Here is a 57,671-nt window from a genome sequence, read left to right on the forward strand (position 1 = left end):
TGGCCGTTACACAAAAAACAATGGCCAATAAAATTGTGTATGATGAAAGCAGGCAGGAACAAATCATTCACATAGAAAATACTCAACTTAAAGTTGGTGATACAGTATTAATAAAAACGGGAGAGCCCGTACCAATGGATGCTGTTATTACCTGGGGCGAAGCCAGTGTAAACGAAGCTTTGCTTACTGGTGAAAGCATACCGGTTGAGAAGAACCTTAATGATAAATTAATTGGCGGAAGCACTGTTGAAAACGGAGCATTGAAAGCAAAGATCACAGCCGTTGGTGAAGACACTGTATTGAGCAACATTTTAAAAATGGTGCGGGATGCGCAAACTGAAAAACCACCCGTGCAGCAGCTTGCCGATAAGATAAGCGCTGTGTTTGTGCCTGTGGTTTTAAGCATTGCTGTTATTACTTTTTTAGCCAATTATTTTTTAGGGCATCACATTGTAAGTGCAAGTGTATTAAGAAGTATAGCCGTATTGGTTATAGCCTGCCCCTGCGCCATGGGTTTGGCAACGCCTGCAGCCATTGCTGTGGGGCTTGGAAGAGCTGCCCGCAACGGCGTGTTGTTTAAAAACGCAAGAAGCCTGGAGGTTTTCAACAATATTCAACAGGTAATATTTGATAAAACCGGCACGCTTACAACCGGCAAATTCACCATTACCAGTTATAAGTTTTTTATTGATGAAGAACAGGGTAAACGTATTGCTTATTCACTTGAAAAATTTTCCAATCATCCTATTGCAAAAAGCATAAGCACTTCCTGGAAAACTGCCAATGAAATTAAGTGGAGCAATATTGATGAAGTAAAAGGCTTGGGCATGCAGGCTTCCGGGCTTAATGGCAGCACCTATATTGCCGGATCATACAATGCGGCCAGGCATTTAACAAACGACGACACACATAATGTTTATATCATTCGTAATAATGAGCTGATAGGATGGATTGATGTAGCGGATGAAATTCGCAGCGAGGCAAAAAATATTATTGCAATGCTGCATGCAAAAAATATAAAAACGATTTTATTAAGCGGCGACAGAAAAGATAAAACGCAGGCCGTTGCCGCCAAATTAGGCATTGATGAAGTTATTGCAGAGCAAACGCCGGAACAGAAATCAGCATGGGTTGCCAAATTAAATGACGCTGCTCCAACTGCAATGGTGGGTGATGGCATTAACGATGCGCCGGCACTGGCAAAAGCATCTGTAGGCATTTCGTTAAGCGATGCTTCGCACATTGCGGTGCAAAGCGCACAGGTAGTTCTAATGAATAACGGGTTGAAAAATTTACCCCTTTCATTAGGCCTTGGGAAACATACCTATATCACCATTAAACAAAATTTATTCTGGGCATTTTTATATAATGTTGTTGCCATTCCTGTTGCTGCATTTGGTTTTTTAACGCCAACTTTCGGGGCATTGGTAATGGGTTTAAGCGATGTGGTGCTGGCCATAAACTCCGTAAGGCTGAACTGGAAGAAAGTTGTGTGAATTGTGTAATTTTAAAAAAAATAGATATGCTGACATTTGCAGAATTAACAGAGAAAGTTGATGAACTTTCTAAAGAGGAGCTTGAAGAACTAAAACGTATTATAGAACTACGCTGGATTGAATTAAGAAGGCAGGAAATTGTGGAAGCTGCAGAACAAGCCAGAAAAGAACATAATGAGGGAAAAACAGTAGTACTCTCTTCACCGGAAGAAATCAAAGGTTATTTTATGAAAATGATTAACGATGAAGATTGAACTTAGTGCAAAGTTCAGAAAGGCGTATAGAAAGCTTTCAGTAAGAAAGCCGGACATTGCCACAATAGCCTTAGAAAAAATACTTCTATTTTCACAACAACCTAATAATCCTATTTTAAAATTTCATAAACTTCAGGGAGATTATAATGGCCAATATTCTTTTAGTGTTGCCTATGACGTAAGAATTATTGTTGATTTAATTGATTCCGATACGGCCGTTCTTACAATGATTGGTTCTCACGATGAAGTTTATTAATGCGCATGCCTTCTCCCCTTTCCATACTTCAGCAATACTGGCGCTATGAATCTTTCCGCCCGCAGCAGGAAGCCATTATTGAATCTGTCTTAAATAAAAAAGATACGATTGCTTTACTGCCGACAGGCGGCGGCAAATCAATATGCTATCAAATCCCGGCATTAATGAACGAAGGGTTATGCCTGGTGATAAGCCCGCTGATAGCTTTAATGAAAGACCAGGCATCCACACTCGAAAAAAAAGAGATTGCAGCTCTTACGCTGCATAGCGGGCTAACCTTTTATGAAGTAAAACAAGCCTTGCAAAATGCCTTACATGGCGATTATAAATTCCTGTTTGTTTCGCCCGAGCGCCTGCAAAGCAGGATATTCAAAGAGTTTTTACCATCATTAAACATCAATTTAATTGCTGTTGATGAAGCACATTGCATATCGCAATGGGGCTATGATTTCCGGCCATCTTATTTACAGGTTGCAGCGTTAAGAGAAATTATAAATGCGCCTTTACTTGCCTTAACAGCATCGGCTACGCCTGTTGTTTTGGAAGACATAAAAGATAAGCTGAAATTAAAAGACGCTTCCATTGTCAGGCAGTCATTTCAACGCAGCAATCTTTCTTATTCGGTATTTAAAGTTGACAGTAAAATAAATAAAGCCATTGAGGTTTTGAATAACGTAAAAGGCAGCAGTATTGTGTATTGCAAGAGCCGCAAACTCACAAAAAAAATTGCGGAACTGCTTCGCCTTCAAAACATAAATGCAGATTTTTATCACGCAGGTTTGCCGTATGAAATGCGCAGCGAAAAACAACAGGCATGGATAGATAATAAAATCCGCGTAATGGTTTGTACCAATGCATTTGGAATGGGTATTGACAAGCCCGATGTGCGAACAGTTATTCATTATAATGTACCCGATTGTGTGGAAAGCTATTACCAGGAAGCCGGGCGTGCAGGCCGCGATGGCAAAAAATCGTATGCTGTTTTATTGTATAACACTGAAGATGAAAAAGAGCTGGAACTCTTGCCGGAGCTGCATTTCCCGCCCATAAAAGAAATTAAAAGAATCTATCAATGCCTTGTTGATTACCTGCAAATACCCGTTGGCATTGGCGAAGGCAATTATTATAATTTTAACCTGAATGAATTCATTAAAAATTTCCGGTTGGATGTATTTGCTGCCATGAGCACATTGAAAATGCTGGAACAGGAAGGATACATTAGCTTTAACGAAACGGTTTTTATTGCGCCAACAGTTGAATTTACTGCACCGAAAGAAGTATTGTTTGATTTTGAAAATGCGCATCCGCAACTTGAGCCTGTTATCAAATGCCTGCTGAGAACGTATGAAGGCATTTATGATAATAAAGTTTCCATCAGCGAAAAATTAATTGCAAGGCTCATTAAAACTTCTGTTGAAAATATAAAGCAACAATTACAGCAGCTTCAGTCTCTTCATATAATTGATTATACACCGCAAAAAGATACGCCGCAGATTTATTTTGTTACCAACAGGGCGCCGGCGCAATACCTTGTTATAAACTATGAAAGATATAAACAGCGTAAAGCTGATTTTACAAAACGTGTTGAAACAATGCTGCGCTTTATGCAGGAAACATTGGTTTGCAGAGGTAAATTCATTGGTAATTATTTCGGCGATAATGAAATAAACGATTGTGGTATTTGCGACAATTGTTTGAAAAGAAAATCTGTTGCAATAAATGAAAAGGAATTTATTGTAATAAAAGAAAAAATTCTGAGTACAGTTAATAGCGGCAACGCTTCCATTCAAAATATTCTGTACGATGAAAGGCATATAAAAAAAGAAAAGCTGTGGTTTGTGCTTAATTTCCTGCAAAGTGAGCGGGTTATTATAATCAGTGCCGATGGAATTGTATCAATGCCACACCATGATTAATTTTTGCAAACCACAAAGGCGCTAAGGCACTAAACAGGCCACATTAATGAAACATAAGCAGTCAACATTTGGAAGTTGTGAAACGAGCTCCTTAATCTTCTTCATTCATTACTTCTTTCTGGTAAGCCATAATAAATACAGCGCCGAGATTTCTGTATGGCGGCACATAATCATTAAATAAATCGCCGTGATTGAACAACACTCCAAAACGTTTCCACATTACCGGCCAGTTAAGGTCTTTACCTTGCCTTAATTCATCAATAATAGTATTGATCATTGGCTGGTTTATATTGCCTGCGCCTGTTTGTTTAGATGAAATAATTTGAGCTGTCGGGCAAATCTGCAATACCTTACTCAGGTTCTGATAAGCACCGCAACTGCCAAGCATAACCAGCCTGGCAGAATCGCTTAACTGGTCTAACGTGGAAGGCAACCAATAGCTATGGCCGCGATGAATAACCATCGTGGGGTTTAAATCATTATCATACAAATACTGGTTTAATGCACCCTGCGCCTGCGCATCAAGCCCTTGCTTTTCATCTAAAGGTTTATTTGTATAAATAGTTACAGGAACGCCTTTGGTGGAAGATATGGTTACCCACTGGTTATTGGATTGCATCTTCCAGTTACCGTTTCTAAAGCTGTTTACAAACATTGGAAAGAAAGTTCTTCCATCTTCATCCCCATAAAAAAACTGCTGTATTATAATCCGGCCCTTCGCATCCCGCATGTCTTTATTCGGCATAAAATATATGGGCGGAATACCTAATTTTTCAGAAAGATCAATATGATTGGATGAATCGATGGACAGGAACAGCGTATTTAAAATATCATAAATATCTTCTGCTTTCTTATTGGCCGTTTGTTTTGATTGCTGTAGGTTATTTTGCACCTGGTTCAAAACAAGGCTTTGTATGGCTTTATCATTAATGCTTGCATAAGAATCTGCCACATCCACAGCATCTTCAAGCGTTGCAGATTTTTCAAGCCCGTTCACAAAAGCCTTCATTAAAATTTGTGCATTGCCTTTATCCATCCGTTTTAAAAAATCATCAAGCGTGTTATAATTGGCAGCCATCTTAACCCACTTCCTGAAATAGTCAAACTTTACACTTAACAACAGGCTGTCACCGCCTTTGCCCGTCTTCATTTTTTTCCAGATAAAAGGATAAACGCCATGCGTATAACTGCTTGTATAAATCACATCTTCCGTCATCACGGCGAGGTAATACAATTCCTGCGGTGAAAGGTTTACAATTTTGCGAAAACGAATATTATCAGGCGATTCATGCAAACCATTAATAACGTTTACATAGACTTCCGAAGCTTTATCAGCAAGCTTGCGCCTTAATGCAATTATGGAAAGCGGCGTATCACGGCGGCGCACCCTGTCTGCATAATCAATTTCAGTTTTTACAAGCAGCGAATAATATTTTTCATCATCCTTTAACGCAGTTTCAACTTCATCAAAGCTTATTTTATTATTAGAAAGATTATCAAGAAAAGGAAAAAACATGCGGCCTGTGGGCATTTTAGAAATACGCACAATAAGCTGAACCAGGCTATCGGAACTGTTGCGAATGCGTTCTGCAAACTTATTATAAGCGGCAGCATACGTGTATAAATCATCGGGCCGGGTATGGGCGGCCACTACTATTAAACTGTCGGTATAAGGAAAATCCGGGTTCTTGCTGAGTATCGTCATCATGCGATCCGGATGTTCATGACAAACCTTCAGCGTTAAAAAATCTTTCGATGCCTGCAATCCCTCGTTGTCATTAAAAGCATAAGCATTCACTAATATATCGCCGGCATCATAACTGTGTTTTTTTATTTCCGGGAATATGGATTGCTTCTTCTGATCCAGCACCATGCAGTTTTTATAACCCGAAACTACTTCCAGCAAAACAGGCGATTTAACCGTTTGATATTTGAAGCCAATATAAAAACGCTGCAATGCTTCATTCAGCCCGCGCAGGTAACGTATTTTATCATTGTTATCTGTAATCTTACTGGATTCTATTGCATCTTGTATGGAATCAACCCGTTCAGTTAATGCTTTATCAAGCCGGTTATTCAGGTCGTCATTATCTGCGGGTTTAAAAAATTCATCATTCTTGCCATCAAGTTTTCTTATCAGCTTTTGCGTGCTGTCAATCTTCTCATGAAAATAAACACGCACCAGCGGAATATCTGGTTTGGCAGCAGATTGTGCAACTGCAAAACCCGACAATCCTAAAACAAAAGCTAAAAGCAGGTAAGTTTTTTTCAGTTTAATCATACTCATTTTCATTCCCTTAAACAGCGGTAATATTTATTAAAGTGAATTATGCAAATTTATGGCTAATATTATGCCATACCCTTAACAATAAGATAATAATACAAATGCGGCAGATTGTGAAAGCACAGGTTATTTTTGTGTAAACTTTGTGTTAATGGACCCGAAAGACAAAATTATTTTAATAGCCGATGATGAGCCGGATATTCTTGAAATAATCTCCTATAATCTCACAAAAGAAGGCTATACGGTTTATACGGCAAAGGATGGAAATGATGCACTGGAAAAAGCAAGGCTGGTAAATCCGGATTTATTTATACTGGATATTATGATGCCTTATAAAAACGGAATTGAAGTTTGCCGTGCATTGCGTTCACAGCCGAGATTCAAAGAATCTCCTATTATTTTGCTAACAGCATTAAGCGATGAAGGATCACATATTAAAGGGCTTGATTCAGGCGCTGATGATTTTATAACCAAACCTGTAAGCCCTAAAATTTTATTGAGCAGGGTAAGCGCTTTGTTCAGGAGAACACAAACAGAAGAAAACAATATTATAACCGCAGGCAACATTACCATTGATGCCACAAAATATACAGTTGCTGTAAACGGTGTTACTATAATTCTTGCTAAAAAAGAATTTGAATTGCTGCACCTGCTGGCAACCAAACCGGGAAGGGTTTTTCTACGCAATGAAATACTGGAACAAATTTGGGGCAACGATGTAATTGTGGGCGACAGAACTATTGATGTGCACATAAGAAAAATACGCCAGAAGCTTGGCGTTAATTGCATAAGCACGATTAAAGGTGTAGGCTATAAATTTGAATACGAGCCGGAACCCAGCCTTAGTAAAGCATAATACTTAGCCTGAATAATAAGCCTGTTGCCAATGCTTACCTTTGAAAGGAAAAGGTGATGATGCATGTTTAATACCAAAAATATTTCTCCGGATAATCTGTCTTTTTTTACGGCTGTATGCTTATCAGTTCCTGTAGGCATTGCATTCTATATCATCAGCTTTAAATGGATAGACGCCCTTATTGCATTGGTGATCGTATTTATACTTTCATTTTTTCTTATCCGCTTTGTTTTAAATAAATTTATTTACAGGAAAATAAAAGTTATTTACAAGTACATCTATCAAACCAAAGCCAATAAACGCGAAGAGATTTACCAGAAATATATTCTGCCTAAAAAAAGTATTGAAGAAGTAAACAGCGATGTTGAAAAATGGGCGGAACAGCAGGCTGCTGTAATTGATGATCTTAAAAACAATGAACGTTACCGCCGTGAATTTTTACAAAACCTTGCGCATGAAATAAAAACACCAATATTTGCCATACAGGGCTATATTGACAGTTTGTTAGATGGCGCTCTCGAAAACCCATCTTTAACTAAAAAATTTCTTGAAAACGCTTCCCGCAATGTAGGCCGTATGGTTGAACTGGTACGCGACCTTGATGAAATAACAAAGCTCGAAAGCGGCGAACAGCTACTGCATAAAAAGAAATTTATAATACAGGAAATTATACGTGAAGTGTTTGAAACGCTTTCAAGAAAAGCCGGTGAAAAAAACATTCATTGCAGCATTAAAAAAGGATGTGAACAGCCGGTTGAAGTATTTGCCGATAAAGAAAAAATCGTTCGCGTTTTAATTAACCTTGTTAGCAATGCCATTAAATATGGAAAAAACGATGGCCATGTAACTGCTGGTGTTTATAATACAGACGAGCAGCATGTATTGATAGAAATTTCAGACGATGGTATTGGTATAGCAGAGCAACATTTATCAAGAATTTTTGAACGATTTTACAGAACCGATACAGGCCGCAGCCGCAATACAGGCGGAACAGGATTAGGCCTTGCTATATGTAAACATATTATTGAAGCGCATGGCAAAAGTATTCATGTGCGCAGCAAAGAAGATGTGGGAACAACTATTGGTTTTACGCTTGATAAAGGATAGGATTAGCAGAAAGCATTTTACAATTGAACATTGATTATTGATTATTTCCCAGCTCTTATTTTCCCATCCACCTCTTAAAATCTGATACCTTTTCGCGGCTTACAATAGCTTCTTTATCAACAGCAGGTTTTAACTGCAGCAATAAACGGTTGCCAAAGTAATCGTGTATCTGGCTGATGCTTTTCACAGCAACATAAAAGGCGCGGCTTATACGAAAGAATTGTTGCGGGTCGAGCATATCTTCCAGTTCATCCATTGTATAATCCACAACAAATTTCCGGTTGTCATCTGTTTTAAAAAAGTTGAGCCTGCCATCACTGAAAAAGTAAGCGATCTCATCCACATCAATGGAAACAAGCTTTTGACCATGCTTTACCAGGAACCTTTTCCTGTATTCTTTCGGCTGCAGTTTCTGCTGTAGTTCTTTCACCAATGCATCCACACTTAAAGCGGGTTTTGTATCATCATCCTTATACAGTTGCTTCATTTGCCTGTACTTCTTTAATGCAGATGCAAGATCTTCCTTCTGTATAGGTTTCAGCAGGTAATCTATACTGTTTACTTTAAAAGCTTTTAATGCATATTCATCATACGAAGTTGTAAATACAACCGCACTTCTCACTTCTGCCCGGCTGAATATTTCAAAGCTCTGGCCATCGCTTAATTCAATATCCATTAAAATAAGGTCCGGTGCGGGATTATTTTGCAGCCATTCAACCGTACCATTTATACTGTCGGCAATGCCAACAACTTCTGCGCCTTCATCTATATCATTTAATGTTTTCTTTAATTTTTTAACGGCAAGTTCTTCATCTTCCACTATCAATATTTTCATGTTATTTATTTTATGGTTAATCAATATTTGTTTTATTGCTCCTGTTTATAAAACTAAATTTCATATCGCCTGTATTATTCCATATCAATGGCAATACCACCGTAAAATTTTTTCCATCGTGCAATACTTCATAGCCGCTAACATTTAGCAGTTCATATTTCGACCTGATATTTGCCAACCCTATTTTATTGGAAGGCATTTTTATTTTCTTGGGCTGAAGATTATTATGAACAGCAAGCCGGTTGCCTTCAGTGCTAAAAATATCTATCAGCAATGGCTGGCTCCTTGATACAATATTGTGCTTTACCGCATTTTCCACCAGCAGTTGCAGGCTTAAAGAGGGCAGCAAATAATTATAGTATTTCCGGTCAACTTCCACCTGCAATTCAATGGCATCACCATGCCTCGTTTTTAAAAGATTATAGAATGACTGAATAAAATTCAGCTCATCTTTTAATGTTGATAAACTGTCTTCGTTATTACGTAATAAATAACGGTAAACTTTGCTCAGCTCATTCAAAAAAACTTCGGCCTGCGGCCTGTCTTCATTAATTAAAGATGATAACGTGTTGAAACAATTAAAAAGGAAATGCGGGTTTACCTGGCCTTTCAATGCATCAAATTCCTGCTGAATATTCAACTGCTGCATTTCTTCTTTTTCAATAATGCTTTCTTTATACTTTTTATAAATAAAATCTGATTCCCATAACGTATCAGAAAGCATTACCAGCGCAATTACAATCCATATAGACAGGTTTAGCTGCTGCAAATCTTTCTTAAATCCAAACAGTGAAAAAGCATCATACACATTAAACACAAGTGTATAAACAGCTATGGCTATAATAGTATGCGCCCCCACAATAAATGCAACCCGCTTAACAGTCTGTTTCAAATCGGGCAGTGCCAACTGAATTTCATGCATCACAATTACATTCAGCCAAAAAGTGGCTATTCCTATTAAAAAATTAATACAGAAAACAACTGTAAATGCATCGTATCGCGCCCATATACTTTCGCCATACATTATGTAAAGCGTAATTATATCAATTACGGGCATGAGTATAAAGAAACTCCTCCATTCCCTTCGTGTTGGTGCATAAATGCTCATGCCATTACCTCCGCTTCACTGTTAATTAAAGGCAATTGTATAATGCGTTCATGCGCAGTATCTGCAATAATCAAATCGCCCTGGTTAAGCAGCCTGTATTTACTTACCAGGTTATCCAGCCCCAGCTCATAATCAAATGCATTGGTTACCGTTTTAAGCTGGATATTATTTTTAATGATAAGCTGCCTGTTATCATTTGCCTGTATGGTTATTTTTAAAGGCGATGCTTTCTGAATTATATTCCGGCTCAATGCATTTTCAAATATGGCCTGGAGGCTCAGTGGCGGCAATAAACAATTTTCAGCATCTTCAGTTACATGTATGGATACGGTTATGCCATCTCCGTATCTTGCTTTCAGCAACACGTAATACGATTCAATAAAAACCAATTCTTTTTTCAGCGATACAAGCAGGTCTTCATCGTTGCGCAGCATGTAACGATATACCTTCGTCATCTCGTTTAAAAAAACTTCAGCGTCATTACCCTGTTCATTAATAAGGCTTGATAAAGAGTTAAGGCAGTTAAACAAAAAATGCGGGTTTACCTGGCTTTTCAGGCCTAATAACTGTCCCTGCTTTACTGTTTTTTTCAACGCTTCTGTTTCATGGATACTGGCGCGCCATTTTTCAAAACGGGCCACACCTTCATGCAAAAAAGTGAGGAAAATATTTAAAATGCCCATGCATATATAAGCCAGCGTAAAGCCGCTCTGGTTAAACCGGTATTCGTAGAAATGAATAAGTTCATAACCGGAAAAAAGGCCATAAAGAAACAGGCCTGAAATAATAACAAAAACAACTATCATGATGGCAAGCCGTTTCTTAACCTGCGCATCAAGCGGAAACCTTCGCCTGAGGATTACAGCAATGCCATCGCACGCAATAAAATTTATAGCGATAACGCAGCTTGTAATAAGCGTTGCAAGAAAAAAAATACCAATACCGCTAAAATACTGTTTACCAAAAATGAGAATGTTTAACACCATCACAAACGGCAGCATCGTCCACGCCATAATCACGTAGTCTTTACTGGTATAATGCGGCAGTGTGATTTTCATTCGTACAAGTTTGATTTTCCAGTGGTCTTATGGAACCCCGATATGTACATTTTCATTGCGTGAGAAAATTTATCATGCCCGGTTTCATTTATACAAATTACCACCTTTTATATTACTCCGTTGCCGGCGGTAACACAAGCTGCCCTGTAGTTGTTATGAATTGATGATTTTGGTGTATGAATTGCAGCAGGAACACAACCTATTATTTTTATACAACAGATTAATATGATCAGGTTAATGTATTTAAACTGGCAAATATGTTTTCAGGCAGCCGGTCATTTGTTGCTGGTATTCTTTGGAAACAGTAGCTGCAGTTTCAGCAAAATCTTCCTGCGTTGAAGCATAGAGAATTGAACGGCCAACATTCACGAGCAATCCGCAATCTTTATTCATTCCGTATTTGCTTACATCTTCCAGGCTGCCGCCCTGTGCGCCAACGCCGGGTATAAGCAAAAAATTACTAGGAATGATTTTACGTATATTCTCCAGCTCTTTTGCCTGCGTGGCGCCCACTACAAACATTAAGTTATCCTGCGTGCCCCAGGTTGAAATTTTGCTGATTACTTCCTCATAAAAATAATTACCGGTATTGGTTTTAAGATACTCAAAATCGCCGGCGCCTTTATTGGAAGTAAGGCCAAGCACAATGGTGAATTTATCTGTATATTCAAGAAAAGGCCTGATGCTGTCCTCACCCATATAAGGCGCTACGGTTACGGCATCAAAGCTGTAAGTTTCAAAAAACGTTCTGGCATATTGGGCAGATGTATTGCCAATGTCTCCGCGCTTTGCATCGGCAATGGTAAAATGTGTTGACGGAATATATGCCAGCGTTTCTTCCAGTATTTCCCAGCCTTTCAGGCCATACACTTCATAGAAGGCGGTGTTTATTTTATAGGCAACACAATAGTTTTTTGTAGCGTCAATAATGGCTTTATTGAATTGCAATACAGCCTGCGGCTGCGATTGAAGATGCGCGGGGATTTTTGTAACATCAGTATCAAGGCCAACACAGAGATAAGATTGTTTTGCTTTGATTTGTCCGGTGAGCTGAGAGCGGTTCATTCAATTTATTTATCTGGCTAAATTCAATTAAATAATTTATATATACCTGCTATTATAAATATTAGGCCTACAATTTTAGCAAATAGCCTTGCATTACCTTCTGATTGTTCTGTAATAATTATAAATCTTTTTGGATCATGAGGATCATACATTACTTCCACGCTTTCTCCTATTTTATACTGGCCTGAATAAAACAATCCAAATTCATTTTGCGCCTCTGCGGTTACCCATTCCAGCTTGTCAGTTACAAATCTTACGATTATTTTATTATAAGCAATGCTGTCAAAAGAGCTTAATGAACCTGAAGACCGGCCCTTCATCTCAAATATTATTCCTTCAGCCTTTTTACCGTTTTCAATAAGCATTAGAGTTGTGGTCTTTTTGAGGAGCCCATATAACATAACACCCAAACCAACAACTATAAATATGTAGGGTAAAAATAGATTGATATTATTTTCTGAAAACATTGGTTTTATTTTCTTTCATTGTTTGAGCAACAGCCTTTGCATCAGCATCACCGCCACTTAAATGTTCAATTATGTTTTCATAACTTTTTTCATCACGGTTCTGGCTTAATTTAAATATATGCTCAACTGATGTTATCTCTATTTCAAAAGCCACAATTGCTTTCATCATATTATGCATATATGCTTCATCCATCTTTTCAACCAATGCAGGTGAATGCGGGCTGGCTTCAAAATTTGCGGTAAGCTTTTCAAGCAGGGCATAAAGAAAATTATCATCTTTCCAATGCAATATTCCACCGGCATGTACGGCCTGGTAATTCCAGGTGCTGGCAACATCTTTCTTTTCATACCAGCTTGCGCTTACATAACTATGGGCGCCAGAAAATATAGCAAGCACATTGGGGTTTTCTTCAAAAGCCAATGTATGTTTTTGTTTGCGCATTACATGCGCCTGCAAAAATATTTTATCTTCCCTTTCCTCTATTAATACAGGAATATGTGTGGCAACAGGCTGGTTATTTTTATTGCATCCGCACAAAAGAATAAAAGGATGTGCGTGCATAAAATCAGTTATATCTTTATGGTTTGCCGCCTTGAAATATGGAACATTGTACATAAGCGTTTAAAGATAAAACAACCTATGTGAAGTTTATAATTACTTCAGGAGAAACAATCTCTTTACAGCTTAATCATCTATTCCGTTCTTAAATTCTTCACCGGGTTGCTCAACGCTGCCTTTATAGCCTGGAAACTTACCGTTATCAATGCTATTAATAATGTTGCCAGCGCCGTAACAACAAATACCCACCATTCAATGCTTATGCGGTATTCATAATTCTGCAGCCAGTTATGCATAGCCCACCATGCAATTGGGAAAGCGATCAATGCAGCAATGAATGCAAGCTTTATAAAATCTCTCGATAACACAAAAACAATATTGCTTACCGTTGCGCCAAGCACTTTACGCACGCCAATTTCCTTAACCCGCTGCTGTGCAGAATAAGCAGACAATCCAAACAGGCCAATGCAGGCAAGTATAATGGCTATGGATGCAAATATGTTCATGATCTTTCCAAGCCTTAATTCATTTTGATAAAGCTTGTTGTAATCATCATCTAAAAACCGGTAATCAAAAGGCCTTTCGGGAACAAGTGTTTTCCATTTTTCCTGCAAAAACGAAATGGTTTGCGGAATGCGGTTACCGGTTATCTTCACCATTAAAGTATTGCCATAAGGGCTTGGAAAAAGCACCACCGGTTTGATAGGATTACGCAGCGATTGAAAATTAAAATCCTTTACCACACCCCTCACATAACCCGGCCTCGACCGGTCCAGGAACATTTTTTTGCCAACAGCTTCCTGCGGCGTCCAGCCTAATTGTTTGGTCGCTGATTCATTCAATATAAAATGAAAGACAGGCTGCGTATTTTCATCTTCATTCGCCACATCTTTTAAATCCTGCTCTGTAAGGTTTTCCCCGGCAATTAACTGTAAACCTGCTGCAGGTATAAACTCGTTATCAACCGGGTTGGCCGTTACGGCTACCTGTGCATTTTCAGGCATTTCAGGCTTGCTCATGTTATAACCGCCCAAAATACTTACCGGCGTATTGTAGCAAAGTGAAACGTTTTTTACATCTGTGTTCTGCTTAAATTCAGTTTTAATTAAATCAACATTTTTAGGGCCATAACTAACCGGAAGTACCAAAACATGCTCCCGGTCGTAACCCAGTTTTTTATGCTGGATATAATATAATTGCTGCTGAATAATGAATGTGGACACGATGAGGAAAACAGAAATTACAAACTGGAAAATAATCAGCGATTTTCTTAGCCATTGCCCTGATGCGGCGTTTTTAAAAGCGCCTTTTAAAACCCTTGCAGGCTGAAAAGATGATAAGACCAGTGCAGGGTAACTACCCGCTGCAAAACTTACAATAACTATAATAAGAATAGCCACTCCAAGTATAGGTAAAGAAAACAATGAAGACAATTGTAACTGCTGATTGGTAAGCTGGCTGAAGGAAGGCAGCAATAAAGCGGCACATGCCAAGCCAAGCAAAACAGCGATGCAGCATACAACCGCCGACTCTCCAATAAACTGCCAGAATATTTGATTTTTTTGTGCGCCGGCTACTTTACGAATGCTTACTTCTTTAGCACGTTCAACAGATCTTGCTGTGCTTAAGTTAATATAAGTGAAACAGCCTATAATTAATATAAGCAGCGCAACGCCCGCCAATATGTATATGTAAGTAATGCTTACATTGGGCGCAAAAGCATCGTACGGGGAATAAAGATGGATTTTATTAAAAGGCTCGAGATAAAAGTTTACGGTGGCATGCTGGCCTTCCATTTCTTTTTTCATAAATGCAGGCAGCCTGGCCTGCAGCGTGCCGATGGAATTTTTATCATGCAAAAGAAGATAGGTTGTGTAATTGGCGTTCCAGTAAGTGCCATAATATTCTTTCGACATACCGAATGTTGAAAAAGAAGCAATAAAATCAAACTGTATTTGCGAATTGGCCGGGCAATCGGCAACCAGGCCTGTTATTTTATAGAAATTACTGTCGCCAGAAAGTTGTAATGTTTTACCAACCGGGTCTTCATTGCCAAAATATTTTTTTGCGCTTGATTGTGTGAGCACAACGCTGTAAGGCTCCGTCAATGCTGTGCGTTTATTCCCCTCTAATAAATCAAAGCTGAACAGGTTGAAAAAAGAAGAATCAGCATACATGAAATTGTCTTCTGTAACAAGGTTGTTATTATAACGAATGATCTTTTTACTATTCATCATTATCACCGCATCCTTTACTTCGGGGAAGTTTTGTTTCATTACCATCGGCACGCGAACACTTGTGTAATTGCCTTTATTGCTGGCATCGCTGCCTTCAAAACTATACTCCATAATTACACGGGCAATGCGGTCGCCATTCTTCTGAAATTTATCAAAACTCAATTGCTGCTGTATATACAGCGCAATGAGCAGGCAACTCGTAAGGCCAATGGTAAGGCCGGCAATATTGATAAACGAAAACGTTTTATTCCTGGTGAAGTTTCTGAAGATAATTTTTAAATAATTCCTGAACATAAGGCGTAAAGTTTCTGATGGTTTCTTTATTTGCTTTGCAAATTTGTTTTATATGTTACCGGCCCTGGTATTTCAATTAAGCACGGTTGTGTCACTCCCTTCAACTGCAATAATTCTACTGAGCATACTGCCAGCTTCAACATAATCCTGTCAATCCATAAATCCAACAAATCCCCGTTTGTACGTTTATTTTTCAACCACTGTGCCAAAGCCAAAATACTTGTACAGCAAGCATTTCAGTAAGTGGCAAATAAACGGAGTGTTCGAAAATGAACACCCTGTGTACAATTACGAACTTGCCGTAAAAAAAGTTACAGGCAGCACATATTGCACTTCCAGGCCCCCGAAAATGCATTGCGTTTGTTAAACTGAGCCTTTAAATTCACCCGAAATAATTGCTAAAAATCTTCAAACCGTATCTTTGCACGCTTATGCAAAAACGGCGTTCGGTAGCATTTCACACATTGGGCTGCAAGCTGAATTTCTCAGAAACATCCACGCTTTCAAGGTTATTGGAAGCAGATGGTTTTGAGAAAAAAGACTTTGATGATAATGCCGATGTGTATGTTATCAATACCTGCTCCGTTACTGATAATGCCGATAAAGAATGCCGGCAAATAGTAAGAAGAATTCAGCGCAAAGCGCCGGAAAGTTTGGTAGTGATAACCGGTTGTTATGCACAGTTAAAACCAACAGAAATTGCAGCAATACCTGGTGTTGACCTGGTGCTTGGCGCTGCTGAAAAATTCAATATCACACAGCATTTAAAAGACCTGCATAAAAATGATTCGGCTAAAATATGCAGTTGCGATATTGAGGCGGTTACAGGTTTCAACACTTCGTTTTCTGTGAACGACAGAACAAGAACTTTTTTAAAAGTGCAGGATGGCTGCGATTACAGTTGTTCTTTCTGCACCATTCCTATGGCGCGGGGCAAAAGCCGCAGCGACAGTATTGATAACGTTATCCGCAACGCAGCCACGCTGGCCGCAAAAGGCGTAAAGGAAATTGTATTAACCGGCGTAAACCTCGGCGATTTTGGCAAAGGCCCTGATGGTGAAAAACACACGCAGGATTTTTATGAGCTTATACAGGAATTAGATAATGTGGAAGGTATAGAACGGTACCGCATATCTTCCATTGAACCTAATTTATTAACGAACGAGATCATTCAGTTTGTGGCTGAAAGCAAACGCTTCATGCCGCATTTTCATATACCGCTGCAAAGCGGCAGCAATAAAATTTTAGGGCTGATGCGCCGCCGCTACCGCAGGGAATTGTATGCAGAAAAAGTAGCTGTTATAAAACAGTTTATGCCGCACTGCGCTATCGGTGTTGATGTGATTGTTGGCTTTCCTTCGGAAGATGAGGCTGCCTTTAATGAAACATTTGAATTCCTGCACAATCTTGATGTTTCTTACCTGCATGTGTTCACTTATTCGGAAAGGGATAATACCAAAGCGCTGAATATAGAGCCGGTTGTACCGGTGCATACAAGGCATGAACGCAATAAAATTCTGCGCAACCTGTCTTATCAGAAACTACAATATTTTACAGCACAACATGCCGGGCAAACCAGGAAAGTTTTGTTTGAAGACCATAATAAAAACGGTATGATGGAAGGTTATACCGATAACTACATACGCATTACAACGCCTTACCGAAATGAATGGGCGAATGAGATTGTGGAGTGGAAGATTTAACTGCTTATAATACCTGCTCTGAACTTAACCTAACGGAAGTTTGAAATAAGAAATACTTTAAGGTTACTGCAAATTCAAAACTTTTCGAACGTCATTTCGACGACAGGAGAAATCCCTTGAAGTTTAGAGATCTTGAATAACCATTTAATTGCAGCCAAGAAAACAATCTAACTGTTAGCATAATCACTTAAATATTCAAAGCCGGGTGTAAGCTTTCCCTCTTTTAAAATAGTGGCTTTATCTATAATGCTGCTGCCTTTTATATAATCACTCAATACATGCTTTATTAATTGCTCGCCAAAAAAACGGCTGGCATCGCGGGGCAGCTCGTTGGGCAAATTGCCAACAGCCATTACATCTATACTTGTTTTTAAATAAGGAGCGGTGCGTTGCAATGTAACCTTATCAACACCATAAACAGGATCGTTTATAGTGCAATCGCCAAGGTTAACGGGAATGCTGCCATGTGCATCATCGGTAATATCCGCAATGGTTTGTATTTTAAATCCATCCGCCTTTATATCATCTGCCTCAAATAAGCGTGGAATAGTAGCATCCCAGTAAACGCCGTTCATTAAAATATCTGTATGCAAAGTATATGGTTGAAAAAGGCATTCATACTGCGGCGCATTCGCATGAAAATCGTCCCTTGTATAAGTGCGCTTTTCTTTGTGCGTATATAAATCTGCACCTTTTAAATGCACATAAACAGGGTAAGAAAATGTTTTGTTTATATATTCATCAGGCTCCACTTCCTGCACATCTACTATATTCATTATTTCGAGAATGCCATGCGCTACACGGCCGCTGCCTGTTACTGCAATTTTTACAGGCGGCAGCTTCAAACCAAAATACGTATGAATTAATTCGAGATAATCTTTCTGTTTATAAACCCTTCCTAATTTATATGCACCGGTTCTTTCTCCATAAGCCATCAACCCGTTGTGCGCACCAACTATGCCTGCAAAAAAACCAAAACCGATAATACGTTGCCCGTCTTCATGTTCCAAACATTCATAGTCAATCAATGTAATTTTTTTCTTCACCATTTCCTGCATGAGCTTTTGATTATACGGCTGCAATTTTTTGGTGTGTGAAAAAAACATGTAGGCTTTATTGGCCAGCAGCATATTTACCGGCACTTCTTTAATGCCCAGCAACAGATCGCAGTTCGAAAGGTCTTCCTGCAATACAGCGCCGGAGCGCTCATATTCATTATCGCTGAAACAGCGCGTTGAAGATGGCTGAACAAGAATTTTAAAGTCAGTGCTTTTCAAAAGCCACCTGCATTGGGCAGGCGTAAGTGCAACACGATTATCAGCAGGGATTTTTCCTTCACGAATTAAACCTATAACGGGCATGCAATATGTTTTGGTGAATAGTAATGATGAATAATGAATACCTCACTACCCGCCATTCACCACTCACAATTAAATAACAATATTTACCATCCTGTTTTTTATAAAGATGATCTTCTTTGGTTCTTTGCCATCCAGCCATTTCTGAATCACATCGTTTTGCAGCACTATTTCTTCCACTTCTTTTTGAGAAGCGTCTAAAGATATATTGATGGTTGTTCGCAGTTTACCATTTACGCTGATGGGGTATTCTTTGGATGACTCCACCAAATATTTTGCATCGAATGTTGGATAAACTGCATCTAAAACGCTGCCTTCATTGCCCAAAGTATGATATAGCTCTTCGGCAATAAACGGCGCATAAGAAGATAACATAATAACCAACGGTTGCAATATTTCTTTCTTATGGCATTTTAAATCGGCCAGTTCATTCGTGCAAACCATAAAGGCCGAAACAGCAGTATTATAAGAAAAGCGTTCAGTATCTTCTTCAATTTTTTTGATGGCTTTATGGAGGATTTTTAATTCAGCATCGGTGGCTTTATCATTTGTTACAATAACCTCACCCCCCGCCCTCTCCAAAGGAGAGGGAGCCGTTGCAACTTCCTTGTAAAATAAACGCCAGAATTTTCTCAGGAAACGATGCACGCCTTCAATACCTTTTGTATCCCAGGGTTTGCTTTGCTCCACCGGCCCTAAAAACATTTCATACATGCGGAAAGTATCGGCGCCATATTTATCAACCAGATCAGAAGGGTCAACTGTGTTGAATTTTGATTTGGACATTTTTTCGGTTTCAACACCGCAGATGTACTTGCTTGTTGAACTTTCAGAATAGATTGATCCGTCTTCTAAGATAAATATTGCATTTGCATATTCGCCGTTACGCCATTGTTTGAATTTTTCTATATCTAATTCAATGCCATCAACAATGTTTACATCAACATGACTTTCATATATAGAATAAGCCTCTATCTTAGCGCTACTTGAAATTTTGGCGACTACCGTACGAATAATAGAATCAAATTCTTCCTTTTTAGCTTTATAATTACCATACTGCCCTTTTGAAACTACTATCTGTGGAAAATTCGGTTTTTCCTGCCCATCTTTACCTTCATACCATAAAGCTACCCTATATACAAACCTCGAACTTCCTTGTATCATTCCCTGGTTCAACAATTTTTTATAAGGTTCATCAAAGCTTATCAAACCAAGGTCAAATAAAAATTTCGTCCACATGCGGCTATATAATAAATGGCCGACTGCATGTTCAGTTCCGCCCACATACACATCCACCTGGTTCCAGTAATCGCTGGCTTTTTTAGAGCAGAAAGTTTCATTATTGTGCGGGTCCATATAACGCAGAAAATACCAGGAAGAGCCGGCGTAACCGGGCATGGTGGAAGATTCACGCAGTGCGACCTCACCCCCCGCCCTCTCCAAAGGAGAGGGAGCCACTGCAACACCGGTATCATCTCCGGCAATTAAACTTTCGCTGATCTTTTGTAATACCTGCGGCAAATGATCTATAACTTCATCATTAGTAAATCTTATCAATTTATACTCATACTCCTTTAGCCATTCAGTTCTTACTTCATCAAATTTTCTCTGTTCTTCTTTATTATGATACTCACCATCAATTTCCACAATTAACTTCTTTTCCAGACAAACAAAATCAGGAATATAGCCTGCAACGGGATGTTGCCTTCTGAATTTGCATCCGTTTAAATTTCTGTTTCTTAATTCCTGCCATAATTTGTTTTCAGCTTCAGTTTTATTCCGTCTGTTCTCTTTTGCATACACAGATAATATTTTCCATTGTTCGGGCGTACTGGTAATATATCCGGGCATTGAGCTTTTAGCTCCCCTCTCCTTTGGAGAGGGGTTGGGGGTGAGGTCAATAATTGAACTTGCAGGAACTTCAATCCAATTTAAGTTGTTTGAAAGGGGGCCTTCACCATCCTTTCCCGGTTTTATATCTTCCATAGGTGGCAATTCCAGCGGCAATTCGCTTTCATCCAAAGGATAAGCAATGCCATCTTTCCAAACTATCGGGAAGGGTTCGCCCCAATAGCGCTGGCGGCTGAATGCCGCATCCCTCATCTTATAATTCACCTTGGCCTTGCCATAACCCAGGTCTTCTATTTCTTCAACTACTATTTTTATGGCATCACGCATCAGCATGCCGGTAAGAAAATTACTGTTTTCCAGTTCCGCATCTTTTGTTGGATTGGCTTCTTTGCCATTAAATGCTTCGCCGATAATATTGGTAATTTCTATATCGAAATGTTTGGCAAAACGAAAGTCGCGTTCATCGCCGCAAGGCACAGCCATAATAGCGCCGGTACCATAACCCGCCAACACATATTCACTGATATAAACAGGCACTTCGCGGTTATCAAATGGATTGATTGCATACGCACCGGTAAATGCACCGCTAATGGTTTTCTCCGCCATGCGCTCACGCTCACTGCGGCTTTTGACCCAGGTAATATATTCTTCAACTTCCTGCTTTTGTTCGGGCGTTGTTATTTCCTCAACCAGTTCATGTTCCGGTGCAACCACCATAAAGTCAACACCAAAAATGGTGTCAGGCCTTGTAGTAAATACACGCAGCTTTTTATCGCTGTCGCTTATTTTAAAATCAATTTCAGCACCGTAGCTTTTACCAATCCAGTTGGTTTGCATTTCTTTCATTGCCTCACTGAAATCCACTGTTTCCAGGCCTTCCAGCAAGCGGTCGGCATATTCAGTAATGCGCAAATACCATTGGCGCAGCTTCTTTTTTACAACAGGATAACCGCCGCGTTCACTCACGCCATTCACCACTTCATCATTCGCCAGCACTGTTCCCAATGCTTCGCACCAGTTCACTTCGCCATAACCGCAATAAGCAAGGCGGTATTCCATAAGAATATCTTGTTGTTGCTTCTCAGAGAAATTATTCCATTGTTCAGCAGTGAATGTATTACCGGTTGACGGCTGACCGTTAACCGTTGGCCGAAACTGAAAATTCTGATTTGGAAACGGATGATATTCATTGCCATCTTTTTCAAACGAAGCAACCAGCACATCAATGCTTTCTGCCTTTTTGGTTTGACGGTTATAGAATGATTTGAAAAGCTGCAGGAAAATCCATTGTGTCCATTTATAATAAGACGGATCGCTGGTATTTACTTCTCTTGACCAGTCGAAACTGAAAGCAATTTTATCCATTTGCTTCCTGAAGTTCTGAATATTCTGCGCCGTGGACACAGCGGGATGAATGCCATGTTCAATAGCATACTGCTCAGCGGGCAAACCAAATGCATCATAACCCATGGGATGCAAAACATTAAAGCCTTTTAAGCGTTTATAACGTGCATAAATATCGCTGGCAATATAGCCCAGCGGATGGCCCACATGCAAACCCGCACCGCTTGGATAAGGAAACATATCAAGCACATAATATTTGGGTTTGGATGAATCGTTGCTTACTTTATATATTTCATTGGCGGTCCACCAGTCCTGCCATTTCTTTTCTATTTCGCTGAAATTATATTCCATAATTAAGTTTAAAAGTTTACGTGTTCACGGATGCAGTTTCTAACGGTTTGATGTTTTAAAAAGTCTGACCATGTTTACCATTGTTGCAACTCCGAAAACCAGGAGAGCCAGCAGTAAGGCCAGGTCTGCTGCCGATTATTAAACAAAAACACTTATTGTAAAAGAATTTTTGCAATGGCTGCAAACCTAAGTAAAAGCTAAGAAAATATACTGGAATGAAGTTTTCCGGAATTAAAGCCGTTTTTTCAGGGCAAATGCTTCTGTTTATGGTGCAGCTTCTTCGCTTTCAAACGCTGCCTTTGCTGCATCAAGATGCTTTATGAATTTATCAATATCAGGATCATAACCATATTTAATATTGCTCAGTATTTTTTGATCAGCCGTAATAAACATATACAGGGGTTGCGCATTGGAACCAAATTTGGTTATTTCGTAATCAAGATTTCTATCGCCTACATTTTCAACTTCTTCCCCTCTTGCATTCTTATATCTTTCATCAGCGGCTAATTCTGTCGGCTCATCCACATATAAACTCACAAGCACAAAGTTTTCACTTATTCGTTTCAACACTTCAGGATCGCTCCATACCTCCGCTTCCATTCTACGGCAGTTAGAACAGGAATAACCTGTAAAATCAAGCATAACAGGTTTATGCAAGGCTTTTGCAGCAGCTATGCCTTCATCCAGGTCGAAATAAGCGGTAAGGCCATGCGGCGCCGAAATTTTATCAGCAAACTTTTTAGGCGGTAATGCTGCGGATTTCGTTTCATCGCTGTTATTTGAACCAGCATTAATATGCACCCTCGACAAATTAAAATCAAGCGTATAGTCCGGCGGAAGCCAGCCGCTTAAAGCCTTTAAAGGTGCGCCCCACATGCCGGGCAATAAGTATAAAGCAAAGGTGAAAGCAGCAATGGCAAAAAACAGGCGCGTGATGGTTAAATGCTTCACATCGCTGTCGTGATAGAATTTTATCTTGCCCAACAAATAAATGCCCAGCAATATGGCGAGCACAATCCAAAGCGCAATAAAAATTTCGCGGTCCAGCAGGCGCCATTTATATATCAAATCAACATTGCTTAAAAATTTCAGCGCTAATGCCAGTTCAATAAAGGCAAAGCTTACTTTAACGGTGTTAAGCCAGCCGCCACTCTTTGGCAATGAATGCACCAGCGAAGGGAATAAAGCCAGTATGGTAAACGGCAAAGCAAGCCCAACGCCAAAGCCAAACATACCCGCAATAGGGCCGGCCGCAATGCCTTCTGATGAAAGATAACTTAATAATTGCCCTGCTACAATGCCCGTGCAGCTAAAGGAAACAATCACCAAAGTGAGCGCCATGAAAAATATCCCGATATAACCTTTTTTGCCTGCAAGCTTATCGGTTCTTGTTGACCATGATGAAGGCAGTGTAATATCAAACAAACCAAAAAATGAAAGTGCAAAAACAATGAAAATGGCAAAGAACAATAAATTGGTTACAGGATGAATGGAGATTTTATACAACGTGGTATCGCCAAAAATTAATGTAAGCAATGTGGTGGGGATGCCATAAATAAGAATGATACAAAGCGAATAAAACAATGCATTTTTACGGCCTTGCTTTTTGCCGCCATAGTGATGCATGAAATAAGTTATAGTTACCGGGAACAAAGGATAAAGACAAGGCGTGAATACGGCAATCAGCCCGGCAATTAAACCTATCCAGAAAAAGTTCAGCCAGCCCTTTGGCTTTTCATCTGTAATATTTATGCCTGTTATAGAAGCTTTTTCAGGCGCAACAGTCACTTCAATCTTTTCTTCGCCGCTGGGAAATTCATCACCAGTTTTACCAAGCCATGCAAACGAACCTTTAATAACAGCGCTATCTTCTTTTTTTATTTTTAAAGGATAAGATATGATTGCTGAATCTGCGAAAGCCCTGAAAGTAGTTGCAGTGTTTTCATCGTTAATTAACTGAAGGTTGGAAGATTGGGTGATGCTTGTATCAACAAGATATTTAGCAGCATTGCTATCTAAATTAAGCTGCGATATAAAAGCATCATCTGTATTAAGTGGTTTAACAGAAAACAACAAAAAACTTTTATCAAGCTTTGCTTTTATTTTAAGATACACCAATGAATCATTTTTTCTTTCTGTTGAAAAAGAAAAATGAACCGGGGTGTTTTGTGCATGCACGTTAAAACAGCATGCCAATACAATCAGTAATAAAGAAAAGCATTTAATGCAGCGGCTTTGCATTATTGTAGTTGAATATTAAAAGGAACGGTTTTAGGTGGTAAACACATTTTATCGTTGCATACCATATACTTAACAGTGCCTGAAAGATTTGTTTTTACAGGTGATTTTAATTTTACAGTTTGCACAAAAGATACTGTTTCGCCATAATATTTTACATCAATACCAAAAATTTCATCATGCACTGTTTTAGGCCTGCCATCTTCTGTTGTTTTGCCATCAATGGTAACCAATGGGTTTCTTTTAAAAGTTACGGTGGTTGGCACTGGCCCGCCGGTTGGCGTATTCATAGAATAAATATGCCAATTAGGTTCAAGCGTAGCCGAAATGGTTACGATGTATTCTTTATCAGATTTTTTTGAGGCAGTGTAATTCCATTTCACAGGGTTCTGCACCTGCGCATTAAGCGCAGATAATACAATAAGCACAGCAGCGAATGTTAACGTAAATCTTTTCATCATATCTCTAATTTAAACCTAATTCCTTAAAAATTTTCAAGCCATCCGTATTACCTAAAGCCGGTGACGCAGCACGTTCCGGGTGAGGCATCATGCCAAAAACATTGCCCTGTTTATTTTTAATGCCCGCAATATTTCTTAAAGCATGGTTAGGGTTAAATGCTTTATCCACATTACCCTTATCATCACAATAATAGTAAATTACCTGGCTATTGTTTTCAAGCTCATCCAGCACTTTCTCTTCTGCAAAATAACGGCCATCGCCATGCGCTACAGGTATTTTAAAAATATTGCCGGCAGCATTTTTAAGATGAATATTTTTACAAACAAATTGCTGGTTGCCATTTGGCAATAATGCACCGGGCAATAAACCGCTTTCACACAAAATCTGGAAACCATTGCAAACACCCAGCACTTTGCCGCCTTTGTTGGCAAATTCAACCACGCTTTGCATCATCGGGCTTAAACGGGCAATGGCGCCGCAGCGTAAATAATCGCCAAAAGAAAACCCGCCGGGCAGCACTATACAATCATTGGTACTGAACATACTGAGGTCTTTATCTTTATGCCAAAGCATTACCACCTCTTTATTCATGTCGTTTTGCAATGCATCCTGCATATCCCTGTCGCAATTAGATCCGGGAAAAACAACAATGCCAAATTTCATATATAGTTTTTTTATTTTTTACAAATGAATATGCCTGATGCAACTTTACAAAATTAATCTTCCTAATACTAACATTAGCTTAATACTTTGCAAACCAGTTGTTATATATAGAAAGGCCTAAAAGCACCCAAAAGAAAATTACAGGTAAAATATTACGGCTGCTGGCAAATGCATAACCGGTATAAGCAGCGCCGGGCAATATAACCAGTAACAATACCAGCGGATAAGCCTCTTTTATAAAAAACACTGCCGGTAATAAAAGAAGCATGGCAATAAAAAAAACCGACCAGCTTTTGCGCACCTGTATCAATGCGTTAATGCCTGAGCTTTGTACAGAAAAAATGCCCCAAAGTATAATAAGCGTTGAAACGGCAAAAGTTATAATAAACATGATGGGCGGCACCGGCAGTTGAATTATATCGAATATTTGCAGCGGTTTTGGAAGAAATTTTAAGTTGCCTGTTAAGAAAAGATAACTGGCCAGGAAGTAAGCCGGCGTTATTAAACCAAAAAACAATACAAACCATTCATTTATTCTGAAAGACCGCATAATAACTAATGCCAGCAAGGCTATAATTATAAGCGGAAGCATGGGATAATACAATAGTATGGAAAAGCCGCAAAGCATGCCAAAATTAAAAATGGAGGTCTTGGGATTGGGCGCGGCATATAAACGGCAGGCGCTGTATAATATCCATATAAAAAGATTGCAGGCAAATAAAGCCGTGCTTAGCACATTAAACTGTGGCAGCAATGCTGAAAACAACAAAAAGGCCAGCGCTGCCGTATTCGTTTGTTTAGGAAACATGTGCAATGCATTCAGCATAAAATTCAGTTGCATTGCCAGCAGGAAAATTAGAAGGATGAACAGCAACGAAATAAAATAAGGCTGTGCATTTTTTAGAGGCTGCAGTATATAATAAAAATAACCATCAGCGGGAGAAATTATAATATCAGGCGCATGTAAAAGAGAACTTGTATGCAGCCCGAAACAAATAATAATGAGCCAGAAAACTGAAACCGCCGACCTGTCTTTAAATAAGGATATCACTTGTGTTGCTTAAAATTCAATTTTGGCAAAGCAAAGATAATTTCTGTATTGACAAGGGACTAAAACTGAATGGCTGCCAATTTGTTTTAAATACCGAGGCATAAACTGGTAACCTCTGTCAAGGCTTTTGAGCGTAGGCGCTTCCACCCTTTTCCCCTGCGGATCTATGCTTTGTGCCTGCAACAATAATGTTCTTTTTTCAAATTGATTGAAAAGAAAGTTTATTCCATTGGAAGTAATGAATGTGCCGTACCCTATAAAGTTATCCGTATTATCGTCGTATTGCAATTTTGGCACTATGCTGGCCCATTCCATTGCAGCCGTGGAATCAAAAGAAAGTACAGCTATATTGTCTGCATAATAACGGTTTATCTGCGGGCCGCCAAAACCATAAGGGCTCATCCACGGATAAGAATAATAACCAAAAGGGCTGCCATATAAATAATAATTTGAACTGCCCCAATATGGGCTGCCATACATATAATTCCAGCGGTTATTATAAACGCCGCGGCTTGAAGAATAAGCAGCTTCTGAGAGCACGGCAAAACCGCCATCTTTCCTTAATATGATATTTTGCAGGAAGTAATCATTAAATGCAGCACGTGTGGAGCCTTCGCTTTTTGCGTTGCTTTTTAGCTGATCATTAAATTCCAGCAGGTTGGTATTTAAAAACGAATCCGTATGCCGGCTCCACAAAGCGCAATACATGCCGTCAACATTGCCGCGCTTTTGTTTTGTATAAAAAGCTGCAATCAAAACATGCTCATTCACATTATCTACCTTAACCCTTATATCATCCAGGAAAACTTTAGGCATATCAATCGGGTAAATGGAAATGCTGTCATAATTCGGCGGTTTCATCATCAGCGTCATATTTTGTATGGAACCGTTGTCGTTATTGGCAGCGCTGCCGGAAGCTTTTACAAAAACCATCCACCCGTTGTTACCCAAAGCAAATTCTGTGAGAAAATCAACACGCGGCCTTATAGCAATGTGCGCCTCATCTTTATTAAGCAGGTTGAGCGAGGCATCAAAAAGGCTGCGGTTAAATAAATAATTGGTTTCGTTCTTACTGTTTATTTTATAAACACAGATCTTTTGCTTGTCTTCACTATAAATAATATTATAGATTTTATTATTGGCAAAGAAGTTAATTGCGGTAGTGTCTAAAATAACCGGGTCTCCAATTAGTTTGCCTTCGCTGTTCATTTTTGCAGCGGTGCAATACACTATATTTCTTTTTTGGAATTGATATATAAAATAGAAATAATCCCTGTATGCAATAATGTCGGAATTAATAAGCCTGTCTGGCAGAAAATCCATCTTAGGCTTATCCACAAGCTTCATATCATCATCATAAACAGCAATATTATAGGTTGACCGCACTTGCTTAAATACAAGGTACCTGTTGCCTATTTTGCCAATAATATCAAAATTAACAGAACGCACATCATCCCTGTCGGGCAGGGAATAGGTTATTTCCTGCGCGTTTACAACAAAAGAAAAAGCAACCATTGCAACAAGACCGGTAATATATTTTCGGATCATCAATTTCAAAACTTTAATACTAACAAATGTAAGGCTTAAAAAAAATCGGATATTTAAATTAAAGGCTAAAAATTTTCAGCCCTCATATATAACGGGCTTCAAATTATTTCATTATACATTTGTGATGAAATAAATGAATAATCACCTTATACTTCTAAGTGAGCAAAAGCATTAATAAAGTTTCCGCAGCCGGTTTACTTATAGCTTTAGGAATAATTTATGGAGACATAGGCACCTCACCTCTTTATGTTTTCAATTCAATCATTTTTGGCAGGCAGGTAACTGAAGACCTTGTAATTGGCAGCCTTTCATGTATAATATGGACAATAACCGTTCAAACAACCATAAAATATGTGATGCTTATTTTGCGTGCCGACAACAAGGGCGAAGGCGGCACTTTTGCCTTGTATGCCCTGGTGAGGCGACGGCGCAAATGGCTGGTAATTCCCGCAATAATAGGTGGGGCTGCATTGCTGGCAGACGGTATTATTACGCCGCCAATTTCAATTACATCTGCTATTGAAGGATTAAAAAACATTCCTGCTTTTCATAATATTTCAACGGATACCATTGTGTATATAGTGCTTTCTATACTGGTGGTATTTTTCTTTTTACAACAATTCGGCACCAGCTCAATAGGCAAAATGTTTGGCCCTATCATGCTTATATGGTTTACCATGATTGCAATTTTAGGCTGCATACATTTAATGGACGATTTGAGTATTTTTAAAGCCATTAACCCATATTACGCGGTTCATTTCCTGGTGAATTATAAAGGCGCTTTTATTTTATTGGGCGCTGTATTTCTCTGTACAACGGGCGGCGAGGCGCTTTACAGCGATTTGGGGCACTGCGGCCGCAGCAATATCCGTGTTTCGTGGATTTATGTAAAAGCCTGCCTTATAATTAACTATATAGGTCAGGGTTCTTACCTGCTTGCTCACAGAACAGGCATGACGATTACTTCTTCCGTGAAGGAACAGCTGCACCTGAATGCATTTTACGACCTTATGCCTGACTGGTTTGTAATAATCGGCGTGATAATAGCAACCAGCGCCGCCATAATTGCAAGCCAGGCAATGATTGCTGGTTCGTTTACATTAATCGGCGAAGCGCTGCGCCTAAATTTATGGCCCAAACTGAAAGTGAAATACCCTTCTGAAGCAAAAGGCCAGTTATTCATTCCTGCTATGAACCTGCTAATGTTCCTGGGCTGCACGGGCGTTGTTTTGTATTTCAGGGAATCATCAAAAATGGAAGCTGCTTACGGCCTGGCTATTATTATAACCATGATTGCCACAACCATATTGTTTGCCAACTTTTTGGTGCTGCACAGGGTAAAGGCTTTCTGGATATATGTTTTTCTTATCTTCTACCTCATTGTTGAACTAACTTTTCTCGCCGCCTTATCGCACAAATTTCTCGAAGGCGGCTATATAACCATGCTGATTGCCGCCGTGAATTTCATTATTATGTATGTGTGGTACAGGAGCCGCAAGATTAAGAACAGGTATGTGGAATTTGTGCGGCTGGAACATTATATTCCCATGATCCAGGAATTAAGCAATGATAAATCTGTGCCCAAATATGCCACGCACCTTGTTTACATGACGAGCGCCGGCAACCCCAAAGAAATTGAGCATAAGATCATCTATTCCATCCTGAATAAAAAACCCAAGCGCGCCGATATTTACTGGTTTGTGCATGTTGACACGGTTGACGATCCTTACACCTGCGAATATATTGTTGACCACATTATCCCCAACGATATTATCCGGGTTGAATTCCGTCTCGGTTTCAGGGTGCAGCAAAAAATAAACCTCATGTTCAGAAAAGTCGTAGAAGATTTGGTAAATAATAACGAAGTGAATATTACGAGCCGCTACGAAAGCCTGGAACGAAATAATGTGGTGGGCGATTTCCAGTTTATTGTGATGGAAAAATATCTTTCACAAGACAATGAATTGCCTTTCTTTGAAAAGATAATTATGAAACTGCACTTCTGGCTTAAAGAAGCGAGCCTGAGCGAAGAAAGAGGTTTTGGGCTCGACCCCAGTTTTGTAACGGTTGAAAAATTCCCTTTAATGATTTCACAGGTTCCCCAAATATCTTTACGAAGGATTTTTGATGAACCGATTGACGAAAAAACCTCGTAACGTTGCCTGCTGTAATTATTGGATTTAACTTTTGAATGTGAGCAAATACATCAACCGGGTTACAGCCGCCGGCATATTAATAGCACTGGGAATTATCTATGGCGACATAGGCACTTCCCCGCTTTACGTACTCAATGCCATTGTGAATGGAAAGGTTATAAGCGAAAGCCTGGTGCTGGGTTCTTTGTCCTGCATTATATGGACACTTACACTTCAAACCACCGTTAAATATGTAATACTTACTTTAAAAGCCGATAATAAAGGCGAGGGTGGTATTTTCGGCTTATATGCATTGGTAAGAAGGCGAAAAAAATGGCTTGTTTTACCGGCGATGATTGGCGGCGCCGCACTGCTGGCAGACGGTATTCTCACGCCGCCCATTTCAATTACCGCAGCCGTTGAAGGCTTAAGGCAAATTCCTTTTTTTGAAGAAATAACAAGAAGCACCATTGTAATAGTTGTATTGGTAATACTGGCAGCTTTATTTTTTGTGCAGCAGTTTGGCACGCTTTCAATCGCTAAATTATTCGGGCCACTTATGGCTATATGGTTTATTATGCTGGGCGCTTTGGGCATATTGCATGTAGCAGATGACTTTCATATTTTCAGGGCTTTTAGCCCGCATTATGCCATTGAGCTCCTTACAACTTACCCTGAAGGTTTCTGGATATTGGGTTCTGTTTTCCTGTGCACCACAGGCGCGGAAGCCCTGTATTCTGACATGGGCCACTGCGGCCGCAGGAATATCCGCATATCGTGGATATTTGTAAAAACCTGCCTTATTTTAAATTATATGGGGCAGGGCGCATGGCTGCTGGCTAATTATAAAGGCATTGAAATAAGCGGGAACCTTGCCGAATCTTTTAATGCTTTTTTTGGAATAATGCCGCATTGGTTTAGAATGACGGGGATTGTTATAGCCATAATTGCCGCCGTTATTGCAAGCCAGGCGCTTATTTCGGGTTCTTTTACCTTAATAGCAGAAGCGCAAAGATTAAACCTTTGGCCTAAGATGAAAATATCTTATCCCACCGATGCAAAAGGCCAGGTATTTATTCCGGGCATTAATACATTATTATTTATTGGCTGCACGGGCATTGTTTTACATTTTCAGAAATCGGGCAATATGGAAGCTGCTTACGGGCTTGCCATCACTATATGCATGATAAGTACTTCTATTCTTTTTGCTAATTATATAGCAATGAAAAAGGCTGGCAATTTCTGGATAGTGCTATATCTTTCTGTTTATCTTACCATCGAACTTTCCTTTTTAACAGCCAACCTTCAAAAATTCCCGCATGGCGGTTATGTAACATTATTGGTGGGCGGTTTATTATTTCTTGTGATGTACACGTGGTACAGAAGCCGGAAAATAAAGAACAGGTATGTGGAATTTGTAAAGCTTGAACATTATATTCCCTTAATACAGGAATTGAGCAACGATAAATCAATTCCTAAATATGCAACGCACCTGGTGTATTTAACCAGCGCCGACAATCATAAAGAAATTGAACATAAAATCATCTATTCCATTCTTAATAAAAAACCCAAGCGTGCAGATATTTACTGGCTCGTGCATATAGATACACTTGACGATCCTTATACCTGCGATTATTATGTTGAGCATATAATTCCCAACGATATTATCCGCATTGAATTTCGTTTAGGGTTTCGTGTGCAGCAGAGGGTTAACCTCATGTTCAGGAAAGTGCTGGAAGAACTGGTAAATAATAAGGAAGTGAATATTACCAGCCGTTATGAAAGCCTTGAGAAAAATAATATAGTGGGCGATTTCCAGTTTATTGTGATGGAAAAATTTCTCAGCAACGATAACGACCTGCCTTTTTATGAAAAGCTGATTATGAAATTTCATCTTTGGCTGAAAGACTTAAGCCTGAGCGAGGAAAAAGGCTTTGGCCTCGACCCCAGTTCTGTAACCATTGAAAAATTCCCATTGATAGTTTCACCAACGCCGCCATTAAAGCTTGAAAGAATTGAAACCGGGCATGATTGATGATTGGCAGCAGGAATATTTTTAAAATAATCAATGCTCAATACGCAATGTTCAGGTTGTGCATTAAATAACCATTTCCCTTACATTATTATCAATCAGCAGTTTGCCGGCGGTTTTAGTTTTCACTTCTTCCACGCTTACCCCGGGCGCAAGTTCTTTCAACAAAAAACCTTCAGGTGTAATATCAATAACGGCAAGTTCAGTAACCACTTTTTTTACACATGCAAGGCCGGTTAAAGGCAAAGAACACTTTGATAAAAGTTTGCTTTCCTCCTTTGGGTTTGTATGCTGCATGGCGACAATTATATTTTTTGCGCTGGCCACCAAATCCATTGCACCGCCCATGCCTTTTACCATTTTACCGGGTATTTTCCAGTTGGCTATATCGCCTTTTTCGCTTACTTCCATTGCGCCCAAAACTGTAAGGTCAATTTTACCGGCGCGTATCATTCCAAAACTTTCTGCACTGTCAAAAAAAGCCCCACCTTTAATTACGGTTACCGTTTCCTTTCCGGCATTAATCAGGTCGGCATCTATATTTTCCGCGGAAGGATAAGGCCCCATGCCTAAAATACCGTTCTCACTTTGCAATACCACTGTTACCCCTTCGGGAATAAAATTGGAAACGAGAGTGGGAATGCCAATACCCAGGTTTACATACATGCCATCTTTCAGTTCTGCGGCAATGCGTTTTGCTATACCATATTTATCTAAGGCCATAATTTTTAATGTATAATTTCTGATTTGATGAATGATGATCTGCAATAATTCGCGCTCCTGCATTTAGAATTGACAACTGACGATTTACGGACCTTCTATCTTCACCGTTCTTCTTTCAATGCGCTTTTCATAATTACTGCCCTGGAATATGCGGTGCACATAAATGCCCGCAACATTAATATGATCAGGGTCAAGCTCGCCAGGTTCCACCAGCTCTTCCACTTCCGCAATTGTAATATTACCGGCTTTAGCCATTGAAGTAGAAAAATTTCTTGTGGTTTTATTGAAAACAAGGTTACCCATTGCATCGCCTTTCCAGGCTTTCACAAAAGCATAGTCTGCATGCAGGGCATATTCCATAAGATAATGTTTGTTATTAAACACACGCACTTCTTTACCTTCCGCCACTTCGGTACCATAACCTGCAGGCGTAAAAAAAGCAGGAATACCCATGCCGGCCATTTGTATGCGCGTAGCCAGTGTGCCCTGCGGAATAAGGTCGACTTCCAGTTCGCCGGACAGTAATTGTCTTTCAAATTCTGCATTTTCACCAACATAGCTGCTCATCATCTTTTTTATTTGTTTTGTTTTAAGCAGCAGGCCCAGGCCAAAATCGTCAACGCCCGCATTGTTGGATATACAGGTTAATTGTTTTACATCTTTCTTTTTTAAAGCAGCAATCAAATTTTCGGGAATACCGCAAAGGCCAAAACCGCCAAACATAATAGTGGCGCCATCTTTAATATCGGATATGGCAGCAGCCGCATCATCAAAAACTTTTTTCATATATGAGCAATGTTAGATAATGCAAGGTAAAACTCTCGCTTCATAGCAAAAAACAATGCCGGTAAAACGGAGGAATGCCTTAAGAGCCTGAAAGCAATCGTTCACCAACAAATTTCCAACGTTCACAGAGTTGGCCGGCATAAAAGATTACCAACTTATATTTTTGTATAAATTCCAAAACCGTATCACTATGAAATTAAAACTTTACCTCTTATTATTATTCATATCTTTTTATACTTTATCCTGCCAGAAGGAGTTAATTAAAACAACTACAACAACGCCTCCTCCTGTTACTGATACAACCGGTACAAATAACGACGGCGATACTTCCATTGATAATTCTATTGTGGGAACATGGCAGTTTGTTTCAATGGAAGCAAAAACCAAAAGTTCATCCGAAACAATAACAGGAAATATTAACCAAAGAGTGGAAACTTTTTTAGATTATCTTTCTACAGACAATGCGGGTTCAATTGTAATAAGCGACACCTCCATGAATTGTACAGGCCTCACTTATAAAGTTTCCAGCACAATCAAAACATACAGGTATCATAACAATGTTTTATTAGATTCCCTATTTACGCCTTATGAAACCACGTTTCCTGCCACAGATTCCTATACGCCGTACTGGATGACAACCGAAGACTCCATATTTTTCAGAAAGGGTGGCTTTTCCAACGTATCCGGCTCAAAATACCAGGTTAAATCTTCTGCAGCTAAACTGGACCTGAAAGGAGATGTGCTTACATTTATACAGCCGATAAAAAAAGATACTGTTGAAAATATTGCCGGCATAGATCAGCATACAATAATAAGCGGCATTGCTATAATCAAACTTAGCAGGCAGCGGCAATAACTTCCCTATTTAATTATATATTCTTACAATTTTAACCCTTGCATTGAAATGCAGAGGGTTTTATTAATTTGCGGCATGCAGATAATCCCGCTAAGCGAAGGTGAATTTACAATTGACAAGTCTAAAATTTTTATTCCTTTTGATAAAGAAAAAGATGAATTGCAGGCAAGAAGCACCGGCAGCCTGCTGGTTGAAGTGCAGCCTTTTATAGTAATAACAGAAAAAGACATATTGCTGCTTGATACCGGCCTAGGTTTTATGCAAAACCACCAGATGCAACTGCACAAAAACCTTGAAGAGCAAGACATAAAGCCGGGAGATATAACCAAAGTTTTATTATCGCATTTGCATAAAGACCACGCCGGCGGCATAAGTTATAAAGACAACCTCGGCCATTATCACCTCTCTTTTCCCAATGCTGTTTATTATGTGCAGCAGGCAGAGTACAACTTTGCAATGAGCACGGGCTTTCCTTCATTTATGACGGAAGAAATTTCTATTCTTGAAAATAATTCGCAGGTTGTTTTTTTAAATGAGAATGAAGGGAATATTGACGGCTATATTCATTATAAAATAACCGGCGCACACAGCCCGCACCACCAGGTTTTCTGGATCAAAGAAGGAGATGAAACCGTTTTTTTTGGTGCTGATGATGCGCCGCAATTGCAGCAAATGAAGCACAGGTTTGTTGCCAAATATGATTACGATGGCAAAAAAGCAATGGAGCTGCGCCGGCAATGGTGGGAAGAAGGCAACAAAGAAGGATGGTTGTTTTTGTTTTATCACGATGTAAAAACGCCTGTAACGGTTGGCCGGTAATGTGTGCAGCATAATATGAAGCAAAAGAAATTGTTCAGGGAGTTATTATTGAAATGGCATTATGGAGAAAATAAAAGAGCCATGCCATGGAAAGGCGAAAAAGATGCTTATAAAGTTTGGCTGAGCGAAATAATTTTACAGCAAACAAGGGTGGAGCAGGGATGGAATTATTACGAAAAATTTATTCAGCAATATCCTACGGTTATTCAATTGGCCAATGCAAAAGATGAAGCCGTTTTTAAACTTTGGGAAGGCCTCGGATATTATACGCGTTGCCGTAATTTATTGCATACTGCAAGGGTTGTAAGAGATAATTACAACGGCAGGTTTCCATCTGATTATAATGCAATTTTAAATTTAAAAGGTATAGGAAACTATACAGCCGCAGCCATTGCGTCTTTTTGTTTTAACCAGCCTTATGCTGTGGTTGATGGCAATGTGCTTCGTGTGCTTTCAAGATTTTTTGGTATTGAAAATCCAATCGATTCTACTGAGGGCAAAAAGCTTTTTTCAAAACTGGCACAGGAATGCCTTGATGCAGCCGGCCCCGGCGAATACAATCAATCCATTATGGATTTTGGCGCCACTGTGTGCAAGCCTGTTCCGGTATGCAGGCAATGCCCGCTTCAAAAGAACTGCATAGCTTTCAACACAAACAAGGTTGGCATTTTACCGGTAAAAGAAAAAAGCATCAGGAAAAAGGAAAGATGGTTTACTTATTTCGTTTTTTCATATAAGGATAAAACTTTTGTGCAGCAGAGAACAGCAAAAGACATCTGGCAAAACCTTTATGAATTTTATCTCGAAGAAACTTTAACCGATCCCGCATGGAACCATCAAAAAATAAAACACTGGCTGCATAAAAAAAACATCTTTCCTTCAAAGGAAACCGTAATTATTCCGGCAAAAAAACAGGTGCTTACACACCAGGTTATTCACGGATATTTTATTCTCATTGAACCTAAAACGCTGCCATCAGCGTTAAAAGGCGCCTGGCTCAGTAAAAAAGAAATAAAGCATAAAGCCTTTCCGCAATTCATACATCAATTTACAGGTAAAACAAACCTTCAATTGCAGTTTTTGTAGAACAAACCAACAATACATGCAGAATTTATGTAAACTGTAAAAGCATTTTGAATTCGCATATAAAAATTTATTGAGGTTTAACTGCTTCTGCATTATTTACTTTTTCTGTACTTTTAGATTCATTAATTTATTACGCTGAACTAAATTTAATCTTATGCGAGGAGTAAACAGAGTAATGCTGATTGGGAACCTGGGCAAAGATCCGGAATTGCAGTGCCTTGAAAAAAACATCAGCGTAGCAAAATTTCCGCTTGCTACCACAGAAACACACAAAGACAAAAATGGCAAACTTATTTCACAAACAGAATGGCATATTATAGTATTGTGGAGAGGCCTTGCAGAACTCGCACAAAAATACCTTCACAAAGGAAGCCTTATTTATGTAGAAGGGCGCCTGCGCACACGCAGCTGGGAAGACAGGGATGGTAATAAAAAATTTGCAACAGAAATTGTTGCTGATAACTTAATAATGCTTGATAAACGAAGTGATGGCGGTAATAGCTTTACTACACCTTTACCTCACGACACAGAAAATCTGGAAGATTTTAATTCAAATAATGATTCGCCGGCGGATGATGAACCAACCGGCACATTACCCTTTTAAGTATTTTGCAGGAAGTTATATAAGATTGATGTAAAGCATCGTAACGAAAACTTTATAATTTGGAAATTCCATCGCCGCTATTTTCATTTTTGCAGATACAACATGCCATTATTGATTCGCAGGCAACCACCGTACTTGTTTTTTTACTTATTGCATGTATGTTATTGTCATTTGTTGTATCGGGTGCCGAGGTGGCATTTTTCTCTCTTAACTTTAAAGAAATTAATCTTCTTAAAACAAAAGAACAGCCCTATTACAAACGCATTGTAGATTTACTTGAAGACCCCAAAGGCCTGCTCGCTTCCTTATTAATTGCAAATATTTTTTCCAACATTGCAATTATCATTATATCAAACCAATTGCTTGATATTGCATTTCAGTTAAATAACCCGCCTGCTTTTATTGTTCAGTTTTTAACCAAACTGGTTATTGTTTTGGCCATTATTATATTGTTCTGCGAAGTTATTCCCAAGATATATGCTAACCAGAATAACATCAGGTTTCTTAAAAATTTCGGCCTGCTTACCGAAGGCATTTATTATCTTTTTCATGGCATGGGCAACTGGATGCTTAAATATTCAGATGTTATAGAAAAGAAGCTCTCCGATAAAAACAAATCCCGGTACAGCATGCAGGAACTTGACCATGCTATTGATATAACAACCAACAATGCAGCATCTGAAAAAGAAAAAAATATACTTAAAGGCATAGTAAAATTTGGCAACATTGCCGTAAAGCAAATAATGCGCACAAGGCTGCATGTAAACGGCATAGAATATAATACATCGTTCAGCGATTTATTAAAGCAGGTGGAAGAACTGCATTACAGCCGGCTGCCTGTATATAAAAACAACCTTGATGAAATTGTTGGCCTGATAAATACAAAAGATTTATTGCAGCACTTAAATAATGCAGATGATTTTGACTGGCACAGTTTACTCAGGCCCATTGCTTTTGTGCATAGCCATAAACTGATTGATGACCTGCTGCATGAATTTCAGCAAAAGCGCATTCATTTTGCCGTTGTGGTGGACGAATTTGGCGGCACCAGCGGTATTGTAACGCTCGAGGATATTTTGGAAGAAGTAATTGGAGATATACATGACGAGTTTGATGAAGAAGATATTGAATATACCAGGGTTGACGACAATAACTATATTTTTGAAGGCAGTATAATGATTTATGATGCCTGCCGCATTATGCAGCTTCCGCCAAATACATTCGATCCCGTAAAAGGAGAAAGCGATTCACTTGCAGGGCTTGTGCTTGAAATAGCCGGTGAAATTCCGCAGCAAAACCAGGTTATTACCAGCGGCGATTTTGAATTTATTGTCCTGGAAATTAATAAGAACCGTTTGCAAAAAATTAAAATCACTATTAAGCCACAGGATGATTAGGGTAAAACGGTCAACAGTCAACGGTCAACGGTCATCGGTCAACCGTCAACCGTTATTAGTCTTTTTCCTGCTTTTTGTTTTCTTTAGCTGCAATTCGCCTTACATACCAAAGCCAACCGGCTATTTTAAAATTAATTTTCCTGAAAAAAAATACCAGGAATTTAATAAGCCCGGCTATCCATACACGTTTGAATACCCGGTTTATGCAAACGTAATAAAAGACACTACCTTTTTTGATTCTTCCACAGAAAACCCGTGGTGGGTTAATGTGGATTTTCCTCAATTCAATGCCCGCATATATTTAAGCTATAAAATTATCGGGCAATATAAACTGGACAGCCTGCTTAATGATGCATATAATCTTACCAACAAACATTCCATAAAAGCATCCTTTATTGATGATTCAATCATGAATATTTCCAATAATGTTCATGGAACTTTTTTTAAGGTTGAAGGAGATGTTGCAACGGCTGACCAGTTTTTCTTAACCGATTCAACAAAAAATTTTATAAGAGGCGCTTTATATTTTAATGCCACGCCTAACCAGGATTCTTTGCGGCCTGTAAATAATTTCCTTGTGGAAGATATGAAGCACCTGATTAATACATTCCGTTGGAAATAGTTTACTGATTGATTTGTTGAACAACGATAAATGTGTAACCATTAAACAAGTTTATCTTTTAATTTTGCCGTTTGATATTTTATAACATGATTGCAATAGACAACAAATTAGTGAGCGACGAAATTGTGGAAAAGCAATTTGTTTGCGATTTAGTGAAATGCAAAGGTGGCTGCTGTGAAGATGGCGATGCCGGGGCGCCACTGGAATTAAATGAGCTGGATGAACTGATTCACAGCTATGAAATTGTAAAACCCTATCTTACCGAAGCCGGCATACAATCCATTGAAGAGCATGGTAAATATGTATATGATAAAGAGTTTGGATGGGTTACGCCAACCATAAAAGGTAGTATGTGCGCTTATGGTTTCAAAGATGAGAACGGCATAATAAAATGTGGTATTGAGAAAGCTTATAATGAAGGAAAAATCAGTTGGAAAAAACCAGTAAGCTGCCATCTTTTTCCCATCCGTGTAAGTAAAAGCAAGGAAGATGAAGACCTTGAATATTTAAATTATGAACCGCGCCCGGATTTATGCAGGGCCGCATGTAAACTGGGCAAACACCTGAAGGTTCCCGTGTATATTTTTTTGAAGGAATCCATCATCCGTAAATATGGGGAAGAATTTTACAATGCGCTGGAAGCCGCAGCGCAATATGCTGAAGCAAATAAATAATTGCCGTTAAATATTTTTTATCAGGGAATTTGCCACAGATGCACAGATATTATTTGTACATCTGCGGCATTCACGTTTCACGATTGACTATTCACGAAAAATACTCACCACTCACCATTTGAGCCAACTATCGGACTTGAACCGACGACCTGCACATTACGAGGGTGCTGCTCTACCAACTGAGCTAAGTTGGCTGATAGATTTCTTTATAAAAACTCAAAAATAGAAATTAAAAATTATCGCGTCGTACATTCGTTGCCATGTTACCGGAATTTTTAAAAGAACTCTTTGCCAATCAGCAATACGACGAAAATAATTTCTTTTTGATAGCAGGCCCCTGTGTTGTAGAAGATGAAGATTTATTAATGGAGGTTGCCGATAAAGTTTCAGGCATATGCAAAAGGTTGGGCATTCCCTATATTTTTAAATCAAGCTATCGCAAAGCCAACCGCACCAGCGCTAATTCTTTTACAGGCATTGGCGATGATAATGCCTTGCATCTTTTACAAAAAACGGGTAAGCATTTTGGCCTTCCGGTAACCAGCGATGTACATGCGCATGATGAAACAGCAGAAGCTGCAAAATATATTGACATATTGCAAATTCCGGCTTTTTTATGCAGGCAAACAGACTTGTTGCTCGCAGCCGGAGATACCGGTAAAATTGTGAATGTAAAAAAAGGGCAGTTTTTAAGCGGCCCGTCTATGAAGTTTGCGATTGAAAAAATTAAATCAACCGGCAATAATAAAATTATACTTACTGAACGCGGCACAACTTTCGGCTACCAGGATTTGGTGGTTGATTATCGCAACATCCCCTGGATGCAGGAACAAAATGTACCCGTTGTGATGGATTGCACGCATAGCCTTCAACAACCTAATCAAACAAGTGGCGTTACGGGCGGCAACCCGCAATTAATTAGCACCATAGCCAAAGCGGCTATTGCCACCGGGGCGGATGGACTGTTTATAGAAACGCATCCTAATCCTGCCAAAGCCAAAAGCGATGGCGCCAATATGCTTCATTTAAGCTTGATAGAAGACCTGCTTGAAAAACTGGTGAAACTGAGAAAAGCTGTAGTAAGCTTATAAATATTTAAGCGGGTTTCTCCTCGCCGATAAGATATATTTCTTCATGTTCAGCCAAAAAGCCATCACCATATAAACAATTATCGGTGAGCCCATGGTTAAAAAAGAAATATAAATAAACCACATGCGTATGCGGCTGGTAGAAATGCCAAGCCTTTCGCCTAAAGGTTCGCACACGCCAAACGCACGCCACTCAATAAGCTGTTTAAGTTTGTACATGTTTGCAATTTAGAAAAAATAATTTTCCTTCAGAAGCATTATATTTTCTTTTTAACTGTTCATTTCTGTTTTACGGTATTGAAATGTAAATTTGCCCGGTTCTTACTAAATATTGTTTTTTTGCCGGCAGTTGATACGTTGTGGCGTCGTCCCTTGTGTCACTCCCTTGTACTTTAGGTTTTTCAAGCATCTTTTAAATATACCACACATGGCATTTGATATTGAAATGATTAAAAAAGTGTACAGCCAGTTACCAGATAAAATTGCTGCAGCACGAAAAGTTCTTAACCGTCCATTAACCTTAGCAGAAAAAATCTTATTCGCCCATCTTTCTCCTGAACAAGCGCTTGAAGCATTTGAGCGCGGAAAAAATTATGTAAATTTTGCACCGGACCGCGTTGCCATGCAGGATGCAACAGCACAAATGGCGCTTTTACAATTTATGCAGGCAGGCAGGCCCAAAGTTGCCGTGCCGTCTACTGTGCATTGCGACCATTTGATACAGGCAAAAGTTGGCGCTAAAGAAGATCTTGCCAATGCACTTACTGTAAATAAAGAAGTGTACGACTTTCTCGCTTCTGTTTCTGATAAATATGGCATTGGTTTCTGGAAGCCCGGTGCAGGTATTATTCACCAGGTGGTATTGGAAAATTATGCATTCCCCGGTGGTATGATGATTGGCACCGACAGCCATACGCCCAATGCCGGCGGCCTTGGTATGATAGCCATTGGCGTTGGCGGCGCCGATGCCTGCGATGTAATGGCAGGATTACCCTGGGAATTAAAATGGCCTAAGCTCATTGGTATAAAACTTACCGGTAAAATGAGCGGCTGGACGAGTGCAAAGGATATTATTTTGTGGGTGGCCGGGCAGTTAACCGTTAAAGGCGGCACCGGCGCTATTGTTGAATATTTCGGCGAAGGCGCCGATAGTTTCAGCGCAACCGGCAAAGGCACTATTTGTAATATGGGTGCAGAAATAGGCGCCACCTGCTCTTTATTTGCCTATGATGATAAAATGTCAGCTTACCTCAAATCAACTGCAAGGGCTGATATCGCAGAGCTCGCAAATGGAATAAAAGAACATTTGCGTCCGGATGCTGAGGTATATGCAAATCCTGAAAAATATTACGACCAGGTACTTGAATTAGATTTAAGCACACTGGAACCGTATGTAAATGGACCGTTTACTCCCGATCTTGCAACACCAATTTCAAAAATGAAAGAGGCAGTTGAAAAAAATGGCTGGCCTGCAAAACTGGAAGTTGCTTTAATAGGCAGTTGCACCAATTCTTCTTATGAAGACATCAGCCGTTCTGCTTCTATTGTAAAAGATGCGGTAAGCAAAGGTTTGAAGACAAACAGCGAGTTTACCATCACGCCCGGTTCAGAGCAGGTTCGTTTTACTATAGAAAGGGACGGTTTTATCAACGATTTTGAAAGTGTTGGCGGTGTTGTGCTGGCAAATGCCTGCGGGCCATGCATCGGTCAATGGGCAAGGCACGTAGAAGATCCATCCAGGAAAAATACCATCATTACTTCTTTCAACAGAAACTTTGCCAAGCGTAATGATGGTCTTGCATCAACGCATGCTTTTGTAGCTTCTCCCGAAGTAGTAACCGCTATGGCTATAGCAGGCACAATCGCCTTTAATCCACTCACAGATAAATTAAAGAATGATAAAGGCGAAGAAATATTGTTGAATGAGCCACAGGGATACGAGTTGCCGCCCAAAGGTTTTGCAGTAGATGATCCGGGTTTCCAGGCGCCGGCAGAAGATGGCAGCAACGTACAGGTTGCAGTTGACCCGAACTCGCAGAGGCTGCAATTGCTTGCACCTTTCAAAGAATGGGAAGGTACAGATTTGAAAGGCCTGAAGCTATTAATAAAGGCAAAAGGGAAATGTACAACAGACCACATTTCTATGGCAGGCCCGTGGTTAAAGTTCCGCGGCCATTTGGACAACATTTCCAATAACATGCTGATAGGCGCCATTAACTTCTTTAATAATCAAACTGATTCTGTAAAGAACCAATTAACCGGTGAATACGGCTCCGTTCCTGCAACACAAAGAACTTACAAAGCCGAAGGTATAGATACTATTGTGGTGGGCGATGAAAACTACGGTGAAGGAAGCTCCCGTGAGCATGCAGCCATGGAACCGCGTTTTCTGGGCGTACGTGCCATTCTTGTAAAAAGCTTTGCACGCATTCACGAAACCAATCTGAAGAAACAGGGAATGCTCGGCCTTACATTCGCTAATAAAGATGATTACGATAAGATTCTTGAAGACGATACTTTTGATATTGTTGGTTTAACATCATTTGCACCTGGTGTACCGTTGCATGTTGTAATTCATCACAACGATGGCACTTCTGAAACAATTGAAGTAAACCATACCTATAACGAACAACAAATTGAATGGTTTAAGGCAGGCGCCGCATTGAATATTATACGTAAGAAATTTAATGCATCTGCAGTTTAGCTTATTAATGTATTTAGTAGGTAACAATTATGCCCGGGCAACCGGGCATTTTTTTATGGTTTTAATACTTAAATAGAATTATAGTAAAAAATGTTTTAGGATTATTGTTTACTTTGTTATCATGTTTGGTGTAACCATTCTTGGAAATAATTCTGCATTGCCCGCTTACAACCGGCACCCCACAGCACAGATAATAAGTTTAAACGATCAATTGCTTTTGATTGATTGCGGCGAAGGCACTCAAATGCAAATGAACCTGTATAAAATTAAACGCAGCCGCATCAATCATATCTTCATCTCTCATTTGCATGGCGATCATTATTTTGGCCTGCCGGGTTTAATAACGAGTTATGGATTATTAGGCCGCGTAACCGATTTGCATTTATATGCGCCGGCACCATTAAAAGATATTCTGGATATGCAGCTTAATGTTGCAAGCACCATTCTTCCCTATAAATTACATTTTCATTTCCTGGAAAAAGAAGAGATAATTGTGGATGAAGATAAATTCTCCGTTGAGTGTTTTAAAGTATTTCACCGGATAGATTGCTGGGGATTTTTATTTCGTGAGAAAAAGAGCCCAAGAAAAATAAATATTGAGGCAACAACACGACACAATGTGCCTGTAGAATTGTTCAAACAACTGAAAGAAGGCCGCGATGTGATGGTAAATGACAATCTTATAAAAAATGAAGACCTCACTTTTGCAAACAGGCCGCCCAAAAGTTATGCGTTCTGCGCCGATACAATATATACGGAAAGCCTCTCTGAAAAAGTAAAAGCTATTGACCTCCTTTACCACGAAGCCACTTATTTGAAAGATAAAGCAGAAAAGGCAGCCAGCCGTTTTCATTCAACCGGGGAGCAGGCAGCCATGCTTGCAAAACTTTCCAATGTAAAAAAATTATTGATTGGCCATTTCAGCAGCAGTTATGAAACGCTTGATGAATTTTTAACGGAGGCGCAAGCCGTATTCCCCAATACTCAGTTAGCCCTGGAAGGGCAAACTTTTATTATATAAGTACTTATATAATTTCATTGCAGCAGCCATCTGTAAAAATCAGGAAATTCCTGCCGCCAGTATTTTTCATTATGCTGGCCTAAAAAAAAAATAACATCCTGCATCTCGCAACAGTTTTTCGCTTTAATAATGTTGTACATTTTCTGCATGTCGCGAATCATGGAAGCGCTTTCCTTTTCACCGGCATATAAATAAATACGAAACTTTTTTTGCCATTTTACATTCGCAACATCATTATAAAGTTGCGGCGTTAACCAGAATGAAGGAGAAAAAACACCTGCACCGCCAAACACATCAGGATATTGCACCAATGCATATAAAGAAATCAACGCGCCCATGCTGCTGCCTGCAATAAATGTGTGCGGTGCATCCTTTTGTGTGCGATAATTTTTATCAATAAAAGGTTTTAATGTTGTTGCAATAAATTCAAGGTATTGCTTCCCCTCTCCTTTTCCATACTTCGTATCGTCATAAGGATTGTATTCATTCATACGTTTATCGCTGCTGTTATCAATGCCCACAACAATACATTCTTTACCACCTTTCTTTGCCATTGAATCAAGTGTTTCATCAATACCCCATTCACCGGCAAAAGCTGTTTGTTCGTTGAATAAATTTTGCCCATCCTGCATATACAATACAGGATAAGTATTTGTTTTTAATTTATTATACGATGGCGGAAGATAAATCCATATACGCCTGTAGCGGTTTAACTGCGGCATAAAAAAAGCAGTATCTATAACATGCACATTCGCTGAAGCCGTGTTAGGCTTAGGTTTTTCAGGCGCCGCATCTTTCCATCCTGCAATGATAATATTGATGGTTGTATCGCCCTTTACATTTGCCATCCGGTTATCAATATCGTCGCCTTTTGCAGTTGTTTCCACTTTATCCCAGCTTCCTCTTGTAAACTTAAATTCGTAATGCCCGGTATCAACATTCATTACAATAACACGGCGGCTGCCGCCAAAAGGCTTAAGCTTCCATTTAATATCAGCAGGGTTCCAGTCATTAAAATTGCCTGCAATAAAAACTTCATCCTGCGGTTTTGTTGCAACAGAAGATACAACAATGCGTACCATGTATTGTGCTCTTAAATAACTGGTGCAGCAAGTGAAAACAACAACGCCAATCAAATACTTCATACTATCAAAATATATTTATAGAATGATATTAAACAAACAGCATATAAAATTTAAATACAATTAACAACTACCGGCCACGTTTTGCCTGTTGTATCTTTAAGAATGATTCAAATGCATTTAATGGGAAGCTGCTGAGATTTTGTGCAGCAGTTATACCAGCCTTTTGTGCAGCCAGCACGCCATATTTTGTATGCTGAAAAGCTTTTACAGAATGCGCATCAGGATTTATTGATATCAATACATTTTTTTGCGTGCAATAATCAAGATAGCGCCAATCCATATCAAGCCTTCGTGGGTTAGCATTTAATTCCACAACAACATTATGTACCGCACACGCATCAATAATTTGTTTATGATTAACGGGATAACCGGCGCGGCTCAACAATAATCTTCCCGTACAATGGCCAAGTATGGAAGTGAACGGGTTTTTAATAGCATTCAACAAACGCATCATGGCCTTTTCTTCATTCATTTTTAAATTGGAGTGAACGGATGCAATTACAATATCAAATGAAGCAAGCACGTCATCATCGTAATCAAGACTGCCATCGCCCAATATATCGCTTTCAATACTTTTAAAAATTTTAAACGGCTTAAGCTTTTCATTCAATTCATCTATCTCTGCATGTTGCGCCTTTAACCTTTCAGCCGTTAAACCATTCGCATACACTGCGGTTTTAGAGTGATCACTTATCACGAGGTATTCAAGCCCTGACTTAATAGCGGCATTTGCCATTTCTTCAATAGTATTATTACCATCACTCCACTTGGAGTGGCTGTGAATAATAGCTTTAATATCTGTGGGCTGAATAATTGCAGGCAGGTTATTCGTTGCAGCTTTTTCAATAATAGTTACAGCCTCTCTTAAATAAGGCGGAACAAACTGAAGCCTGGCCTGTTCAAAAATTTCCTCTTCTGATGTATAAAAAAACGACTGACCGGTTAGCGCTTTTTTATTCCATTCTTCCAGGAAACCTTCACTGCAGGAAGTTTCAAACAAACGCTGAAAAATCTTTTCTTCTTCAGCATGATAAAAATACAGGAGTATATTTTCTTCCTTTCCCTGGAAAACAGAAGTTGCCGCATCAAGCTTTTCTGTTACAAAATTGTGTTGCAATAAATATTCCTGCAAAAGTGCCGCAGGCGCATTGGTAACCCATTCAAGCTTATCAATGGTTTCCATCTGCCTGCGAAAAATACCGGTGCTGAAAAACCTGTAACCGCTAAAATTATTTTTCAGTATGCCATCCAGTTCATCAGCCAGCTTTTCCACCTGTGCATACAAATAACTGCCGATATTATCCAGGAAATACTCAATGGCCTCCTGTATGCTTTTCTGTGTTTTCTCCCCAAAACCTTTGTAAAGCGTAAGCCTGTTTTCGTTGCAGGCATATAACAGTTCGCCAACCGTTTCTATGCCCATTTCTTTCCATATAACCGTTACCTTTTTAGGGCCAATACCTTTAATATTCATCATTTGCAATACGCCGGGCGGCGTTTTTTCTATCAGCCTGGTTAAATCGGTTATTTCACCTGTCTCCAGTATTTCAACTATTTTTTTAGCCGCCGAATCACCAATACCTTTTATGGTTGCATACTTTTCAGCAGGAATTTCAGCAAGCTGCTGCGGCAGCTTATCAATTGTAAAAGCAGCAGCACTGTATGCTTTTGCTTTAAAACTATTGCCGCCATGCACATCGGTTAATTTAGCAAGCAGCGAAAACTGGTCAGCAATAAAAGAGTTATCTGCAGTCATTATTTACCTGATATAATATTAGTATATAAAACCGGCAGGAAGATAGTAATAATGCGCATAATGCCTGCGCATAAAAAAAGGCGGCAATGTGCTGCCGCCTTACGATTAAAACATACATCAACTGCTTAAATCTGTATGTTCAAGTTCCCCGATTGCTGTCCCCTGCCTATGGTTGTATAATTCCATGAATTTAAAATATTGCCTTGTGTATTATAGATAACCTTATAATATACTTCAAGCGTTTCCCTTTTATCATTCACATTGGGAATGGAAATCTGCTGCATCATAGGGTTGCCTGATGTGGGAAAATCTTTCAGTTCGGTTGGCTGAAATGTATGCTGCCAAACTGTATCCCTTTTATTGTGTTTAACCCTTAACACAGTTACTTCAAGCGTGGCTGTGGTGTTTTTATAAACAGGCGCCACATAGCTGGATGTTTTATACACTTCCACATTAATACTTTTACTTACTGTTTTTGCTTCCATTATATTTTTGGAAGTAAAGAAACCGATGATGCTTAAAAAGCTGAGAGCGGTTGCTGTGATGATTAATTTCGTTGTCATATATAGTTCGTTTTTTGTTTTTTTAAAATTGGTTATGCCAGAATATTTTCAAAGCGAGTACCACAAGGCTTTTTGCAAGCGAAATGGTAAAAAATCACAATTGAGCGGTTTTATAAAATGATGAATGGCTGAAAATAAAATCAAGGCAACCCATCACTGTACGGAAGCGTACAACAATTGAACGGAAATACAATTACTTTAAAGTGAAAACCCATGCGTATTGCAGCGAAACATAAGAACAGGCTGCAGGTTGTTTTAATTTCCGGGATATATTTTAATTGTTTGCAACGGTTTATCGCATTAGGTTGTCAGGAGTTTGCAGGAATGTTTTTCCTTTTATGAAAATTCACCCGGAAGTTCCTCTTCGGCCGTTGCTAACCTGGTTTTTATAGAACTTCACATAGTATTTCAGCTTTAGGTACTTTTCTTAGCCAGATAAATTGCTGTAATAACGTTATGCAGTATAAATTTGGCCGTCTCCGTTTATTTATTATCCAAGCTTGTTTAGCATGAACGTATACAAAAACCCATGGAAGATTACAGGTAAAAAAGATATTTACGATAATCCGTGGATAAGCCTTACAGAATACCAGGTTATCAATCCCTCAGGCGGTAATGGCATTTATGGCAAGGTTCATTTTAAAAACCAGGCCATTGGCATTGTGCCTTTGGATGATGATTTGAGCACCTACCTTGTTGGCCAATACCGCTTTACCATCGATGAATATAGCTGGGAAATACCCGAAGGCGGCGGGCTGAATGAAGACCCGCTTATTGCCGCACAAAGGGAACTGCTGGAAGAAACGGGCTTAAAAGCTGAACGCTGGCAAAAAATAAGCGAAATGTATTTAAGCAATTCAGTTACAGATGAATACTGTATTATTTTTATTGCAAGAGGCCTTACGCAGCATAAAGCCATGCCTGATGAAACAGAACAACTGATCATAAAAAAACTTCCATTTGAGGAAGCTTATAATATGGTGATGGAAGGAAAAATCAAGGACGTAGTTACCGTATCCGCAATATTGAAAACGAGGATATTACTGCTGGAAAATAAAATATAAGCCCCGGAAACAACGGAAACGCATCTGAGAATTACGAAATGCCATCTGGGAATTGCGGAATGACATCTGAGAACTGCGAAATGACATCTGGGAATCGCGGAATGTCATCTGAGAGTTACGGAATGCCATCTGAGAGTTGCGAAATGACATCTGAGAATAACGGAATGTCATCTGAGAATGACGGAATGCCATCTGAGAGTTACGGAATGGCATCTGAGAACTGCGAAATGCTATCTGGGGAAGTGCAGAATGCTATCTGAGAGTTACGGAATGCCATCTAAGAATAACGGAATGTCATCTGAGAATGACGGAATGCCATCTGGGAGTTTCGGAATGGCATCTGAGAATTACGGAATACCACCTGAGAGTTTGGAAATACGATCTCTATGTTTCGGAATAACATCTCATTGTTTGTAAATTTTCATTGGGGGAGACATATAATATAATATGATGGCGGGAGAAAAGTTAAAGGATACGATTACTATTGCCGCAATACAGCCAACAAAAATTTTGCTTATGGAGCATAAGGTATAGGTTTTTATGTAACTTCCTGTAAAAGTAACTTTATGAAAACCACCTTTACATTTATCTGTTTTTATGCAGCCCTTCTTTGTTATGTAAACTCATCTGCCCAGCAGGCTACTTTTCAGAAGAGTTATGCGTTTGAAAAAGATCATCATGTTGAGCAATTCTTGCAATTACCCGGCAAGGGCAGTTTAATGATTGGCTGGCAACCCGTTGTATGCAGAGGCGGGTCAAATTGCAAGCCTTATATTTTTTGTTTAAGATTTGATGAGCGTGGCAATGCAATATGGTCTAAAAATTATTATACTAACATTTCTTTTTCAAGTCCGAAAGCAACAATAACTGCTGATGGAGGTTTTCTTTTTTTGGGGAAATTATATGATAAAACAAAATTAGAATATAAAGGAGCCTTGCTGGTAAAATGTAATAAAAACGGAAACGTTATCTGGTCGAAGCAAATAAGTTCAAAAAATTATTCTGCGTTATCTCCACAATTAATTTACGAGAACAAGAAAAAAGAAATATTAATATTATATACAGTAGCTAATGACATGTACTATTCTGAGCTTTTTCAAATTTTAAAATTAGATAAAAACGGGAATTTGCTATGGTTCAAGACTATTGATACAAAACCATCCTATTCTGTTGATATTTATACAGCTAATAGTATTATCCAAATAGGTAACGAAATTTTTATTGGAGGAAATATTAATTGTCAGCCATGTGAAGGCATAGTTACTGCCAATATTATTCATTTAAGCAGTAATGATGGCAGTGTTATTAGTTTTAAAGAATTAAGGGCACGTCCATTAAATTATAATAATAACACTAATATAATAGATTTTTTTATCGCTGATAATAAGCTATTAGCTTTTGGAGGATTTGGCATTGAAAATAGGTATAATTGGTTTGTTTATCCTATAAATGATAGTACAACTTCAGAATCAGCAGCATTAATAAAACCTGATTTATTTGCATTACAGCGTTATTTGAAGGCGCACAAAATCTTGCTGCCATTACAATTTGCTTCTTCCGCTTATTTTAAAAAAGATTTAAGTTTAGTTGAGTTTTATACTTATGATCAATCGGAGAAAATCAATCTTAATCAATACGATTCATTAGGAAGGATTTGCCCTGAATTTTCAATTCCAAAAATTCACCTTTCAATGCCTGACAAGAAATTTTCATTGAATACAAAAGTTTATTCGATTATTTCTGACAGTGTTTATATAAGCAATGGAGTTGTTCATGATTCTTCCTTTACCTTAATGCAAACTTCAATTTGTGAAGATTCAGCAAATATCCAAAGCAATTCAAAAGAAAAAATAAGTAATGTAAACACTGATAAAAATACAAGTACGGTCTTCCCAAACCCTGTAGAGAATGTGTTATATGTTCAACATTTAAAAAGCGGAAAAAATATACTTACAGTAATAAATTCAATTGGCGTCGTGCTTAACAGAACAACTACGTATAATCAAAATGAAAAAATAATGGTAGGGCATTTACCGGGCGGCGTCTATTACCTTAACATCCGGGGTGATAAACAAAACACAACTTACCGCTTTATTAAGCAGTAACTTTCTCAATCACCATGGCACTCGCGCCGCCGCCGCCGTTACAGATACCGGCAGCGCCAAACTTTGCATTGTTTCGTTTCAGCACGTTAATCAGCGTAACTATTATCCTGGCGCCACTGCATCCCAGCGGGTGGCCTATCGACACAGCCCCGCCGTTTACATTAACTTTCGCTGCATCCAAACCCATTTTCTGAATATTGGCAATGCCCACCACTGAGAAAGCCTCATTCAGTTCAAAGTAGTTAATATCGGTTAGCTTTAAACCCGCTTTTTCAACCGCTTTTGGCAAAGCCAGCGAGGGCGTGGTGGTAAACCATTCCGGCGCCTGCTCGGCATCGGCATAACTTCTTATAATGGCTATCGGTTTTATATTTAATGATTCGGCCTTTTCTTTACTCATTAATACAAGCGCCGCAGCGCCATCGTTCATAGTGCTGGCATTGGCCGCGGTTACCGTACCTTCTTTTTGAAAGGCGGGTTTCAGCTCGGGTATCTTTTCAAACTTTACATTAAATGGCTCTTCATCTTTTGCAAATTGCAAAGGCTCGCCCTTGCGCTGCGGAATTTCAACCGGCACCACTTCATTGTCAAACCTGCCTTCATTCCAGGCCTGCTGGCTGCGCTTGTAGCTTTCAATGGCAAAAGCATCCTGGTCGTTCCGGCTTATATTACATTCCTTCGCGCAAAGCTCTGCCGCATTGCCCATTGCGTAGTTATTATACACATCGGTAAGGCCATCTTTGGCAAGGCCATCAACCAAACTCACATTCCCATATTTATTGCCCCAGCGCATGTTAGGAGAATAATAAGGCACATTGCTCATGCTCTCCATGCCGCCGGCAACAATTATATCCGCATCACCGAGCATAATACTTTGGGCAGCCTGCGCAATGGCTTTCATGCCGCTGGCGCAAACTTTATTTACGGTGGTGGCCACCACATTTGCAGGCAAACCGGCAAACATAGAAGCCTGCCGGGCGGGCGCCTGGCCGAGATTGGCCTGAAGCACACAGCCCATTAAAACTTCCTGTACATCTGCGGGTTTTATACCGGCTTTTTCAACCGCGGCTTTTATGGCGACTGCGCCTAACTGCGTTGCTGAAAAATCTTTTAAAGCGCCGCCAAAGCTGCCAATGGGCGTTCTCACCGCCGATACTATATAAACCGTTTTATTGCTCATGCTATGTAGTTTAAAAATGCTAAGATAACGATTGTTAGTTTTATGGAGAGAGAGGGGTCGCCGATTTTACTATTCAATGAGGTTGATTTAAGGAAATATTCAATACGCAATGTTCAATTATAAACCGCTGCGAATTGAGCATTGATTATTGATTATTGAATATTGATTATTTACAATTTAAATTACTCTTAAGTGAACGACGCTGGCAATTCCAAATTCCCAATTCCCAATTCCCAATCCTTAACCACTCAACGTACCAACTAATCAATCAATCAGCCTCAGCTTGAATGATCCGCAATAATCAGCCATTCCCCGTTTATTTTCCTGAACAGTAAAGTGAAATAGCCGCCCACATCGCCAATGCTTCTCTTCAAATGCCATTGGCCAAGCACAAAATAATATTCGGGCGATAAAGGCTTTAACTGCAGCAGGTTGAAAGAAAGCTTGCCCATTGCCGCCGCATCGGGATAGGCCTTTTTGTATCGGTCCAGCGTTGTTTGCCAGCCATACGTTGGCGGGTTGCTCACAAACAATAAGCTATCATTCTTCCAGTAGGTTTGCATAAAGGCATCCACATCGCCGCGGTTCCAGGCTTCTGTTTGCTTATCCATTACCTTACGTATGGCTGCTTCATCGGCAGAAGTTTGGGCCTGGCAAAAACTGCATACTACAATCAGGGAGCAGGCAATAATTATTCTTTTCATATTTGATATGTTTAAAAGAAAAGTGTTTGACCGGTTATCGTATCAATGTAAACGTACCTTTTAATTGGGGCAATTTATTGTCTTTAAAAGTAATCATGTAAATGTATGTGCCGGATGGCTGATCAATTCCATTCACCTTGCCATTCCACGAAACGGGCGCTGCTGCAACGTGATAAACCATTTTGCCCCAGCGGTTAAACACCTTTACATCGGCGGCGAGGCCAATATCCAGGTAAGGAATTTTCCAATAATCGTTCAGGCCGTCATTATTGGGCGTAAAAGCGTTGGGAACAAATATGGCATCTGCCACTTTCACCTGCACATCATCGGAACTTTTACAATTATATGCTGATTGCACCGCCAGCGTGTAAATCATGTCAGCCGGCGGCGTTACTATGGGATTAAGCGATGCCGCGTCATCAATGTATAAAGGTGGCTTCCACATAAAGCTTACATCTTCCCCGGTTGCAGTGCCGTTGAGGGTAACAGGAAAATCTTTTATATAAATACGGTCGGCGCCCGCATCCGCCCAAGGTTTGGGATGTATAGTTATTTTAAGCAGGTTAGATGCAATGCGGCAGGAAGTGGTGCCGGCAAAAGCCTCGTCCGTTACGGTAAGGCGGTACCAGTATTTACCAACTGCAGACGGCGGCGTGCTTGCATAGGTTGTGCCGGTGGCGCCTGCAATATCCTGCCACGATTCGCCTTCATTTATACTTGTTTGCCATTGATAAAAAGGATTTTGATAGGCGGAAGATGCATTGCCTGAGAAATAATAAGTGGGCACGGTATCTCCTTCGCAAAGGTTTACGGTATCAGCATTATCCCGTATAAATGCCGATACCTGCGGGCCGCAGGGCCTGAAACCAATATCATCCAGCGCCAGGTCGTTACCGTAGCCGCCAGGCGAATTATTGCGCATGCGTAATACAATGGTGGCGTTATCTGCAGGCGTTGTAAAGAGCAACCCATACTTTACCCATTCAGGTGAATGCGTAACAGGTATAGGGCCGGAATCGTAGCTGCCGAGAATGGTGCCATCGGGTTGTTCTATAGTAAAAACCACATCGGGCATAATACTGTTTTCAGGCATCATTACATTACATATCCAGGCAGAAAATTCATAGGTGGTATTTGGGCAAAGATTGGTTACGTTGGTAAGAAAAAAATCACCCGGTTCAATGGAAGCATTTACCAGCATAAAATTCCCGTTGCCGGTATGATCTTTTGCAACAGTATGCCAGGTATTCCCAAAACAACTGGAAGTTGAATTGGTAATAGTATAAAAACCATCATCCGGGCAATCGGATGATATATAAGTATAACCGGATGCCGGCACATACGATGAAGCGCTGCCGGCGCCATTTCCGAAAGTAATGTTTACGGCAAGGTCGCCAAGGCTGCCTGTGCAAACCTGGCATTGAATTGTTTTAAAAGGAAGAAAATAAATGCCTGTATATAGTACGAACCTTAAAAATGAAGTTTTATTCATGCACCTGCAACGTTAGCCGTGGTTTAACGAACAGGCAATTTAACGGATATTCTCAGAAGCTGTTTGAGTTGATGACGTTTATTATGAAATACCAGTCAGATGCTTTGGTAACTGGCAGCGGTATTTCCAGTAGCTCAAACAGTTTCCTGGTTCAAAAAATCCTTTACGAATTGTTATTGGCAAATAATTGCATCATGGATAATGCTTTCATTTCATCATCTGCCTTATCCAGAATTTCGTGAAAGCGGTATAATTCTTTTACAGTTAAAACAATACAGCAACCGGCAGAAGGAGTTGACAGGAAAATGCCTTTGGTATCATCGGAAAGAAAGTCATTACCATTAACGGAAACAATATTCATGTGGGATGTGGTTAAATCGTATAAAGCGCCAAATTCTTCATTGGTTAGAGTGAGCATGGTTGTTCCAAAGGCGAGCTGCAGGTAACCGCATTCTGTACATCTTACAACATATCCATCTCCGGAAAAGGCCAGCTTTTGAAAATCACACATGAGCGTTAAATTAAAATGTATAAGTTTTATACCGGCAGGCCTGTAATGCCTGTTCATAATAAACCGGTTAGCAGAAATTTATTAACCTGGTGTTATATAGCTGCAACTAATTCTCTTTTTACAATTACCGGCTTAGCAACTTTTTTCTTTTTATGTCTTCCGCGCCAGATAAGAAAGCCGGTTATGGGCAAACTTGCCGCAATAAGGCTTGCAAAGAAGGCTATTATTTTACCCGTAATACCTAAAACTGCGCCGGTATGCACATCGTAATTCATGCGCATAATTTTATCAGCAGCGCTTGTATTGGCATACCGGCCATACGGGTGGTTTACACTAATTTCCTTCAAAGAATATTGGTCAAAATAAATATAATCTGATTTCCAGTAAGTGCCCGCATCAGGATTAGCAACGGCTTCTATAGCTGTGGAATCACTGCCGGGAATATGCACTTCAATCACTTCGGCAGCAGGATAATCAATATTCATTTTCTGCCATACTTTATCAATAGCAGGCGACCCGGTGCTTATAACCGGCTGAGCTGGTTTTTCGGAAACAGATTCATAAAACTCCACCATTTGCTTTCCGCCCGAAGTGGTCCAGTATAATGATTTTGCAAACCACTGGAAACCCCATACAAGCCCGGTAACAGCAATAAAGATGGCTATCCAGCTCATATAAAAACCAAGCACATTATGCAAGTCGTAATTTTTACGCTTGAATGTGGCATTCCATTTTACAGAAAATCGTTGTTTGCGTGCGGCTTTATTTTTCGGCCACCATAACACAATGCCGCTTATGAGCATTACAAGAAAGATTAAAGTAGCCGTGGCCACAATGGGTTGTCCTATGGCCGGCGGAAGCCATAAATAAAAATGGCCCATAAGCACTACCCTGAAAAAGTCGGCATCTTCATTTTTTACCTTTAAAACCTGTCCTGTGTACTGGTTAATATAAACAGTATAGTAATACTCAGGTTCTTCATTATAGAATACAACCTGTGCAGATCTGCCTTTATCAGAGTAAGAAACGCTGTGCGGTAATTTATCGGGAAGCGCAGCCACTGCAATTTGCTGCAGTTTGCTGGGCGGCAAAACGGGCTGATTGCTTTCTTCCACATAAAGATATGGCTGCGTAACCGACTTTATTTCCTGTTCAAAAGCAAGAATGCATCCTGTAATCCCCAGGAATACAATAATAACTCCTGAAGCAAGCCCAAGCCATAAATGTATTTTACCTGTAATCTTTTTAAACGTTAACGCCATTCTTAGTGTTTTGCAAACAGCTTCTTAATTAACCGTAATTGACCGTGCAACAAAAATGTTTTGAAAAAGCGCAAATCTTTATATTAATCAGGAAAAATCTTTACGAAATGAGGAAACTAAGGCATGGTTAGAGTTAATTCTAAAAAAGCAGTATAGGGTTTTATAAATTTCGTTATTAGCCACAAATGCCAGATAATTGGCAAAGTGTGCAGTATAAATAAAAGCCCCGCAAATTTGCGGGGCCATTGCACATACCCATTCTCCTAAACTAAACCGTTGCGGGCTCTTCTTCTTCCAATATTTCCAATACTGTTGCAAAGCGTATTTCACTCAGCTCTTCCTGTGCTGTACTCATCAGATGGTCAAATACAAATTCCGGCGCCGTGGCTTTCACCTGCTTCAGCCAGTTGGCCGCATCGGCAGTGCTTATGGCACGCATCATCCATTTTGATGTTTGCTCAATGTGTTCCTGCGGTATAGCAGCCATCAATTGCTGTTGTATTGCCATGATCTGTTCATCCGTATAATGTTCCCATAAAACCTGGTTAAGCAATTGTTCTTCCCTGGCCATGTGCTCAAGATTAAACACAAGAAATTCCGTAAACGATTTTGTAATAGCAGAACCGCAAACCGTTCTTTCTTCCGGGAAGAAAGTATTTTCATAAATAACAATAATATTTTTTAAACGGTTGGAGATGCGCAAATCTTCCACATGCTCTTTCTCAAAAGATGCAGCCAGTGCAGGCTCGTATGTCTCAACGGCCGGCATAATAAAACTATCTTCATGATGTGCATGGTTATCAAAAGCAAAAAGCACATCATTAATTTTTACAAGCGCTGCCCGGGCCTCTGTATAGTTTGCAAAATCTGTTTGCTGCAGCGTTAAAGCTGTATCATATAACATGGCGCGAAGCGCTTTATGAATGAGGTAAAATGTGTTGTAACGTTTCATAAGTTTTGTTTTGAAGGTGTTTTTTCAAA

48 protein-coding genes and 1 tRNA gene (1 of these 49 only partly in view) are annotated in these 57,671 nt (G+C 39.5%); 21 read left to right on the forward strand and 28 right to left on the reverse strand.

The genetic code is table 11. The annotated features are described in order from the left end of the window. The 4 genes in view from BM015_RS08485 to BM015_RS08500 are tightly spaced (at most 26 nt apart) and all read left to right on the forward strand, a layout consistent with a single transcriptional unit that may run on beyond the window. A protein-coding gene (locus BM015_RS08485) for a heavy metal translocating P-type ATPase (protein ID WP_090657311.1) crosses the window boundary here: on the forward strand, positions 1-1,496 show its 3' portion. It extends 643 nt beyond the left edge of the window; only the last 1,496 of its 2,139 coding nucleotides appear in the window; the start codon falls outside the window, past its left edge; the stop codon is at positions 1,494-1,496. A gap of 26 nt (positions 1,497-1,522) precedes the next feature. Continuing rightward, complete coding sequence (locus tag BM015_RS08490) at positions 1,523-1,750, forward strand: hypothetical protein (RefSeq protein ID WP_143075800.1); 228 nt, start codon at positions 1,523-1,525, stop codon at positions 1,748-1,750. Next, entirely contained in the window at positions 1,740-2,006 is a 267-nt protein-coding gene (locus BM015_RS08495) for a type II toxin-antitoxin system RelE/ParE family toxin (RefSeq protein WP_090657315.1), read from the forward strand. Before BM015_RS08490 ends, BM015_RS08495 begins: the two co-directional genes overlap by 11 nt. Before the next feature lie 5 nt (positions 2,007-2,011). After that, on the forward strand, positions 2,012-3,922 hold the full coding sequence (locus tag BM015_RS08500; protein WP_090657658.1) for a RecQ family ATP-dependent DNA helicase: 1,911 nt from the start codon (positions 2,012-2,014) through the stop codon (positions 3,920-3,922). 91 nt (positions 3,923-4,013) lie between these two features. Here BM015_RS08500 and BM015_RS08505 read toward each other — a convergent pair whose 3' ends face one another. Beyond that, the gene (locus tag BM015_RS08505) at positions 4,014-6,203 is read right to left on the reverse strand and encodes a hypothetical protein (RefSeq protein ID WP_090657317.1); all 2,190 of its coding nucleotides are present in this window, start codon (positions 6,201-6,203) and stop codon (positions 4,014-4,016) included. A 154-nt stretch (positions 6,204-6,357) separates the two neighbouring features. Here BM015_RS08505 and BM015_RS08510 point away from each other — a divergent pair, with 154 nt between their 5' ends. Both BM015_RS08510 and BM015_RS08515 read left to right on the forward strand, forming a co-directional pair. Then, positions 6,358-7,062, forward strand: coding sequence for a response regulator transcription factor (locus tag BM015_RS08510; RefSeq protein WP_090657318.1), 705 nt, complete (start codon positions 6,358-6,360; stop codon positions 7,060-7,062). A gap of 63 nt (positions 7,063-7,125) precedes the next feature. After that, positions 7,126-8,169, forward strand: coding sequence for a sensor histidine kinase (locus tag BM015_RS08515; RefSeq protein ID WP_090657320.1), 1,044 nt, complete (start codon positions 7,126-7,128; stop codon positions 8,167-8,169). Positions 8,170-8,224: 55 nt separating this feature from the next. On the opposite strand, the gene BM015_RS08520 is transcribed toward BM015_RS08515, so the two are convergent. The 7 genes from BM015_RS08520 to BM015_RS08550 form a co-directional block, all read right to left on the reverse strand. Beyond that, a complete protein-coding gene (locus BM015_RS08520; RefSeq protein WP_090657660.1) occupies positions 8,225-9,004 on the reverse strand; it encodes a LytR/AlgR family response regulator transcription factor in 780 nt (259 codons plus the stop codon). 16 nt (positions 9,005-9,020) lie between these two features. Beyond that, complete coding sequence (locus tag BM015_RS08525) at positions 9,021-10,112, reverse strand: sensor histidine kinase (protein ID WP_090657322.1); 1,092 nt, start codon at positions 10,110-10,112, stop codon at positions 9,021-9,023. Then, positions 10,109-11,170, reverse strand: a complete 1,062-nt coding sequence (locus BM015_RS08530; RefSeq protein ID WP_090657325.1) for a sensor histidine kinase — start codon at positions 11,168-11,170, stop codon at positions 10,109-10,111. Before BM015_RS08530 ends, BM015_RS08525 begins: the two co-directional genes overlap by 4 nt. Before the next feature lie 243 nt (positions 11,171-11,413). Next, positions 11,414-12,235 carry an orotidine-5'-phosphate decarboxylase gene (gene pyrF / locus BM015_RS08535; protein WP_090657327.1) on the reverse strand — a complete coding sequence of 274 codons (822 nt, stop codon included), beginning with the start codon at positions 12,233-12,235 and terminating at the stop codon, positions 11,414-11,416. Between the two features lie 23 nt (positions 12,236-12,258). Beyond that, entirely contained in the window at positions 12,259-12,702 is a 444-nt protein-coding gene (locus tag BM015_RS08540) for a DUF3592 domain-containing protein (RefSeq protein WP_090657329.1), read from the reverse strand. Further along, positions 12,686-13,318 carry an FMN-binding negative transcriptional regulator gene (locus BM015_RS08545; RefSeq protein ID WP_090657331.1) on the reverse strand — a complete coding sequence of 211 codons (633 nt, stop codon included), beginning with the start codon at positions 13,316-13,318 and terminating at the stop codon, positions 12,686-12,688. The genes BM015_RS08540 and BM015_RS08545 overlap by 17 nt, the downstream gene beginning before the upstream one ends. 77 nt (positions 13,319-13,395) lie before the next feature. After that, the gene (locus BM015_RS08550) at positions 13,396-15,792 is read right to left on the reverse strand and encodes an ABC transporter permease (RefSeq protein WP_090657334.1); all 2,397 of its coding nucleotides are present in this window, start codon (positions 15,790-15,792) and stop codon (positions 13,396-13,398) included. A 431-nt stretch (positions 15,793-16,223) separates the two neighbouring features. Here BM015_RS08550 and mtaB point away from each other — a divergent pair, with 431 nt between their 5' ends. Then, on the forward strand, positions 16,224-17,495 hold the full coding sequence (gene mtaB / locus BM015_RS08560; RefSeq protein WP_090657338.1) for a tRNA (N(6)-L-threonylcarbamoyladenosine(37)-C(2))-methylthiotransferase MtaB: 1,272 nt from the start codon (positions 16,224-16,226) through the stop codon (positions 17,493-17,495). Between the two features lie 167 nt (positions 17,496-17,662). Here the strand turns inward: mtaB and BM015_RS08565 are convergent, their stop codons facing one another. The 7 genes from BM015_RS08565 to BM015_RS08605 all read right to left on the reverse strand — a co-directional run bounded on the left by BM015_RS08565 (position 17,663) and on the right by BM015_RS08605 (position 28,364). Then, the gene (locus BM015_RS08565; RefSeq protein ID WP_090657341.1) at positions 17,663-18,856 is read right to left on the reverse strand and encodes an NAD(P)-dependent oxidoreductase; all 1,194 of its coding nucleotides are present in this window, start codon (positions 18,854-18,856) and stop codon (positions 17,663-17,665) included. A gap of 69 nt (positions 18,857-18,925) precedes the next feature. Further along, positions 18,926-22,399, reverse strand: coding sequence for a leucine--tRNA ligase (locus BM015_RS21820; protein ID WP_245751302.1), 3,474 nt, complete (start codon positions 22,397-22,399; stop codon positions 18,926-18,928). Between the two features lie 264 nt (positions 22,400-22,663). Beyond that, positions 22,664-24,640, reverse strand: coding sequence for a protein-disulfide reductase DsbD family protein (locus tag BM015_RS08585; RefSeq protein WP_090657342.1), 1,977 nt, complete (start codon positions 24,638-24,640; stop codon positions 22,664-22,666). Beyond that, positions 24,640-25,098, reverse strand: coding sequence for a protein-disulfide reductase DsbD domain-containing protein (locus tag BM015_RS08590; protein ID WP_090657345.1), 459 nt, complete (start codon positions 25,096-25,098; stop codon positions 24,640-24,642). Before BM015_RS08590 ends, BM015_RS08585 begins: the two co-directional genes overlap by 1 nt. Positions 25,099-25,102: 4 nt before the next feature. Next, a complete protein-coding gene (gene purQ, locus BM015_RS08595) occupies positions 25,103-25,762 on the reverse strand; it encodes a phosphoribosylformylglycinamidine synthase subunit PurQ (protein WP_090657347.1) in 660 nt (219 codons plus the stop codon). A gap of 79 nt (positions 25,763-25,841) precedes the next feature. Beyond that, positions 25,842-26,813 carry a hypothetical protein gene (locus tag BM015_RS08600; RefSeq protein WP_090657349.1) on the reverse strand — a complete coding sequence of 324 codons (972 nt, stop codon included), beginning with the start codon at positions 26,811-26,813 and terminating at the stop codon, positions 25,842-25,844. Positions 26,814-26,822: 9 nt separating this feature from the next. Further along, positions 26,823-28,364 carry a hypothetical protein gene (locus BM015_RS08605; protein WP_143075801.1) on the reverse strand — a complete coding sequence of 514 codons (1,542 nt, stop codon included), beginning with the start codon at positions 28,362-28,364 and terminating at the stop codon, positions 26,823-26,825. Between the two features lie 155 nt (positions 28,365-28,519). Between BM015_RS08605 and BM015_RS08610 the strand changes: the two genes are divergently transcribed. Continuing rightward, positions 28,520-30,517, forward strand: coding sequence for a KUP/HAK/KT family potassium transporter (locus tag BM015_RS08610; RefSeq protein ID WP_090657353.1), 1,998 nt, complete (start codon positions 28,520-28,522; stop codon positions 30,515-30,517). 37 nt (positions 30,518-30,554) lie between these two features. Further along, a complete protein-coding gene (locus tag BM015_RS08615) occupies positions 30,555-32,531 on the forward strand; it encodes a KUP/HAK/KT family potassium transporter (RefSeq protein ID WP_218148459.1) in 1,977 nt (658 codons plus the stop codon). A 63-nt stretch (positions 32,532-32,594) separates the two neighbouring features. Here the strand turns inward: BM015_RS08615 and BM015_RS08620 are convergent, their stop codons facing one another. Both BM015_RS08620 and BM015_RS08625 read right to left on the reverse strand, forming a co-directional pair. Further along, the gene (locus BM015_RS08620; RefSeq protein WP_090657664.1) at positions 32,595-33,251 is read right to left on the reverse strand and encodes a 3-oxoacid CoA-transferase subunit B; all 657 of its coding nucleotides are present in this window, start codon (positions 33,249-33,251) and stop codon (positions 32,595-32,597) included. 84 nt (positions 33,252-33,335) lie between these two features. Beyond that, positions 33,336-34,037 (reverse strand): CoA transferase subunit A, encoded by a 702-nt coding sequence (locus BM015_RS08625; RefSeq protein ID WP_090657357.1) that lies wholly within the window; start codon positions 34,035-34,037, stop codon positions 33,336-33,338. Between the two features lie 190 nt (positions 34,038-34,227). Here BM015_RS08625 and BM015_RS08630 point away from each other — a divergent pair, with 190 nt between their 5' ends. The 7 genes from BM015_RS08630 to BM015_RS08660 all read left to right on the forward strand — a co-directional run bounded on the left by BM015_RS08630 (position 34,228) and on the right by BM015_RS08660 (position 40,095). Then, the gene (locus BM015_RS08630) at positions 34,228-34,893 is read left to right on the forward strand and encodes a hypothetical protein (protein WP_143075802.1); all 666 of its coding nucleotides are present in this window, start codon (positions 34,228-34,230) and stop codon (positions 34,891-34,893) included. Positions 34,894-34,968: 75 nt separating this feature from the next. Further along, positions 34,969-35,712, forward strand: a complete 744-nt coding sequence (locus BM015_RS08635; protein WP_090657666.1) for an MBL fold metallo-hydrolase — start codon at positions 34,969-34,971, stop codon at positions 35,710-35,712. A gap of 15 nt (positions 35,713-35,727) precedes the next feature. Then, the gene (gene mutY / locus BM015_RS08640) at positions 35,728-36,798 is read left to right on the forward strand and encodes an A/G-specific adenine glycosylase (protein WP_090657361.1); all 1,071 of its coding nucleotides are present in this window, start codon (positions 35,728-35,730) and stop codon (positions 36,796-36,798) included. Positions 36,799-36,952: 154 nt separating this feature from the next. Then, on the forward strand, positions 36,953-37,402 hold the full coding sequence (locus BM015_RS08645) for a single-stranded DNA-binding protein (RefSeq protein WP_090657363.1): 450 nt from the start codon (positions 36,953-36,955) through the stop codon (positions 37,400-37,402). A 59-nt stretch (positions 37,403-37,461) separates the two neighbouring features. Then, the gene (gene gldE / locus BM015_RS08650) at positions 37,462-38,799 is read left to right on the forward strand and encodes a gliding motility-associated protein GldE (RefSeq protein ID WP_245751316.1); all 1,338 of its coding nucleotides are present in this window, start codon (positions 37,462-37,464) and stop codon (positions 38,797-38,799) included. Next, on the forward strand, positions 38,792-39,421 hold the full coding sequence (gene gldD, locus BM015_RS08655) for a gliding motility lipoprotein GldD (protein ID WP_090657365.1): 630 nt from the start codon (positions 38,792-38,794) through the stop codon (positions 39,419-39,421). The genes gldE and gldD overlap by 8 nt, the downstream gene beginning before the upstream one ends. 86 nt (positions 39,422-39,507) lie before the next feature. Continuing rightward, positions 39,508-40,095, forward strand: a complete 588-nt coding sequence (locus BM015_RS08660) for a DUF3109 family protein (RefSeq protein WP_090657367.1) — start codon at positions 39,508-39,510, stop codon at positions 40,093-40,095. Positions 40,096-40,216: 121 nt separating this feature from the next. Here the strand turns inward: BM015_RS08660 and BM015_RS08665 are convergent. Then, positions 40,217-40,289: transfer RNA gene (locus tag BM015_RS08665), tRNA-Thr, on the reverse strand. A gap of 66 nt (positions 40,290-40,355) precedes the next feature. Here BM015_RS08665 and kdsA point away from each other — a divergent pair. Continuing rightward, the gene (gene kdsA, locus BM015_RS08670; protein ID WP_090657369.1) at positions 40,356-41,186 is read left to right on the forward strand and encodes a 3-deoxy-8-phosphooctulonate synthase; all 831 of its coding nucleotides are present in this window, start codon (positions 40,356-40,358) and stop codon (positions 41,184-41,186) included. On the opposite strand, the gene BM015_RS08675 is transcribed toward kdsA, so the two are convergent. Further along, positions 41,181-41,402 (reverse strand): PspC domain-containing protein, encoded by a 222-nt coding sequence (locus tag BM015_RS08675; protein WP_090657371.1) that lies wholly within the window; start codon positions 41,400-41,402, stop codon positions 41,181-41,183. The two genes, kdsA and BM015_RS08675, sit on opposite strands and share 6 nt — an antisense overlap. Before the next feature lie 208 nt (positions 41,403-41,610). Here BM015_RS08675 and BM015_RS08680 point away from each other — a divergent pair, with 208 nt between their 5' ends. Beyond that, entirely contained in the window at positions 41,611-43,887 is a 2,277-nt protein-coding gene (locus tag BM015_RS08680; RefSeq protein ID WP_090657373.1) for an aconitate hydratase, read from the forward strand. 121 nt (positions 43,888-44,008) lie between these two features. Beyond that, positions 44,009-44,908, forward strand: coding sequence for a ribonuclease Z (locus tag BM015_RS08685; RefSeq protein ID WP_177191855.1), 900 nt, complete (start codon positions 44,009-44,011; stop codon positions 44,906-44,908). 14 nt (positions 44,909-44,922) lie between these two features. On the opposite strand, the gene BM015_RS08690 is transcribed toward BM015_RS08685, so the two are convergent. From BM015_RS08690 to BM015_RS08700, 3 genes are all read right to left on the reverse strand, one after another. Next, entirely contained in the window at positions 44,923-46,053 is a 1,131-nt protein-coding gene (locus BM015_RS08690) for an alpha/beta hydrolase (protein ID WP_090657376.1), read from the reverse strand. A gap of 67 nt (positions 46,054-46,120) precedes the next feature. Continuing rightward, on the reverse strand, positions 46,121-47,809 hold the full coding sequence (locus BM015_RS08695) for a helix-hairpin-helix domain-containing protein (protein ID WP_090657379.1): 1,689 nt from the start codon (positions 47,807-47,809) through the stop codon (positions 46,121-46,123). A 125-nt stretch (positions 47,810-47,934) separates the two neighbouring features. Further along, on the reverse strand, positions 47,935-48,372 hold the full coding sequence (locus BM015_RS08700) for a hypothetical protein (protein WP_143075803.1): 438 nt from the start codon (positions 48,370-48,372) through the stop codon (positions 47,935-47,937). A gap of 509 nt (positions 48,373-48,881) precedes the next feature. Here BM015_RS08700 and BM015_RS08705 point away from each other — a divergent pair. Both BM015_RS08705 and BM015_RS08710 read left to right on the forward strand, forming a co-directional pair. Then, the gene (locus BM015_RS08705) at positions 48,882-49,436 is read left to right on the forward strand and encodes an NUDIX domain-containing protein (RefSeq protein WP_090657382.1); all 555 of its coding nucleotides are present in this window, start codon (positions 48,882-48,884) and stop codon (positions 49,434-49,436) included. A gap of 566 nt (positions 49,437-50,002) precedes the next feature. After that, the gene (locus BM015_RS08710) at positions 50,003-51,541 is read left to right on the forward strand and encodes a T9SS type A sorting domain-containing protein (RefSeq protein ID WP_090657385.1); all 1,539 of its coding nucleotides are present in this window, start codon (positions 50,003-50,005) and stop codon (positions 51,539-51,541) included. On the opposite strand, the gene BM015_RS08715 is transcribed toward BM015_RS08710, so the two are convergent. The 6 genes from BM015_RS08715 to BM015_RS08740 all read right to left on the reverse strand — a co-directional run bounded on the left by BM015_RS08715 (position 51,531) and on the right by BM015_RS08740 (position 57,642). Next, positions 51,531-52,721, reverse strand: coding sequence for an acetyl-CoA C-acyltransferase (locus BM015_RS08715; protein WP_090657387.1), 1,191 nt, complete (start codon positions 52,719-52,721; stop codon positions 51,531-51,533). The two genes, BM015_RS08710 and BM015_RS08715, sit on opposite strands and share 11 nt — an antisense overlap. Before the next feature lie 278 nt (positions 52,722-52,999). Continuing rightward, positions 53,000-53,425 carry a YybH family protein gene (locus BM015_RS08720; protein ID WP_090657389.1) on the reverse strand — a complete coding sequence of 142 codons (426 nt, stop codon included), beginning with the start codon at positions 53,423-53,425 and terminating at the stop codon, positions 53,000-53,002. A 34-nt stretch (positions 53,426-53,459) separates the two neighbouring features. Continuing rightward, positions 53,460-54,917 (reverse strand): T9SS type B sorting domain-containing protein, encoded by a 1,458-nt coding sequence (locus tag BM015_RS08725; RefSeq protein WP_090657392.1) that lies wholly within the window; start codon positions 54,915-54,917, stop codon positions 53,460-53,462. A gap of 163 nt (positions 54,918-55,080) precedes the next feature. Beyond that, a complete protein-coding gene (locus BM015_RS08730; RefSeq protein ID WP_090657394.1) occupies positions 55,081-55,485 on the reverse strand; it encodes a hypothetical protein in 405 nt (134 codons plus the stop codon). A 35-nt stretch (positions 55,486-55,520) separates the two neighbouring features. Next, a complete protein-coding gene (locus BM015_RS08735) occupies positions 55,521-56,690 on the reverse strand; it encodes a PepSY-associated TM helix domain-containing protein (protein ID WP_090657396.1) in 1,170 nt (389 codons plus the stop codon). Between the two features lie 268 nt (positions 56,691-56,958). After that, positions 56,959-57,642, reverse strand: coding sequence for a hemerythrin domain-containing protein (locus tag BM015_RS08740; protein WP_090657398.1), 684 nt, complete (start codon positions 57,640-57,642; stop codon positions 56,959-56,961). Positions 57,643-57,671 lie beyond the last annotated feature (29 nt).

Source organism: Parafilimonas terrae (genome assembly GCF_900115755.1).
GTDB classification, from domain to species: domain Bacteria; phylum Bacteroidota; class Bacteroidia; order Chitinophagales; family Chitinophagaceae; genus Parafilimonas; species Parafilimonas terrae.

Coding starts and splice junctions, on each gene's coding strand:
- BM015_RS08490 (WP_143075800.1), top strand. CDS start 1,523: ATGCTGACATTTGCAGAATTAACAGAGAAAGTTGATGAACTTTCTAAA.
- BM015_RS08495 (WP_090657315.1), top strand. CDS start 1,740: ATGAAGATTGAACTTAGTGCAAAGTTCAGAAAGGCGTATAGAAAGCTT.
- BM015_RS08500 (WP_090657658.1), top strand. CDS start 2,012: ATGCCTTCTCCCCTTTCCATACTTCAGCAATACTGGCGCTATGAATCT.
- BM015_RS08505 (WP_090657317.1), bottom strand. CDS start 6,203: ATGATTAAACTGAAAAAAACTTACCTGCTTTTAGCTTTTGTTTTAGGA.
- BM015_RS08510 (WP_090657318.1), top strand. CDS start 6,358: ATGGACCCGAAAGACAAAATTATTTTAATAGCCGATGATGAGCCGGAT.
- BM015_RS08515 (WP_090657320.1), top strand. CDS start 7,126: ATGTTTAATACCAAAAATATTTCTCCGGATAATCTGTCTTTTTTTACG.
- BM015_RS08520 (WP_090657660.1), bottom strand. CDS start 9,004: ATGAAAATATTGATAGTGGAAGATGAAGAACTTGCCGTTAAAAAATTA.
- BM015_RS08525 (WP_090657322.1), bottom strand. CDS start 10,112: ATGAGCATTTATGCACCAACACGAAGGGAATGGAGGAGTTTCTTTATA.
- BM015_RS08530 (WP_090657325.1), bottom strand. CDS start 11,170: ATGAAAATCACACTGCCGCATTATACCAGTAAAGACTACGTGATTATG.
- pyrF (WP_090657327.1), bottom strand. CDS start 12,235: ATGAACCGCTCTCAGCTCACCGGACAAATCAAAGCAAAACAATCTTAT.
- BM015_RS08540 (WP_090657329.1), bottom strand. CDS start 12,702: ATGTTTTCAGAAAATAATATCAATCTATTTTTACCCTACATATTTATA.
- BM015_RS08545 (WP_090657331.1), bottom strand. CDS start 13,318: ATGTACAATGTTCCATATTTCAAGGCGGCAAACCATAAAGATATAACT.
- BM015_RS08550 (WP_090657334.1), bottom strand. CDS start 15,792: ATGTTCAGGAATTATTTAAAAATTATCTTCAGAAACTTCACCAGGAAT.
- mtaB (WP_090657338.1), top strand. CDS start 16,224: ATGCAAAAACGGCGTTCGGTAGCATTTCACACATTGGGCTGCAAGCTG.
- BM015_RS08565 (WP_090657341.1), bottom strand. CDS start 18,856: ATGCCCGTTATAGGTTTAATTCGTGAAGGAAAAATCCCTGCTGATAAT.
- BM015_RS21820 (WP_245751302.1), bottom strand. CDS start 22,399: ATGGAATATAATTTCAGCGAAATAGAAAAGAAATGGCAGGACTGGTGG.
- BM015_RS08585 (WP_090657342.1), bottom strand. CDS start 24,640: ATGCAAAGCCGCTGCATTAAATGCTTTTCTTTATTACTGATTGTATTG.
- BM015_RS08590 (WP_090657345.1), bottom strand. CDS start 25,098: ATGATGAAAAGATTTACGTTAACATTCGCTGCTGTGCTTATTGTATTA.
- purQ (WP_090657347.1), bottom strand. CDS start 25,762: ATGAAATTTGGCATTGTTGTTTTTCCCGGATCTAATTGCGACAGGGAT.
- BM015_RS08620 (WP_090657664.1), bottom strand. CDS start 33,251: ATGGCCTTAGATAAATATGGTATAGCAAAACGCATTGCCGCAGAACTG.
- BM015_RS08625 (WP_090657357.1), bottom strand. CDS start 34,037: ATGAAAAAAGTTTTTGATGATGCGGCTGCTGCCATATCCGATATTAAA.
- BM015_RS08630 (WP_143075802.1), top strand. CDS start 34,228: ATGAAATTAAAACTTTACCTCTTATTATTATTCATATCTTTTTATACT.
- BM015_RS08635 (WP_090657666.1), top strand. CDS start 34,969: ATGCAGATAATCCCGCTAAGCGAAGGTGAATTTACAATTGACAAGTCT.
- mutY (WP_090657361.1), top strand. CDS start 35,728: ATGAAGCAAAAGAAATTGTTCAGGGAGTTATTATTGAAATGGCATTAT.
- BM015_RS08645 (WP_090657363.1), top strand. CDS start 36,953: ATGCGAGGAGTAAACAGAGTAATGCTGATTGGGAACCTGGGCAAAGAT.
- gldD (WP_090657365.1), top strand. CDS start 38,792: ATGATTAGGGTAAAACGGTCAACAGTCAACGGTCAACGGTCATCGGTC.
- BM015_RS08660 (WP_090657367.1), top strand. CDS start 39,508: ATGATTGCAATAGACAACAAATTAGTGAGCGACGAAATTGTGGAAAAG.
- kdsA (WP_090657369.1), top strand. CDS start 40,356: ATGTTACCGGAATTTTTAAAAGAACTCTTTGCCAATCAGCAATACGAC.
- BM015_RS08675 (WP_090657371.1), bottom strand. CDS start 41,402: ATGTACAAACTTAAACAGCTTATTGAGTGGCGTGCGTTTGGCGTGTGC.
- BM015_RS08680 (WP_090657373.1), top strand. CDS start 41,611: ATGGCATTTGATATTGAAATGATTAAAAAAGTGTACAGCCAGTTACCA.
- BM015_RS08685 (WP_177191855.1), top strand. CDS start 44,009: ATGTTTGGTGTAACCATTCTTGGAAATAATTCTGCATTGCCCGCTTAC.
- BM015_RS08690 (WP_090657376.1), bottom strand. CDS start 46,053: ATGAAGTATTTGATTGGCGTTGTTGTTTTCACTTGCTGCACCAGTTAT.
- BM015_RS08695 (WP_090657379.1), bottom strand. CDS start 47,809: ATGACTGCAGATAACTCTTTTATTGCTGACCAGTTTTCGCTGCTTGCT.
- BM015_RS08700 (WP_143075803.1), bottom strand. CDS start 48,372: ATGACAACGAAATTAATCATCACAGCAACCGCTCTCAGCTTTTTAAGC.
- BM015_RS08705 (WP_090657382.1), top strand. CDS start 48,882: ATGAACGTATACAAAAACCCATGGAAGATTACAGGTAAAAAAGATATT.
- BM015_RS08710 (WP_090657385.1), top strand. CDS start 50,003: ATGAAAACCACCTTTACATTTATCTGTTTTTATGCAGCCCTTCTTTGT.
- BM015_RS08715 (WP_090657387.1), bottom strand. CDS start 52,721: ATGAGCAATAAAACGGTTTATATAGTATCGGCGGTGAGAACGCCCATT.
- BM015_RS08720 (WP_090657389.1), bottom strand. CDS start 53,425: ATGAAAAGAATAATTATTGCCTGCTCCCTGATTGTAGTATGCAGTTTT.
- BM015_RS08725 (WP_090657392.1), bottom strand. CDS start 54,917: ATGAATAAAACTTCATTTTTAAGGTTCGTACTATATACAGGCATTTAT.
- BM015_RS08730 (WP_090657394.1), bottom strand. CDS start 55,485: ATGAACAGGCATTACAGGCCTGCCGGTATAAAACTTATACATTTTAAT.
- BM015_RS08735 (WP_090657396.1), bottom strand. CDS start 56,690: ATGGCGTTAACGTTTAAAAAGATTACAGGTAAAATACATTTATGGCTT.
- BM015_RS08740 (WP_090657398.1), bottom strand. CDS start 57,642: ATGAAACGTTACAACACATTTTACCTCATTCATAAAGCGCTTCGCGCC.